The sequence below is a fragment of the bacterium genome, assembly GCA_035528375.1.
In the GTDB taxonomy this organism is placed as follows: Bacteria; RBG-13-66-14; RBG-13-66-14; order RBG-13-66-14; family RBG-13-66-14; genus RBG-13-66-14.
On the sequence record DATKYS010000058.1, the window covers coordinates 1 to 42,503 of the forward strand.

At 67.0% G+C, this 42,503-nt stretch carries 30 protein-coding genes; 17 read left to right on the plus strand and 13 right to left on the minus strand.

Annotation, left to right across the window (positions count from 1 at the left end):
* Together VM054_04365 and VM054_04370 are read left to right on the plus strand one after the other, a co-directional pair.
* A partial coding sequence (locus VM054_04365; protein ID HUT98291.1) for a FlgD immunoglobulin-like domain containing protein occupies positions 1–238 on the plus strand: 238 nt, incomplete at its 5' end.
* 99 nt (positions 239–337) lie between these two features.
* Positions 338–1,780: an aldehyde dehydrogenase family protein gene (locus tag VM054_04370; GenBank protein HUT98292.1), complete on the plus strand. Its 1,443-nt coding sequence runs from the start codon at positions 338–340 to the stop codon at positions 1,778–1,780.
* Between the two features lie 422 nt (positions 1,781–2,202).
* On the opposite strand, the gene gatB is transcribed toward VM054_04370, so the two are convergent.
* The 10 genes from gatB to VM054_04420 form a co-directional block, all read right to left on the minus strand.
* Positions 2,203–3,642 carry an Asp-tRNA(Asn)/Glu-tRNA(Gln) amidotransferase subunit GatB gene (gatB, locus tag VM054_04375; protein ID HUT98293.1) on the minus strand — a complete coding sequence of 480 codons (1,440 nt, stop codon included), beginning with the start codon at positions 3,640–3,642 and terminating at the stop codon, positions 2,203–2,205.
* A gap of 10 nt (positions 3,643–3,652) precedes the next feature.
* The gene (locus VM054_04380; protein ID HUT98294.1) at positions 3,653–5,866 is read right to left on the minus strand and encodes a YCF48-related protein; all 2,214 of its coding nucleotides are present in this window, start codon (positions 5,864–5,866) and stop codon (positions 3,653–3,655) included.
* A gap of 11 nt (positions 5,867–5,877) precedes the next feature.
* On the minus strand, positions 5,878–8,295 hold the full coding sequence (gene recJ, locus VM054_04385) for a single-stranded-DNA-specific exonuclease RecJ (protein HUT98295.1): 2,418 nt from the start codon (positions 8,293–8,295) through the stop codon (positions 5,878–5,880).
* A 43-nt stretch (positions 8,296–8,338) separates the two neighbouring features.
* Entirely contained in the window at positions 8,339–8,818 is a 480-nt protein-coding gene (locus VM054_04390; protein ID HUT98296.1) for a hypothetical protein, read from the minus strand.
* Between the two features lie 3 nt (positions 8,819–8,821).
* Positions 8,822–9,541 carry a ribonuclease PH gene (rph, locus tag VM054_04395; GenBank protein ID HUT98297.1) on the minus strand — a complete coding sequence of 240 codons (720 nt, stop codon included), beginning with the start codon at positions 9,539–9,541 and terminating at the stop codon, positions 8,822–8,824.
* A 119-nt stretch (positions 9,542–9,660) separates the two neighbouring features.
* Entirely contained in the window at positions 9,661–10,947 is a 1,287-nt protein-coding gene (locus VM054_04400; GenBank protein ID HUT98298.1) for a CsgG/HfaB family protein, read from the minus strand.
* An 85-nt stretch (positions 10,948–11,032) separates the two neighbouring features.
* A complete protein-coding gene (locus tag VM054_04405) occupies positions 11,033–12,823 on the minus strand; it encodes a hypothetical protein (protein HUT98299.1) in 1,791 nt (596 codons plus the stop codon).
* Positions 12,816–13,280 carry a DUF1284 domain-containing protein gene (locus VM054_04410; protein ID HUT98300.1) on the minus strand — a complete coding sequence of 155 codons (465 nt, stop codon included), beginning with the start codon at positions 13,278–13,280 and terminating at the stop codon, positions 12,816–12,818. Before VM054_04410 ends, VM054_04405 begins: the two co-directional genes overlap by 8 nt.
* 2 nt (positions 13,281–13,282) lie before the next feature.
* A complete protein-coding gene (locus VM054_04415) occupies positions 13,283–14,848 on the minus strand; it encodes an Rne/Rng family ribonuclease (GenBank protein ID HUT98301.1) in 1,566 nt (521 codons plus the stop codon).
* A gap of 440 nt (positions 14,849–15,288) precedes the next feature.
* Entirely contained in the window at positions 15,289–17,076 is a 1,788-nt protein-coding gene (locus VM054_04420) for a phosphoenolpyruvate carboxykinase (ATP) (protein HUT98302.1), read from the minus strand.
* Positions 17,077–17,219: 143 nt separating this feature from the next.
* Here VM054_04420 and VM054_04425 point away from each other — a divergent pair, with 143 nt between their 5' ends.
* A complete protein-coding gene (locus tag VM054_04425; protein HUT98303.1) occupies positions 17,220–18,266 on the plus strand; it encodes a methyltransferase in 1,047 nt (348 codons plus the stop codon).
* Here the strand turns inward: VM054_04425 and VM054_04430 are convergent.
* From VM054_04430 to VM054_04440, 3 genes are all read right to left on the minus strand, one after another.
* Positions 18,208–19,572, minus strand: coding sequence for a (Fe-S)-binding protein (locus VM054_04430; protein ID HUT98304.1), 1,365 nt, complete (start codon positions 19,570–19,572; stop codon positions 18,208–18,210). The genes VM054_04425 and VM054_04430 overlap by 59 nt on opposite strands.
* A complete protein-coding gene (locus VM054_04435; protein ID HUT98305.1) occupies positions 19,532–20,839 on the minus strand; it encodes an acyl-CoA dehydratase activase-related protein in 1,308 nt (435 codons plus the stop codon). Before VM054_04435 ends, VM054_04430 begins: the two co-directional genes overlap by 41 nt.
* A gap of 120 nt (positions 20,840–20,959) precedes the next feature.
* Complete coding sequence (locus VM054_04440) at positions 20,960–21,610, minus strand: hypothetical protein (protein ID HUT98306.1); 651 nt, start codon at positions 21,608–21,610, stop codon at positions 20,960–20,962.
* A 240-nt stretch (positions 21,611–21,850) separates the two neighbouring features.
* On the opposite strand from VM054_04440, the gene VM054_04445 reads away from it, so the two are divergent.
* The 14 genes from VM054_04445 to VM054_04510 all read left to right on the plus strand — a co-directional run bounded on the left by VM054_04445 (position 21,851) and on the right by VM054_04510 (position 42,491).
* The gene (locus VM054_04445; protein ID HUT98307.1) at positions 21,851–30,163 is read left to right on the plus strand and encodes a CHAT domain-containing protein; all 8,313 of its coding nucleotides are present in this window, start codon (positions 21,851–21,853) and stop codon (positions 30,161–30,163) included.
* Positions 30,160–30,792, plus strand: coding sequence for a DUF6529 family protein (locus VM054_04450; GenBank protein ID HUT98308.1), 633 nt, complete (start codon positions 30,160–30,162; stop codon positions 30,790–30,792). Before VM054_04445 ends, VM054_04450 begins: the two co-directional genes overlap by 4 nt.
* A gap of 10 nt (positions 30,793–30,802) precedes the next feature.
* On the plus strand, positions 30,803–32,008 hold the full coding sequence (locus tag VM054_04455; GenBank protein HUT98309.1) for a hypothetical protein: 1,206 nt from the start codon (positions 30,803–30,805) through the stop codon (positions 32,006–32,008).
* A gap of 90 nt (positions 32,009–32,098) precedes the next feature.
* Positions 32,099–34,714 carry an alanine--tRNA ligase gene (gene alaS / locus VM054_04460; protein HUT98310.1) on the plus strand — a complete coding sequence of 872 codons (2,616 nt, stop codon included), beginning with the start codon at positions 32,099–32,101 and terminating at the stop codon, positions 34,712–34,714.
* A complete protein-coding gene (locus VM054_04465; protein ID HUT98311.1) occupies positions 34,714–35,247 on the plus strand; it encodes a hypothetical protein in 534 nt (177 codons plus the stop codon). The genes alaS and VM054_04465 overlap by 1 nt, the downstream gene beginning before the upstream one ends.
* Positions 35,248–35,303: 56 nt before the next feature.
* Positions 35,304–36,050 carry a tetratricopeptide repeat protein gene (locus tag VM054_04470; GenBank protein ID HUT98312.1) on the plus strand — a complete coding sequence of 249 codons (747 nt, stop codon included), beginning with the start codon at positions 35,304–35,306 and terminating at the stop codon, positions 36,048–36,050.
* A gap of 3 nt (positions 36,051–36,053) precedes the next feature.
* Positions 36,054–36,821, plus strand: coding sequence for an outer membrane protein assembly factor BamD (gene bamD, locus VM054_04475; protein ID HUT98313.1), 768 nt, complete (start codon positions 36,054–36,056; stop codon positions 36,819–36,821).
* A gap of 151 nt (positions 36,822–36,972) precedes the next feature.
* A complete protein-coding gene (gene nadD / locus VM054_04480) occupies positions 36,973–37,566 on the plus strand; it encodes a nicotinate (nicotinamide) nucleotide adenylyltransferase (protein HUT98314.1) in 594 nt (197 codons plus the stop codon).
* A gap of 182 nt (positions 37,567–37,748) precedes the next feature.
* The gene (locus VM054_04485; protein ID HUT98315.1) at positions 37,749–38,717 is read left to right on the plus strand and encodes a response regulator; all 969 of its coding nucleotides are present in this window, start codon (positions 37,749–37,751) and stop codon (positions 38,715–38,717) included.
* A gap of 221 nt (positions 38,718–38,938) precedes the next feature.
* Positions 38,939–39,331: a response regulator gene (locus tag VM054_04490; GenBank protein ID HUT98316.1), complete on the plus strand. Its 393-nt coding sequence runs from the start codon at positions 38,939–38,941 to the stop codon at positions 39,329–39,331.
* 49 nt (positions 39,332–39,380) lie between these two features.
* Positions 39,381–39,764 (plus strand): response regulator, encoded by a 384-nt coding sequence (locus VM054_04495; protein ID HUT98317.1) that lies wholly within the window; start codon positions 39,381–39,383, stop codon positions 39,762–39,764.
* Positions 39,765–39,815: 51 nt separating this feature from the next.
* Positions 39,816–41,588, plus strand: coding sequence for a hypothetical protein (locus VM054_04500; GenBank protein HUT98318.1), 1,773 nt, complete (start codon positions 39,816–39,818; stop codon positions 41,586–41,588).
* 5 nt (positions 41,589–41,593) lie between these two features.
* Entirely contained in the window at positions 41,594–41,755 is a 162-nt protein-coding gene (locus tag VM054_04505) for a hypothetical protein (GenBank protein HUT98319.1), read from the plus strand.
* Between the two features lie 91 nt (positions 41,756–41,846).
* Positions 41,847–42,491: a hypothetical protein gene (locus VM054_04510; GenBank protein HUT98320.1), complete on the plus strand. Its 645-nt coding sequence runs from the start codon at positions 41,847–41,849 to the stop codon at positions 42,489–42,491.
* Positions 42,492–42,503 lie beyond the last annotated feature (12 nt).

Below are 42,503 nucleotides of genomic sequence, written 5' to 3' on the forward strand. Positions count from 1 at the left end.
CGGCGAGACGACGATCAACTTCTCGCTGCCGTCGGACTCGCACGTCCGTCTGGCGGTTTACGACCTGTCGGGCCGTCTGATCACGACGCTGGTTGACGACACACTGACGGCCGGCCGTCACACGCTCGGCTGGGACGGCACCGCCTCCCGCGGGACGAGCGTGCAGAGCGGCGTTTACTTCTACAAACTCGATACCGAAACCGACAGCGCAACCCGGCGACTGGTCCTCGTTCGCTGAGGGTAAAGGCGCGACGACGAAAGGGGCCGGCGACGGTCCCTTTCTTCACGGAGGGGCAAAAATCGTATAATCGAAGCTGGTCGGTACGAGGGAGGCTTCATGGAACCCGCAAAAATCTACGTCGCCGGTGAATGGACGCCGGGAAAGGCGGAACCCATCGCCGTCACCAACCCCTACACGGGGGAGGAGCCGGTGCGACCGGTGCGGGTCGCGCTGGTCGGCGCCGCGTCGGCGGACCAGGTGGGGGCGGCCTGCCGGGCGGCTAAGACCGCCTTCGCGGAGTACGGCCGCTGGCCGGCCTACCGGAGGGCCGAGGTGGTGGCCGGTCTCCGCGACGCCGTCCGGGGACGGAAAGAGGAATTGGCCCAAATTCTCGTCGCCCAGTGCGGCAAACCGGTCACCCTGGCGCGGGCCGAGGTGGAGCGCTGCCTCGAGACGCTGACCCTGGCCGCCGAGTGCCCCCGCTGGATGTCCGGTCACGAGGTGCCGCTGGACTCCTCGCCCGTGGGTCGGGGGATGCTCGGGCTGGTCCGTCGGATTCCCCTCGGGCCGATAGCCGCCATCACCCCGTTCAATTTCCCGCTGAACCTCACCGCGCACAAATTGGGCCCCGCCCTGGCCGTTGGCTGCACGGTGGTGCACAAGCCGGCCTCGGCCACGCCGCTGGACGCCTTCGTGCTGGCGGAGATTCTGGACGGCCTGGGCCTGCCACCCGGAACGTACAACCTGGTCCCGGGCCGGGGCGCCGAGGTGGGGGAGCCGCTCTGCGCGTCCAAGGAGCTGCGGGCGATAACCTTCACCGGTTCGGGCGACGTCGGGCGCTGGCTCACCACCCGGGCGGGGATGAAGAAGCTGACCGTGGAGCTCGGCTCCACCGCCGCGGCCATCGTCGCCGCCGACGCCGACCTGGAATTCGCCGTCCCGCGGCTGGTCCGGGGCGCCTTCGGTTTCGCCGGCCAAAGCTGCATCAGCCTCCAGCGCGCCTTCGTCGAGCGGGGGATTTTCGACGACTTCTGCGACCGCTTCGTCGCGGAGACGGAGACGCTGGGCGTGGGCGACCCGGCGAGGGAAGACGTGCTGGTGGGGCCGATGATTTCCGCCGCCGAGGCGGACCGGGCCTTTGCGTGGATCGAGGAGGCCAGGGCGGGCGGAGCGATGGTGCTCACCGGAGGGACGCGCGAGGGGAACGTCATCCGACCTACGGTCCTCGCCGGCGTGCGGCTGGAGATGAAGGTCGTCGAGCGGGAGGTTTTCGCCCCCGTGGTGAGCCTGGTGCCCTACGACACGCTCGACGAGGCCATCGCCTGGACGAACCGGAACGACTACGGCCTGAACCTGTCCATTTTCACTAAAAACCTGGACGCGGCGCTGCGGGCGGCGGAGGAGCTGGAGGCCGGCGCGGTGCTCGTCAACGAGTCGCCCACCTGGCGCGCCGACATCATGCCCTACGGCGGCGTCAAGGGCTCCGGGATGGGCCGGGAGGGGACACGCTACGTTTTCGAGGAGCTCACCGAGCCCAAGCTCATCGCCTTCCGTAGATAAAAGAACGGCTTCCCTCTCCCCGTGGGAGAGGGATAAAGGGTGAGGGCTACCTTATATAACACACGGCGGCCCGCAGAGGGGCCGCCCTACACATTTCGTTGGCTGGGTGGGGGTTGAATATCGGGCGGGTGTGGACACCCGCCCCTACGTCTAAGCGCCGCGAACCCGATCCGTAGGGGCGACCGGTAGGACGAGTCCTCCACGGTCGCCCACGGGCCGACCTAAACGGCGCGCCGTCGGTCGGCCCCTACGTCGGCGCAAAGACGCACGGACCGGGGTGAGGGCTGCCGCATATCCCCTCTCCCTTTTAGGGAGCGGCACGCCGACGGGCTAGGGTGAGGGTCGGGGCCTGGAACGTAGAGAACGCGGCGGCCCGCTCCAGGGACCGCCCTACGTTGAACACGAACCCTGGTGTATCATCCCTACTCGACCAGCAGCCGCTCCACCAGCTCGTTGACCAGGCCGGGGTCGGCCTTGCCCCGCGTGACCTTCATCACCTGCCCCACGAAGAATTTCGCCAACTGCACCTTGCCCGCCCGGTACGCCTCGCGCTCGGCGGGGTGCTCGGCGATGACCCGTCGGACCGCCTCCTCGATGCTGTCCTCGTCGGAAATTTGCCCCAGGCCGTGCTTTTCCAAGAGCTCCGCCGGCGAGCCCTCGCCCCTGTACGCCCGTCCCAGGACCTCCTTTGCCGCCTTCCCGCTGAGCTTCCCGCCCTCGACCAATTCGATGAGCTCGGCGAGTTGGTCGGACGGCAGGGGGCAGTCGCCGAAGCCGCGGCCCTCCTCCTTCGAGAGCGCCGCAAGGTCGCCGTTGACCCAGTTGGCGGCCGCTTTTACGGGAACGTCGGCCGCGACGACCGCCTCGAAGTAGCGCAACCGGTTCCGCTCCGCCACCAGCACCCAGGCGTCATAACCCGAGAGACCGGCGGCGTGCAGACGCTCGCGCGCCCGCTGGGGCAGCTCGGGCAGATTCTCCCGTATCTCCTCCACCCACTCCCGCGGAATTTTTAAGGGCGGGATGTCCGGCTCGGGGAAGTAGCGATAATCCATCGCCTCCTCCTTCACCCGGCCGGGCAGCGTCGTCCCCTCGCGGTCGTCCCAGTGCCGCGTCTCCTGAATCACCTTCCCCCCCGAGGCCAGAATCCCCGTCTGCCGCTCGAACTCGTACTCCAGCGCCGCCTTGACCGCCTTGAACGAGTTCAGGTTCTTCACCTCGACCTTGGTCCCCAGCTTCTTCGAACCCGCCGGCGCCACGGAGATGTTGGTGTCCACCCGCAGCGAGCCCTCCTCCATGCTGCACGAGGAGACGTCCAGGTACTCCAGGGTGTTCTTCAGCGCCAGGAGGTAGGCGTGGGCGATCTCGGGAGTGGGGATGCAGGGCTCGGTGACGATTTCCATGAGCGGCACCCCGGAGCGGTTGAAGTCAATCAGGGTGTCGCCCTTGGAATCGTGGACGGCCTTGGCGGTGTCCTCCTCCACGTGCACCCGGCTGATTTTGACGACCGCATCGGCCTCTTCGCCGTAGCGCTCGGCGGGGAAGCGGAGCTCGCCCGCGCGCCCGACGGGCACCGGGTGCTGGCTTATCTGAAAACCCTTGGGCAGGTCGGGGTAGAAGTAGTTCTTCCGGTCGAAGTGGGTTTTTTCGGCAATCTCGCAGCCCAGGGCCAGGGCCACGCGGACGGCCTTCTCGAACACGCCGCGGTTGGGGACGGGGAGCGCGCCGGGCTGGCCGGTGCAGACCGGGCAGACGACCGTGTTGGGCTCGGCGCCGAAGACGACGGCGCAGCCGCAGTACGCCTTGCTCGCGGTGTCCAGCTGAAGGTGAACCTCGAAGGCGATGGTGGGCCGGTAATCAGTCACGCGAGCCTCTTTAGGGAATCACCGCCAGCTTGCCCACGGCGTCGCCGCGCGGACCCTGGGCGTAATAAATGTACACGCCGCCCGCCAGGGGGACGCCGCTGGAATTGGTCGCGTCCCAGGTGTGCCGCCAGGTGGCCAGGCCGTCCTCGACGTAGGGCCCCTCGTCGGCCGTCCCCTCGTAGACCAGCGAACCCGAAATATCGTACACCCGAATCAGCCCGCCGGCCGGCATCCCGGCGAAGGTGAGCGTCGTGTGCCCCCGCCCGGGCCGGAAGGGATTGGGGAAAACGTAGGGGTCGCGGGGCTCCAGGGCCACCTCGTCGGCGAAGAGCGCCTCGGCGGCGGCGAAGGCCGTGGCGAGCCGGGCGGCGTGTAGCATCTGACCCGGGCTCAGGGTGTCGCGGGTGTCGTGGACGGTGCCGATGTTGTAGTTCCGCTCGTCCTCCTCGGGATAGTACTCGCCGAGGAGCACCGCCAGAAAGCCGGCGTCCCAGAAGGCGCCGTGGTCGTGCCCGAAATCGAAGCCGTTGGTCGTGCGGTAGAGGGTGAGTCCGGGGACGTAGTCGTGCGCGTAGCCGTAGACGGCGTCCGTCAGCTCCTCTCCCGGGACGTTGCCGGTCAGGAGGAGGTCCCGGTTCGCGTCGTTGGCGTAGCCCACCGCCTCCAGGTCGAGAATCGCCCGGCATTCGAAGCCGGGGTTTTTCGCTAAAAACCTGCGACCGCCGGACTGGCCCAAATCCCCCCCCGAATAGCGGGTGGCGGTGAAGAGAAAGCCCAGGTTACGCCCGGTCTCCAGGGCGCCCAGCACCTTCGCGGCGACGAGCGCCGCCGCCGTCCCCGAGCCGTTGGCGTCGGCCCCCGGCGCGTCGAACCACGGATTTTCCGAGGCGCAGTCGTACGGGGCGATTATCAGCGGGCCGGGCTCCGCCGAAGCGCCGGTCTTGAAGGCGTAGATGTTCACCGCCGGCGGCAGGCCCAGTTCGGCGATTCCGTTGTACCAACCAATCCCGCCGTCGTCGGTGCGCTCGAAGGCGCCGTAGCCCGCGGCGAACCAGCGTTCGGGGTCCACGACCGTCAGTGCGGTCCGGTGCCCCCAGTCGGGCTCGTCGGACGGCTCGCGCAGGTATCCCCACACATCGCCCCCGTCGTCGGTCGAGAGCACACAGCCCCCGTAACCCACCGCCACGGCGTTCGTCACCGACAGCGCCTCGACATCGCCCAGGTACTCGTAATCCGGTCCGTCGAAGCTGTGGACGGTTTCCCAATTGGCTCCGCCGTCGGTCGTTCTGAAAATCGTCTCGTAGTCGTTCCCCACGGCGAAACCGGTGTCGGCGTCGGCGAAGGACAGGTTGACGACGAGCGGGCCGACGGCCGACCAGAGCTCCCAGGTCTCCCCGCCGTCCGTGGTCCGGGAGATGCAGCTCCGATACGGCGAGCCGGTCGTCCCGCCGCAGAGCCAGCCCGTATCCTCGTCGAGGAAGAACATCCCGAAGCAGGTGGCGCCGGCCGGGAAGCCGTGGGCCAGATAATTCCAGCTCGCGCCGCCGTCCGTGCTCTTCAGGGCCGCCATCCCGTCGGGGGTGTAGCCGGCGACGTAGATCACGCCGGCCGACGGCCGTTCGAGGGCGGTGACGGTCAAGGAGCCCTCGCCGGGAAGCTCGAAGGCCGTCCAGGTCGCCCCGCCGTTGGCACTCGTGAGAAAGGTCCCCGAGGAACCGGCCGCGGAGACCTTCGACGGGTCGTCGGCGGCGTAGGCCACCTCGTAGAGGCTCGATGGATCGGACCCGTCGTCCCGGCGCGTCCAGACGACGCCACCGTCGGAGGATGTGTAGATGAGCCCGGCCTGCCCCACGGCGCACAGGTCCTCCCCAGCGGAATCCGCGTCGGAGAAGACCAGCGTGGTGAAGAAGGAATCCTCGGTCACCCCGTAGCCCCAGGCGAGCAGGGAGGCGGTCAGCGAGGCGCCGGTGTCGAAGCAACCCTCGGTTGGGGTGAAGCGGGTATCCTCGGCGAGGACGAGGTCGAGGGCGTCCTCGACATCCCCGGCGTTTACGAGGTCCACCAGCGCCGCCACCTCGTCGGAGTAGGGCGCCGGCGAGTAATCCTGGGCGGCGGGGGACGGAGGGCCCGAAATCGGCGGGATGAGCTCGCCGTGGGGTGAGACGACCGCCTGACCGGCGGCGAGATTGGCAAGAGCGATGGATAAAAGCGTCAGTCCACGCAAGAAAGGCCGTCCTAGCCGACGGTGCTACAGATGTTCAACAGGAGCTGGAGGAGTTCTTGGCCCTCGAGCTCCATCTGCTGGCGGAAGAAGCGGCGCCCCTCGGTCCCGAAACGCACCAGGCGCTGGTAGGTGAAGCTCTTGGTGAGGTCCCGCCGGTCCTGCACCGACACCAATTCGTAGCTGCCGTTCCGGCGGGTCAGGAGCCCCAGATCCAAGAATATGCTCAGGGCCAGCCGGGCCTCTCCCCGGGTCAGCCACCGGCCGCTCAGTTGGACGATGATGTCGTCGTTGAAGGGCCCGTCCTTGGGCAGGTCGCGGTATATCTCCGCCAGACGCACTCGGTCCAGCGCCTTGCGGTGCCACTCCTTGAGGTCGTGCCGCTCGTAGAGGAGGACCACGTGCAGGTTCCGGACGATCCGACCCAGCTCCCGCAACAGAATCGCGTCGTAGTGATTGTCGAAAGGATCGCAGACACAGGCCCACGCCTCGGGGAGGGCCTTGAATCCGCCGATGGTCAGGGTCTCCCAGAAGAGGTAGTGCCGGTCGTCGAAGTCGGTGGGGACGGTGGCGGGGAGATACCCGTGCAGGGCGAGGAAGCGCTGGATGGTCCTGCGGCGGTTCGAACCGGCGTAGATGACCGTCGGCCCCGCGGCCACCATCTCCAAGAGGTCGTCCGTGACCCCCGAATCGCGACGGTCGTCCACGGACACACAGGAGAGATCGCCCTCCACACGCTCCTCCAGGTCGAAATCCAGCACCCTGAGCTGGATGTTGGAGCCGGCATGGAAGGTGTTGCGCTCCAGGTGGTAGGCGATGTCGAAGGGACGGGCGCGGGGCAGGTAACTGGCCAGATCGGCCCGCCCGAAGGCGATGGCCTCCAACGACGCGCCGTCCTGGGTGAGAACGAGCTTGAGGTGGTTCTTCCCCACGACCCGGGGCTCGTCGGCCAGCATGACCCCACCGGCGTGGAACACCGGCTCGGGGTTGCCGATGCCGTACGGATCGAGCCTCTCAATCTCCCACAGGAGCTGCTCGTTGATGGCGGTCAGGCGGAGCTCGGCGTCAATCTCGAGGAGCGGGTGGGGAGCGATGGGCTTGCGCCGGGCGATTTCGTTGATCCGTCGCCGGAGCTCCGGCAGGTTGGGAAACTTTATACGGACACCGGCGGCGTGGAGGTGGCCGCCGTAATCCTCGATGACGTCGGCGCACTCGTCCAGGGCGCCGATGACGTCGAAATCGCCGTACCCCCGGGCCGAGCCGCGGCCCAGCTCGCCGAAGACCAGCGCCGGGCGGGCGAAACGGTCGGCCAGCCGGGCGGCGACTATCCCCACCACACCCGGGTGCCAGTCGTTGCTCCCCACGACGATGACCGGCACCTCCTCGAAGGCGATGTCGTCCTCGGCCAGGGCCATGGCCTCCCGGGTCGTCTCGGACTCGATCAACCGCCGCTGGCGATTGAGCGACTCCACGCGCATCGCCAGCCGGTAGGCCTCGTCGGCGTCCTCGGAGAGCAGGAGCTCCACCCCGACCTCGGCGGTGGCGATGCGACCGGCGGCGTTGAGACGGGGGGCCAGAACGTAGGAGAGTTGCTTCGCCCCGATCCGCCTCCCCCCCAGTCCGGCCGAGTCTATGAGCGCGGCCAGCCCCAGGCGGGGGATGCTGTTCATCCGAGCCAGTCCGGCCACCACCAGGGCGCGGTTCTCATCCACCAGGGGCGAGACGTCGGCCACCGTTCCCAGCGCGACGAGGTCCAGGTAATCCTCGGGATCCGGCCCCCGACCGAGGGTCCTGGACAGGGCGCTGATGACCTTGTAGACGGTCCCCACTCCGGCCAGGCCGGAGAAGGGGTAACCGGACCCGCCGACGTTGCCGTTGATGATGGCCAGGGCATCGGGCAGCTTCTCGTCGGGGAGGTGGTGGTCGGTGATGATGAGGTCCAGCCCCAGCTCTCGGGCTTGCCGGGCGGCTTCGTGGGCGGTGACCCCGCAGTCGTTCGTCACGAGGAGACCGTACCCGGCGGCCTTCGTCTCGGCCACCACCTTGGGGGAAAGGTCGTACCCCTGGGTCAGCCGGTTGGGGACCATGTGGCCGACGCGGGCGCCGATGCGGCTGAGGAAGTCCACCAGCGCCACCGTGCCCGTGATGCCGTCCACGTCATAGTCCCCGAAAACGAAGATGCCCTCGCCGTCATCCACCGCCCGGGTGATCCGGTTGACCACCGTCTCCATATGGAGGAACTTGAACGGGTCGTGGTGGACGGCGCCGTAGAGGAAGGAGAAGGCCTCGGCGGGATTGCTCATGCCGCGGTTGAGGAGCACCTGGGCCGTGACCGAGTGGATGAGGAGCTCGCGGCAGATGCGGTGCCGACCCCGCCAATCGGGGGGCGACGCCCGCCACTCGAAACGCTTCGCTCCTCCAATGCCCACCATGTTCGGCTCTTTCCGGTCCCGCTCCGCCGGGGAACGGGGGAGATCAACCCAGAACGTCCCGGTGGTCCAACGGGGGACGGTAGGGTTTCACGTACCGCTTGACGAAGGCCAGCACCTGGTCTCGGTTCGTGCCTTTCGGATTTTCTTCGTCGTTGGCCGGCCCGAACCAGAGGTTCACGCCGCGCCAGGGGTCCAGCCGGCTCGGCCGATGGCCCGGGGTCAGCATCACCCCGAAGCGGTCGGCGTAGTAGCAGCGGAAGTGGCTCCAGGGCCGCTTGAAGCGGAAAAAGAGCCGGCGCCAGACCAGGCCCTCGCCGTCGAAGGAGTAGCTCGAGGGCAGGAAAAACCCGTTGAGGACGAAGAAGATGACCGCTCCGCCGACAATCCCCACCGTCGGACCGCCGGCGTAGTAGATGAGGAAGACGACCACCAGGCTCAGGACCGCGATCCCGGCCAGGGCCCGCCAGGGGTACAGCGCCGGGGGGTACACCCACCAGGACAGCTCGTTCTCCGCGTCGGACATCGGTTATCCTTGCAGGGTCTTACGCTGGAGCTCCACCAGCTCGTTGATCCCCTTGGTGGCCAGATCGAGCAGGCGTTCGAGGCAGGCGCGGTCGAAGGGCTTGCCCTCGGCGGTGGCCTGAACCTCGATCAGGTTCCCGGCGCCGGTCATCACCACGTTGGCGTCCACGTCGGCGGCCACGTCCTCGCGGTAGCAGAGGTCCAGAAGCTCGTCCCCGGCCACGACCCCCACGCTCACCGCGGCCACGTGGTCGCTGATGGGCAGGGCGCCCGTCTCCTCGCCGCCGCCGAGCCAGACCAGCGCGTCGTGCAGGGCCAGCCAACTGCCTGTTATCGCCGCGGTACGGGTGCCGCCGTCGGCGGTGAGCACGTCGCAGTCTATGGTGACGGTGCGCTCGCCCAGCTTCTCGAGCCTGGTCACCGACCGGAGGCTGCGCCCGATCAGGCGGCCGATTTCCAGGGAGCGTCCGCTGGGACGGCCGTAGCTCTCCCGCTTACTCCGCTGACCGGTGGAACGGGGGAGCATGGCGTACTCGGCGGTTATCCAGCCTTTGCCCGCGCCCTTGAGCCAGGTCGGGACGCCCTGCTCCACCGTGGCGGTGCAGACCACGCGGGTGCCGCCGAACTCGACGAGGACGGAGCCCTCGGCGTGCTCGATGTAGTTGCGGGTGAACTTGACGGGCCGGAGCTCGTCGGCCTTGCGGTTATCGAAACGTACAGACACATGACTCCTTACGTTCCCTCCCCCCTGATTTCTTCCCCCTCTCCCTGTGGGAGAGGGGATGGGGGTGAGGGCTACCTTATTTCCCCTCCCCCCTCTGGGGGAGGGCTAGGGAGGGGGGCCTACTCCACCGGGCACCAGTCGGGATACATGTCGCTGATTTCGTTATGTGTTAACTGGGTCTGGTTGCGCCCGTCGGCGTCCATCACGAAGATTTCATAGTCCCCGTCGCGGTAGGAGGCAAAGGCGATGCGGCGGCCGTCCGGACTCCAGGCGGGATATTCGTCCCAATCATCGTTAAAGGTCAACTGGGTCTGGTTGTTCCCGTCAGCGTCCATCACGAAGATTTCTTCGTCCCTGTCGCGGTCGGAGCAGAAGGCGATGCGGCGGCCGTCCGGACTCCAGGCGGGCCAGAAGTCATCGCTGTCGTTGTCGGTCAACTGGGTCTGGTTGCCCCCGTCGGCGTCCATCACAAAGATCTCATTGTCCCCGTCGCGGCTAGAAGTAAAGGCGATGCGGCGGCCGTCGGGACTCCAGGCGGGAAAACAGTCATGACAGGTGTTGTTGGTCAAATTGGTCTGGTTGCGCCCGTCGGCGTCCATCACGAAGATTTCATAGTCCCCGTCGCGGTCGGAGAAAAAGGCGATGCGGCCCGCGCCGGAGGAACCGGCAACCGGCGATATACTGACCAGTTTTACAAGCCGCACCTTGTCCCCGACGACCACCGAAAACGCACCCTCCAGGACCGCCTCGGAGAGCTCATCGGCCAGCACCTTGGTGATTTTCGCCTCGCCCAGTTCCTCGACGTCGCGGCCGAGGAACATGCCGGTCTCGGGGTGATAAAACTCTTCGCCCAACCGCACCAGGTACACCATGTCGTTCACGCTGATGTCTTCCTGGCTTCCGAGATCGGTTTTAATGGTGTTTCCCGAAACCGAAACCACGGTGCCCTCTACCGAAATGGTTCCGGACAACTGGACGGCCAGTGAATCAGCCACCGTCAACAGGCCCTCCAAATTACCCGATTTCTCGGCAAGCGACTGCTCCACCCGGCCCGAATAGACATCCACCACCCTCACGCTGACGACATAGGACCCGCCCACCTGCGCGACTTGTCCCACGATCACCTTCTGGGCGCCCGCCAGTTGACCCACCTTAACGAAGCACTCCGTCGTCGTGCAGCCGGAAAGCGCCAGCCCCTGCTCTTCCATCAGGGCCTCCAGGCGCTCCCGCTCGACGACCTCGAAGCGGTGCGTGTTGATGAGCGCATTCAGGAAGCTGACCGAAACGCCGGAGGCCACGGACTCGCTCACCCCGCTGGGCTCGATGCCCATGAAGGCGATTTTTACCTTGGGCGCGGCCAGGGCGGTGGAGGCTATCAGAAGGCAAATAACGGCATTTTTACGCATGGTATCCCCTCATGTCCGAGGTATCAGCTTTAACTTATTCCCCTTGGTCGAGCACGGAAACCGCTTCGCCACCGCGGAGCCGAGCTTACTCCGTCACCCGCTGCCAGGCGGTGATGCGCGCGCCGGTGAGCGGGAACGGCAGCCGTTGCGATTCGAGCCGCCGGTCGTAGGTCAGCCGGATGAAAGGCGGGGTGTAGGCCTCGGCGGTGAGCCAGGCGATTTGACCCTCCTTGGGCGGTGAGCCGAGCGGGGCCATGACGGCCGTGCGGAGGTGAATCCAGGCGCCTTCGAGGTTGATTTCCGCCGCGGGCCCCCAGGCTTCTAAAAGCGGCAGGGCCGCCGGAGGAGCCGTCCCCTCGCCGCCGGCGAAACCCGCCTCGGACACAACCGGCTGGCCGTCCACCAGAACCGCCACCACGCGCAGGGGCGTGGGCACGCGCCGCTCGACGGGGAGTGCCGAGTTTTCGTCCTTCCAGTTCTCCGACAGGAGCCAGATTCTACCCAGGGGGGCGACGAGCTCCAGCAGGCGGGGCGCCTCGACGTTGACGTCGCCCTGGAGGTAGAGGTCGCCGGAACACAGAAGGGCCAGGTCGGCGGGAAGGCCTCGCGCGCCCTTCAGGCGGCAGTCGCCGCCCACGTAGAGGATGCCGTTGGCGGGCCAGAGGGAATCTTTCAAATCGCCGTCGCCGTTGGGATCGGCCAGCCTGGCGAGGTCCAGCTCCAGGAGGTCCGTGTTCCCGCCCGTCGCGGGATTGAGAAAGGTCTTCCGCTCCACCGCGGCCAGCGGCTCGGCGTAGTACGCCCCGTCGGCGTCGAGGCAGGTCACCACGGCGCCGTCGGTGAAGATGGCGTAGGCGGCCTGGGGCCGGAGGTAGTCCATGTCGGCCAAAAACGGCGGCTGGAAGCTGCCGATGCCCATGAATCCGTCGCGCACCGCCCCCGCGAATAGCTCCTGGCAGCCGGTGATGCCGTTGGTCGGGTCGTTGTCGTAGAAGGCAAAACCCTCGTTCTCCGCCACGTGCTCCGAATCGAAGGGGGGGTCGGTGAACCACTCCACCTCGCGGAAGCCCGACTCCTCCTTCTCATCGGGGACGACCACCAGGACCTCGCCCAGGAGCCCCTCCCGCCCCCAGGAGTCGCGCAGGCGGAGGAGCTTGGCCGCCGAGGTGACCTCCTGGCCGTCCAGACGCACTTTGGTCCCCTCGGGCATGAGGCTGAGGTCGCCGTTGGCGTGGACCGCGCCGTCCACGTACCAGGTCGCCCTGCCGGCCAGGGCGAGCTCCGAGGCCGAGAAGAGGACGTACTGTTCGAGGGGCTGGGTGCGCCCGGTGACCCGCAGCCGCCGCGTGATGGGATTCCCCGTCGGGTAGAGGGTGGCCTCGACCTGGATGGTGAAGCTCAACCGATCGGGGTCGTTGTAGTAGGCGATGACCCGGAGCTCCTCCGGCACCCCTGCGCTGGAGAGTGAGCTCCAGCCGGCCCCGGGATACCAGCGCCAGACGTAGGCCCCGTCGTCCAGGTTCCGTTCGAGACTTTCCTTCGCGCCGGGACCGTCTATGACCGCCACCACCTCGCCGGTGAGCGGGCTGGTGATCTGGGGGACCAGGGGGGTGTCCTCGTTGACGACCAGCCGGCCGTCGGCGTCCAGGGCGTGGGTGGACCGGCCGTCGAAGCGGGTGGCGGCCAGCTCGCGGAACACCAGGTTCCAGCCGGATTCGGCCAGCGCCTCACACTGGACGGCCAGGCGCGCGTCCTCGGCGGAAACGATCTCGTAGTTCGCCAGGGCCAGAAGAAGCGCGGCGAAAGTCGAGAGCACCGCCAGGACGATCAACGCCATGGCCAGCGCCACTCCTCTCTCGTCGCCGCCTCTACGCACGGGGTCCTCCGCCGTGGGTCGGTTTTTCAGGGAAAAGCTCCCTCAGCCGGATTGCGATAACCCGCGGGCAGTCCATCCGGGGCAGCCATGAACAACCGCCGCAGACCTCGTAGCCCCGCTCGGCGCTATAGGCGTCCTTCAGCGATTGGAGCAGATCCGCCGCCCGGTGACGCCCCGGGGAAACTCCCAGAAGGGCGGAGGCGGCGTGATCGAGCCCGTCCACGCCGGAATCCGGAGCGAGGGAAACGCACTCCTCCTTCATCTCCGGGCATCCGTCGCAGAGGTCGTCCGGCCCGCGAACCAGCTCGATCACCGTGCCGTCAGCCAGGAGGGCGCGCTGGAGATCCCGCGTCTTCTCCACGAACTCCGGTGAGTACCCCTCGCCCTGAAAGGCCACAAGGCACAGCAGGTGGTGCGGGCGCAGACGGATGACGCCGGCGGTCGGCGGACGGCTCACGGTCAGCTCTTCTTCCGGACATGTCGGCGCCTGCCCCGCGACCGCCGCGGCTTCTTCGCGTCGTCCACCCCTTTGACCGTCAGCTCGTCGAAGGGCTGGAGCGGATTCGCCTGCATGGAAATCTCCCGTCCGAACTCCTCCTGCAGACGGTCGAGGACGGCGGGGTGCCGGGTCTTGAGAATCTGTACGACGTTGGGGTTGCAGACGAGCTGGACGGTGGATTCCCCGGCCTGGCAGAGCGCCCGCCGGAGGGTGTTCTCCACGTGCAGGGCCAGGGACGTATCGGAGAGCACGAGCCCGGTGCCCCCACAGCACGGGCATCGGCCGGTCATCTGGGCCGTGACGCTGCGCCGGACCCGTTTCCGGGTCATCTCGACCAACCCCAGGTCGCTCATCCGCCGCACGCGGGTCTTTGACCGGTCCTTCTGCAGGGCCTGGCTGAGGCGCTTGACCACCTCGTCGCGATGCCCCTGGACCTCCATATCAATGAAATCTATGATGATGATGCCGCCGATGTCCCGGAGGCGGAGCTGGCGGGGTATCTCCACCGCCGCCTCCAGGTTGGTCTCGAAGACCGTCCGCTCCAGGTCCGTTTTGCCGACGTTCTTGCCGGTGTTGACGTCTATGGAGGTCAGCGCCTCGGTCTGCTCTATGACGATGTAGCCGCCGCACTTGAGCCAAATCCGCCGCTGGAGCATGCGTTCCAGCTCACGCTCGACGCCGTAGGCCTCGAGGAGGGGGTAGCGGCCCGAGTAGAGTTCGATGCGGGTGGAGAGTTTCGGGGCGGTGCGGCGGGCGAAGTTCCGGATGCGGTTGTAGAGCTCCCGATCGTCTATGACGAGGGAGTCCACCTCTTCGGATAGGACGTCCCGGATGATGGAAAACACCAGCCCCAGGTCGTCGTAGACCAGGGCCGGTGCTTCGGTTTTTTTCGCCTTGCGGACTATCTCCCGGGAGAGCCGGCTCAGGTAGCCCATCTCGGCGCGGATGGCCGTCTTGGAGGAGCCCTCGCCGACGGTGCGGACGATGAACCCGGTGTCGCCCGCGCGCAGGTTCTTCACCAGTTTGCGCAGGCGGTTGCGCTCGGAGGCCGAGGCTATTTTCCGGCTGACGCCCACGTGATCGGCGTAGGGCATCAGCACCAGGTAGCGTCCGGCGATGGTGATGTTGGCGGTGGCCCGGGGACCCTTCTTCCCGATGGGCTCCTTGGTTATCTGGACGAGAATCTCCTGGCTCCGGGAGAGGAGCTTCTCGATGGGCGGAACCTCGCGCCGACGGCCCCGCCGGTGGTCAATCAGGTTGTCGTAATCCTCGTCCAGGAAGGCGCCGATGTCCTGCGCGTCGGTGACCAGATCTTCGGCGTGGAGGAAGGCGTTGCGATCGAGCCCGATGTCAATGAAGGCCGCCTGCAGTCCCGGGAGAACCTCGCTAACACGTCCTTTGTATATGTTCCCGACGATGTGACGAGCATCGGCGGATTCGGTCATTATCTCCACCAAATCCTCGTCCTCGAGCGTGGCCACCCGAGTCTCGAGGGGGGAGACGCTGACCAAGATTTCTTTTTTCAACCAAAACCTCGTGCTTTATAGCTGGGCGAACCGAGGCAGGCCGTACTGTGACCGATCGGGGAGCCGAGCGCCCCGGCGGACACAAAAGCGAGGTTCCGACGACGAGACGACGGAACCCCCTGTGGTTCGGGTGGACGGCTAATCTGGAGCCGTTGGCCTGCATAATCGGTTCACAAAAGGGTAAAAAGGGTTAAACCGCTAACTTACGGGTATAGTATAACAGAAGAACCCCCTAAAAGTCAACGTGTTGTGCAAATTTATCTCCGCAAGGCGGGGCCTTACTCCCCTTCGGGGGCATCCTCGGGACGGTCGTCTCCGGTCGGTCCGTCGGTATCGAAACGAAGCCGGACCGCCGCCGGTTCCCGGCAAAAAAACGGCCGCCCTCGGGGACGGCCGCCTGAAGGCAAGGGGTTTAAACCCCTTGTCTCATTATGCGAAAGCTAGCTGTAAGCGGCGCAAACGGCGCGGACGATCACGGGGTCCACGTCGTACTTCACCAAAAACTCGCGCCGCTCCCGCAGCATCATCTCCACCCAGGCCCGGTACTCGTCCATCCGCCCGGCCTTGGAGAAGAAGAGGACGGGATTTAATATCTCCACGGGAACCTTCGCCAGGAGCGCGGCGTTGGCGGGGTCGTCCACGTCCACAATCTCGTAGCCGAAGTCGGGGTCCTTCTTCCAGACGATTCCGCCCGAAAGCATGGCCTCGAGCATGGCGGAGGAATGGGGGATCTTCACCTTCAGCGCCTTCCCGGCCTTGACGTCCAGGGCGTCGCCGCCGACCCAGCCCGTGTTCATGGCCCAGCACACCACTCCGGGCATCGTGGCCACCAGCTCGGCGAAGCGCTTCGGCTGGAGCCCGTTCTGCTGGGGGAAGAAGGGCTGGGTGAATGGGCTGCGGGTCCGGCCGCGCTCCTTGCCGGCCGCCGAGGTCTTGGTCGTCTCGCCGAGCATGAAGTAACCGCCGGCCTGTTCCGGGCTGACGAAGCGGATGATACCCGGGTAGGCCGCGTCGGGACCCTCGTCGCGGTTGAGGATGCCCATGTACTTGAGGGGCGGGATTTTATGCAGGTCGGCCGCGTTCTTTATCGCCTTCATCGGGATGATCGAGCGGCCGTTCTGCGTCCAGACGAGGAAATCCCAACCGTCGGCGGGGGTGTCGTACTGGTCCACCACCTCGTCTATTTGGACCTCGCCGCGGACGAACTTCTCCACGTTCCCGACGGGGGCCTTCGTGGCGATGAGGATGTCTCGGTATCGTTCGACCTCCTCCACGGTCAGGCGCTGTTTGCCGAAATCGAAGGTGCCCTCGGGATTTACGTAGATGTTCTCCGTCCAGGAGGTGGGGTCCACCGTACCGGTGTAGATGACGGGCTCGGCCTCCTCGGTCAGCCCGTAGGTTTTGGCGAAGCAGCCGTTCTCGGTGATGGATATCTCGCCCCCGGGCCACAGGGTCACCATGTCGTCCTGGATGGGCTGGGTCAGCTCGCCCTGCTTGGAGAAGGTGGTGGTGGTCTTCCCGGTGCCGGAGAGGCCGAGGATGGCCATGGTAACGGTCTTTCCGCCGATGGTCACCGCCTTGGCCCCGGCGTGGAGGGTCAGGCCGCCGCGCTGGTAGGTGTACTCGTTGAGCATGCGCAGGGCGCCCTTCTTGCTCTCACCGAAGTAATCCGCCCCGATGACGTAGGTGGTCCAGTTGTCCAGGTCCACGAGCATGGCCTGGCCGCCGGGCATCCCCTTCGCCTCCAGAGCCGGCGTCATGACCAGGCGGAAAGAGGGCTTGAAGGGCCGGGCGAGCTGCTCACCAGTCTCCACCATCTCCCGGGGGAAAGACAGAATCTGCTGCATGGCGGCGACGTTCGTTATGTCCAGGGTGTAGAGCCACTGTACGCCGACGGCGCGCGGGCCGAGACCTTCGTAGCCCTGTATGTCAATCAGTGTCCCCTTCTCCTCGACGTACTTCTCGACGCTCTCGATCAGGCAGGTGGCGGATTCGGGGTCAATGGTCTTCCCCGAGTAGCGACCGGCGTCGGACTCGACGGCGACGATGTAGGTGTACGGAGCCTTGCGGGCCTTGTTGAAGGTAATCTTGTTCAGGCTTCCGTAGGCGGTCTTCATCACCGCCGGGGTGTGCTCCAGGGCCAGCTGTCGGAGTTTATCCTGAGTCGGGTTGGTGATGTAGGTCACCTTGAAGGGGTGCAGCTCATCCATGGTAATGCGTGGACTCATGATTGCTCCGTAGGTTCAGGTCTTCACCAAAGACCGGTGCTCGTGAAATAAATTTCACTACAAAGCGAACATTGGGAATACTAACATATCCCCCAAAACCTTCCAAGCCCGTCCCTGTGCTAAGATGGGGTGGGAGGGAACCCGTGCTGACACCGTCCGAAAAGCTTCTCGTGGAAGAGCTGGGCGATCCCGGGGAAACGAAGCGAAGCGAGTTAAGCCCCGGCAAAAGGACCCTGGCCTGGGATTTGGGCTCCGCCGAGCTGGTGGCCGACCTCAGACGCCCATCCCGGGAGCTCGTCGTCGTGGAGGACGGGCTGGGTGCTGTCCGTGACCTGCCACCCGGGGAGGCACTCCACGCGTGCTTCCCGCCCGACCGCCCGTTCGCGCTCATCACTCTCCGGGGGGATCGGGACCGGGAGCGGGGCAGGGCGCGAATAGCCTGGTCGGCGAACCATCTGGACCGGGACGGGGTGCTCCTCGTCGTCGGGGAGAAGGGGGGCGGGATCGAGGGTTACCGACGGCACCTCGAAGGGCGCTTCGGGCGAGTCGGCGCGGTCTCGCGTTACCACTGCCGCCTGTGGCGCTGCGCGGAACCTCGGGGAGGCGAACCTCCCGACACCGAACCCCGGCCCGCGTACGAGGTCCCCGACCTGGGAGTCGTCCATTCCCTCCCCGGCGTCTTCGCCTGGCGCGCCCTGGACGGGGGAACGGAGGCCCTGCTCGAGTCCCTCCCGGAACGGTGGGAGGGGAAGAAGGTCCTCGATCTGGGCTGCGGGAACGGGGTGCTCGCCCTGCACGGGGCGGTGAAAGGCGCGGGAAGAGTCACCGCCCTGGACTCGTCGGCCCTCGCCCTGGCCTGTGCGAGAGCCACCCTGGCGGGATTCCGAAACGAAGCGAAGCGAGTAATACCCCTGCAAAACGCGGAGGTCATCGCCGCCGAGGCGGGCGACGAACTGAACGGCCTCTACGACGCCGTCCTCTGCAACCCGCCCTTCCACCACCGGTCGGGGCACGCCCTCAGCCAGATCGGGAAATTCGTCGGGGCCGCGGCGGGCGCGCTCCGTGAGGGGGGGAATCTCTGGATGGTGCTGCGGCGCGAGCTCCCCGCGGAAAAACTGCTGGGGGACCGATTCAGGGACCGGACCCTGTCGCTGCGCGGCGGCTACCTCGTCTGCCGGGTGGTGAAGTAGAGCGGGCGAGGGATTCGGCGACCAGCTCCCCCAACAGGGCCACCCGGAGGTCGGCTCCACGCCGAGTCAACGCGGCCTCGATCTGCATCGCGCAGCCGGGGCACGAGGTGACGACGACCCCGGCGCCGGTGGAGAGGATGTTTTCCACCTTGCGCTCCCCGATCCGCGCCGCGGTCTCGGGGAATTTGGCGAAGTAGCTCCCCGCCCCCCCGCAGCATACGTCCCGCTCGGGCAGTTCGACGTAATCCCCGAGCCGGCGCAGAATCCCCTCGGCCAGATCCAACTTTAAATAACGCGCCAGGTGGCACGGCTGGTGGTATGTAACCCGCAGCGAGGGGTCGCGTACGAGGGACAGGTCGTCCAGACGGCTGACGAGGAGTTCCTCGAGGGTCAGGGTGTCGGCGAGCGGGCCGGTGTAATGGCCGCGGAGGAAGCTGGCGCAGGAGGCGCATGCGGTGACGACGCCGTCGAGGGGAGGACCGGCGAAGGCGGCGACGTTGGCCTCAACGAGCGCCGCAGATGTCCGGCGGTCGCCGTTTCCCCAGGCGGGCAGGCCGCAGCACGCTTGGTTCTTCGGGGCGACGAGGGTGAGACCCAAAACCTCGGCCAGCTCGACCACCGCCTCACCGGTGGCGGGGTAAGCCAGGTCCACGGCGCAGCCCACGAAGAAGCCGAAACGGGGCGCTCCCGGACCGGCGTCGTGGAGCACCTCGCCGCGGTCGAGACCGAAGGGGCGGCGGGCCAGCGTCGGCGGCACGAGACGGGGCGAGAGCCCGGCCAGGGGTAGTAGAAAGCGGTAAACGCCGGACAGGGCGCGCTGGGTGCGCTGGGAAGGCGACAGGTTTTCCCCGGAACGCCGACGGAACGGGCCGAAAAAACCGGCCCCCAGGGCCTGCAGGCGCCCCACCGCCGAGGCGACGGACGCCAGGAGTGCCCGCCGGGGGAGCATGTAACGCAGGATTAAAATGCTCAAAAAACCGCGGCCCCGCCGACCGGCGATGCGCTCCCGGGCGGCGAAGACGAGCTCCTGCACCCGCGTCCCCTGGGGACAGCTCTCCACGCACATCCGGCAACCCAAGCAGTCGGCAATGAGCTTCGCCAGGTCGGCGTCGTAGGCCAGCTCCCCGGCCTCGGCGGCGGCCAGGAGCTTCAGCTTCCCCCGGGCCGAGCTGGCCTCGGAGCCCTCCGCGGCGAAGACGGGGCAGACGGCGCGGCACTTCCCGCAGGCCACGCAGCGCTCTAGCTCCCGGGCGAATCCGTCGGTGTCAGTCGAGCCCAACTTCGTCCCCCGTCGCTGTAGAACCACTCCCGCGCCGTTCCAGCATATCGCAGAACGCCTCGATGCGGGTGAGGATGCCCGCCTCGCCCGACTGCTCGTCCACCTGGAGGATCATCAGGGGAACCCCCGCCTTCTTCGCCTCCATCTCCAGCGTCTTGCCCACGAAGGCGTCGGGGCCGCAGGTGGCGCTGGTCACGTGCACCAGTCCCACGGTGGGCGCCCCCGCCCGCTTCCCCCGGCTCCTCGCCAGCAGTTGACCCAGGAACCCCCGCCGAGTCAGCCGCTCCCCGGCGGCCTGCTCCGCCGTGGCCCCGTAATGGATGAGGTAGAGCGCCGCGTCGGCGACGATGTTGGAGAAATACCAGAAGAAGGGCCGCTCCTTGTGGAGGGCGCCCAGGACCAGGGAGCGTTTGTCCCGCCAGAGCCGCCAGGGGGTCCAGACGTCGTAGCCCCGCTCCGCGAATCGCTTGACCACCCCCGCCCCCAGGTAGGGATCGAAGAGGAGGTAGGGGTAGCCGACCACGGCCAGAACGCCCCTCCCGCCGACGGGCGGTGAAGGCGGCTCTCCATCTTTGTCCAGGGCGCGCAGCGCCTCGTCGGGCGCCAGACCCAGCCCCAGCAGCTTTTCGTACCGACGCTGGAAACGCAGCGCCCTGCGGTAAACGCGGTAGAGATGGACGTAGCTGAAGTACTTGAGGCGGCGGAGCTGGTTCGCCACGCGGTAGAGGGTGGCGAAGCGGCGGGTGAGGTCCACGTTGATGTCAATGAGGACGGGGTTATCTTCAGGGAGGCTCGCGTCGGGCTGTCCGCGCCGGACGATGGGCAGCTCGCGTACGCCGTCGGGGGGCGGGGGTTGGGTGAGCCTGAGACGGCGGCGGATCAACCGGCGGGCCCGCGCCCCGGGACCGAGCTGCTCCACGGTCTCCAGCCCCATCGTGTTCCGGACGATGTCGGGCAGACCGATGAATTTCGGGCAGAAGGATTCGCGGTAGGCCCGGCCCTGGTGCTTCAGCCGCCTGACCTTGACCAGCCGGGGGAGGTGTATCGCGTCGCACCCGCCGAGGAGGGAGTGCACGTGACCGTGGAAGACCTTGATCGGGATGCAGGCGTCGGTGACGGTGTAGATCGTACCGGCGTCCAGGACGGCGCGGTTGGTGGGCGTGCTGAGCTTAATCTCGAAACCGAGGCCGTCGAGGAGCTCGCGCACCAGGGGGTAATAGACGAAGTAGTCCAGGGCGCGGGGCACGCCGATGGTGAGGCGGGGGGTGCGGTCGGAGTTTACGGAATCGTTCATCGCAGTCGTCGCGGCCCCCATGATACAAAGGGCGACTCCTTTGGTCAAGATTCAATGGAGACAAGGGGCACAAGCCCCTTGCCCAACCTCTTAAGGATCGCCATCGAGAGGGACCGGTTGCTAGAAGAGGAACCCGAACCCCAGACCGGTGCACAGCACCATCGGCGTGGCCAGGAAATCATGCTCGACCGGTTCGAATCCCGGCTCGTCAACGTTGAAGGTGTAGGTGCCGCTGGCGTGGAGGCGGTAGTGGACGAAGGGTTCCAGGTAAAAAACCTTGCCGAAGACGAACTGGCAGCCGACGCCGACCCCCACGGCCGGGGCCAGGGAGCGGGTGTAGCCCGGCGCGTTGTCGAAGTCGGTGTAGTTGAAGGAAATGCCCAGGTCCACGTGACCGTAGGGTCGGATGTTCCCCCTGATGAAGTAGCCGTTCAAGCCGACCGCTACTGATCCCTCGCCGATGGTGAGGTCGTAATGCGGCAGCTCCTCGCCGAGGTCGTTGGAGGCCCCCGCGGTGGCAAAGTGGAAGTTCAACCCGATCGTCAGTTCCAGGTAATCGGAGAAACCGACCCCGCCCTCCATGGCCGCGTAGACGCTGGTCGAGTACTCAGGGCTCGCGACGTTCTCGAACGATTGCGGGTAGGGCTCGGTGAGGGCGATGGGATAGGCGGCGCGGAAACCGAAACGACCGTAACCCCTCTTCCCGGAAAAATCGGCCGAAAACGAGGCGACGAGGGCGACGAAGAGGAGCACCACCACCGTTGGCTTCATCTCAACCTCCCAGGGTGTTCGCCCACCTGCGTGGAACAGTGACTTAAAGAAAACGCATCGCCTTACGGGACAACGTCCTCCTTCACTCAAATGGTAGCACCTCCGCGGTCCTTTGGCAAGGCGCCGCCCCGTCGAATGCTACCCAACGCGACGGACGGCGTGTATAATCCTGGTGAGAAAAGCCCGTACCGTGTATCTGCGACGGCGTTCCGAGGCGGCCAAGCCGTAACCCGTACTTTCATGCCGCGTCTCCATCCGCTCATCTGCGCATTTCTCCTGGCCCTCCTCGCGCCGGCCGCCCGAGGTGACGCCCCCGAGGCGGAGGAGCCCGAGACGTTCCCCCTGCCCGAGCCGGTTCAAATCACCACCCAATTTTCCTTCGAGTCTTCCCCGGCGGTCAACCGCGGGGACAACCGGCTCGCCTTCGTCTCCGATTCGAGCGGGAACTCGGACATCTGGCTCATGGACCTGGAGAGCCGCGGGCTCACCCAGCTCACGACCAACACCGCCGACGATTACAACCCGGTCTGGTCGCCCGACGGAACGAAAATCTACTTCACCAGCACCCGCGACGACCCCGAGGGCGAGATTTACTGCTACAGCATCGAGCTGGGCTTCACCACGCGGCTGACGAACCACCTGGGCCGTGATGAGACCCCCGTACCCACACCCGACGAGAACTACATCTACTTCACCCGGTCGGAGCCCGCCGACTACCGGCCCCCTCCCGGGGCGGTGGACGCCGAATGGGAACCGTCACCGAACCTGGCCAACGTCTACCGGGTGGAGCGGACGGGCGAGGGGCTCCAGCGCATCACCGAGGCGGGCGGCGCCAACCCGACCCTCTCCCCCGACGGGTCCTGGCTGTGCTACATCGTCCCCGGAGTGGGCGGCAGCACCCTGGAGGCCAGGCGGCTCTCGGACGGCGTTCGGAGAACCCTGGTGTCCGAGGCGGGGGTCATGGTCCGGCCGCGTTGGAGACCCGAGGGTATCCTCTTCACCCGCTTCGCCCTGGACACGAACTCCGACGGCGTGGTGGACACCCTGGACAACGCCCAGCTCTGCTTTTTGGAAGCGGAGCCGCTGCGGCGCATCCTCGAGGGCGGGTTGCCCGGCGCCGCCGCGGCCGACCGTCTGAGACCCGGGCAGGCGGTCTACCGCCGCCTCACCACGGGCGCCAACTGGGACGGCTTCGCCGACACAGACGGCGTTCTCGTCTACTTCAGCTCCGACCGCTCCACCAACGGCGACATCTGGAGTATGCCGCTCGCGCTTCCCGAGCTGCCGAAAAACCCCTCCACCGCCCTGCGTCTGGCGCGGGGAGTCGTCGAGGACCCCATCGCCCGACTTTTGGCCTTCACCCTTTTCGTGGACACCTACTACCGCCAGGAGGACCTGGCCGCCCGGGCCCAGCTCGAGCTCGCCTCCGACATGGAGAACCTCGGCTGGAGCCGACAGGCCGGGATCGAGCGCGCGGGAGTGGTCGGCCGCTGGCCGGGAGGCATCACCGCCGGGGCGGCGAGCGTGCTGTCCAAGCTCCAGCAGGAGTGGCTCGGGGCCATCTACTTCGACCAGCTTCCCGCGGCTTACCGGTACGTGGACGAGGGCCGGACGGTGGAGGAGCTGACCCCCGATCTCCTGGCCCGCGCGCGGGACCTGGCGGCGGAAACCGTGGAGTACGTTCCAGAGGTCGCCTGCGGCAGCCTCGTCCTGGCCGGGGACGTCCTCTACCGGGTGGGCAGGGTGGGGGAGGCGCTGGAGAGCTACGACACGGCCGCTCGTATCGGCTCCGATTTCAGTCTGCGCGCCGAGGCGGACTTCAAGGCGGCCCGCTCCCTGGAGCGGATGGGTCGCCACGATGAGGCCCGGGACCGTTACCTCTACGTCCTCACGAACTACCCCGCCGAGAAGAGGTGGCAGAACCTGACCCAGCGCGATCTGGTGAACCTCACCGTGGGCAACATGCGGGACGTGGAGCGGATAGTGGCCCTGGAGAAGATGACCCGCGATTTCGCCGACTACCCCGAGCTGGCCGGCTACGCCCAGGGCCAAATCGGCGACGAGCTCAGGCGGATGGGCCAGGAGGAAGAGACCCTGGTCGCTTACCGCGAGGTGCTGAAGGGTTACCCGCGGGCGAGTTTCCTCGTGGTGAGCGTTCTTTTCAAGATAGCCGAAGTGGAAAAGGAGCTCGGACGCCCCGAGGAGGCCGCGACGGCCCTCGAGCGCATCGTGGGTTCCTACGGCGAGCTTTCGGGGGGGTTGGAATCCATCCGCGCCTCCCAGACCCTCCGCCGGCTCCTGTTGGAGGAAGCGGACGGTTATCGGCAGCGCAACGACCTCCAGCGCGCCGAGGCGCTCATCCGCCGCGCCATGAACTTCGATTACTCCAACGACCGGGTCCACCACGCCCTGGTAAAACTCTACTGCGAGGACATGGGTAAGCGGGGCGACATCGTACGGGAGTACCGGGACCGCCTCCGGGACCATCCCGACGACCCCATCGCCCGTTACGCCCTCGGGCTGGCCCTGACCTACCCCTCCACCGGCCCGGGGAGCGGGATCAACTACGGGGAGCTGTACGAGGCGGAGGACGAGCTCCACCGGGCGGTGAACCTCCGCTTCGTTTTTCCGGCCGCCTGGTTCACCCTGGGCTGGATCGAGCTCGAACGCGCCGTCAGGGAGAGGGGGGATGACAACGAGCAGGAGGCCGGCGATCTTCTGGAGCATGCGCTGGATTACCTGAGCCTCGCCCGCGCCCAGAACGACGAGGCGGAGTACCCGGACTTCGAGGCCGACATCGAGCTGCTCCTCGGCAACGCCAGCTACCTGTTGTACAACTTCGGCCCGGCCTACGAGCACTACCAGAGGCGCGAGGAGCTGATGACCGAGCCCCGCGGGGCGGAGGTGGAAGCGCGCTACCACTTCAACGCCGGCCGCTGCGCCCGCCACACCGAGAACTACCCCGAGGCGGTCCGGCACTACGGGACCGCCCGGGACATCTTCGCCGAGATGGGCAACGACGTGGGCGTCCTCATGTGCACCGACGGCCAGGCCCTGGTCTATTTCGAACAGGAAGCCTACGACAAGGCGCTGACTTGCTTCATCCAATCCGCCGACCTTTACGGCCGGGTGGCCCAGAGGGAGGAGGCCGCCGCCGCCGATCTGCCGGACATCGGCGACCGCACCCGCGCCGCCGAGAGGGCCCTGGCCGCCCGCGCCAAGCGCTCCTACGCTCTTCGAAACATCGGCATCTGCTACTACTTCCTCCAGCTCTACGCCGACGCCCTCGACTACTTCCAGCAGACGCTCGACGTCCTGGAGCAGCTCGGCCGGGCCCGGTACTCGACCGCCGGCAGCGGTCTGTTGGACTTCTCCTTCAGCGCGGGCCTGGTGGGCGATTCCTCGGAGGCGGCCAGGGGGTTCGACCTCGCCGGCGAGAAGGAGCTCATCTACACCTTCGCGGCCAAGTGCCATTCCCGCCGGGGGGACTACCGCGCGGCCATCGCCTGCTACGAAGAGCGCCTGGCCCTCTTCGAGGAGACCTCCGGCGAGAAGAACGAGGAGGTGGCCTCCGCCGAGAGGGGGAGAATCTTCAACCGGATCGGTTACCTCTCCTACAAGCTGGGCGACCTGGCCGAAGCGGCGAAGAACTACCTCGCCTCCATGAAGGCGTGCCTCGCGGGCGGCGCGTACCGGGGCGCGCTCGTGGCACTCTCCAACCTGGCGGAAATCGCCATGAACATCGCCGACCGGGTGCGCATGGAGGGGACACCCGTCGAGGAGCTGTTCCCCGATTGGGGGACGGACGGAGCGACGGGCGACCTCCACGGCATCGCCGCCGAGGTCCAGAGGGCGCTCGAGGAGTACGCCCCCAAACTTTACAGCGTGGCGGACCCGAAGCTCGGGGCGCGCATCGCCAACGCCCGCGGGCTCCTCCGTCTGTACCTCGCGGGCGACGACGAGACCCCGGTCGAGCGGTACGAACGCATAAGAAAGGCCGAAGCCGCCTTCTTCACCGCTCAGAGCGCCTACGAAACCCTGGGGGACGCCGCCGGTGCGGTGGCCTGTGAGCACAACCGGGGGGTGGCGCTGGTGCGGCTCGGCTTCGCCGAGGCGGAGAACCTCCTGCAGCGGGCGCGGGACCGGGCGAACCTCTTCGCCCTGGACCGGCTGTCCTGGCGGGCGAGCCGTTCCCTGGCCGAGCTCTACATCTCGCGCGGGGAACCCGGCCGGGCCAAGGTTTACCTGGAACAGGCCCTGGAAACGGTGGAGCGGGAAATCGGCCAGAAAACCCAAACCGTGCCCCTCTCGGTGACCTTCGCCGAGATCCGCGACCTCTACGAGAAGATGGTGGTCCTGTCGGCCGACGCGGGGGCCGTCGAGGACGCGCTCCGCCTGGTTGACCGCGAACAGCAGGCGTACCTGGCAAGTATCTTCGCCGACCGGGAGCTCGAGCTGGCCAGCGAGATGGACAAGCTGTTCCTGGGCGACGAGCTCTTCACCCAGGAGCGGATTTCCGACCTCAGCGACCGCATCTCCGCCGAAAGCCTCTCCGCGGACCCCGCGGTTACCGGGGAGCTCGATGAGCTGCGGCGGCAACTGGTGGACGAGCGGCTCCACTACCGTGAGATAGTCGAGGAGCAGCACGGTCGGAAACCCATCCTGACGGCCCTGGTGGGGGTTTATCCCACCGGGCTCACGGAGGCTGAAGAGGTGCTGCGCGGGGGCGAGATTTTACTCACCTACTTCTTCGCCGGCGACGGCCTCTACGCCTGGCTCCTGGACTCCGACGGCGTGCGGCAGTCGCGGATCGGGCTGAGCCGGGCGACGGCCCGGGAGCTGGTGGACCGGGCGGACGCCGGGGACGCAAGCGCCCTCGACGAGCTGGGGCACTTCCTCTTCTCCCCGTACGCGGGAGAGATAGGCGGGGCCCGGACCGTTTACATCGCGCCGGACGGCGTGCTCTGGCGCGTTCCCTGGCCCGCCCTTCCCGCGGGGGACGGCCGGCCCCTCGTCGAGACGACGCCGGTGGCGGTCGTGGCCTCCTTCTCCGAACTGACCTACTGCTACGAGGCCCGGAACGCGAGCTACTCGAAACCGATGTTCTTCGTGGGCCGGGTCGGCGTTCCGGATTCGGCCCGCCAGGCCGCCCGGGAGCGAAGCGCGGAGGTTTCCGGCGACCTGGCCCCCTCCGACATCACCGAGTCGGAACTGGTGGAATCCATCACCTCGAAGGGCCACTTGGACATGACGGTGCCCCTCGAGTTCTCGGGCGGCGATCCGCTCTCCTTCGGTTTCCGCCTCTCCGAGGCACAATCCGGCCGCCTCGCCCGCCGGGACCAGGGGCTCCTGAACTTCAACGCCCTGTTGGGCAACACCCTCGACATCAACGTCGTGAGCCTCAACGACACCGGAAACCGGATCGAGCTGGGTCCCGGCCTCGGGAGCGGTCTGGCCGTCCTTTGCCGATGCTTCACCTACGCCGGGGTGCCCAGCCTCATCTTCTCCCCCAACACGGCCGCCGACGGGGCGCGGAACCTCTTCGCGGATGCCTTCGCGCGCCGGCGGTTGAGCGAGCCGCCGGCCGAGGCGGTACGTCTGGCCCAGCTCGAGGTGCGGGAGAAGTACCCATCCGCGACGGACTGGGCCGGGGCGATGCTCCTGGGGTTCGCCGGGTTCTCCGACGCCGAGGCGCGTACCTTCGCCGAGGAGCAGTTCTCGAACACGGTCCGCTCGGCCCTGGCCTACCAGGGGGAGGGGGATTTCGAGACCGCCCTGTACCAGTTCCTCAAGGCCGCGGGGATGGCGGAGCGCCTGGGTGACGACGAGAAGAAGCTGCAGCTCTGGGGAGCCGCCGTCAGCGCCGCGCGCGATTCGGGGAAGCTGAATCTGGCGCTGGAGTACCAGGTGAAGCTCCTGGAGGCCGCCGGTGACCCGGTCTCCCGCGCCAAGGCCTACCGGCGTCTGAGCGCCCTGAAGGCGGAGGCCGGCGACCTGGACGCGGCGCTGGAGGCCAACGACGATTACCTGAGCGCCCTGGGCGAGTTGGGCGGGCCCGAGGTCGCCGCCCTGACCGACCCCTACCTCTCCGGCCACCTCGACCGCGCCCGCCTGCTGGTGCGCCTGTACCGCTTCGAGAATGCGGCGGAGGAGTACGACCTGGCCGCCGACCTGGCCGTGGGGGTCGAGCGCGAGGCGACGCGGGCCCAGGTAACGCTCGAGCTGGGGAACCTCTACCAGGCCAACCTGGACGATCAGGAGCGGGCCGAGGGCTACGCCGAGCTCAGCCGGCTGACCTTCGCCTCCCTGGGCGACCCGGTGGGTGAGGCGAGGGCCCTGGCGCTCCTGGGCTTCATCGCCACGGAGAAGGGCGACGTCTCCGCCGCCAGGGCGTACCACACCGAGGGCCTGGCCAAGGCGGAGAGGTACCCCGGCGAGCCCGACGCTCCAACGGCGCGTCTGGACAACCTCTTCGGCCTGGCCAAGGCGTACTGGAAGGACCGGTCCTTCAAGGAATCCCTGGAGATAAGCCGAAAGGTTCTCGCGGAGCTGGGGGAGGACGGGCCGCCCGGCCTCATCGCCCGTTTCCTGGGCAGCGAGGCGCTGTCGCTCTTGGGGATGCGCCGGACCGACGAGGCGCTCACCGCGGCGACGACCGCCCTGGAGAGGGCCGTAGCCTCCGGCGACGCCCAGGAAACGGCCGCCGCCCACTCCAATCTGGGGCTCGTGTACCGTCTCAGCGGCCGCCTGGGCATCGCCCGCGTCCACTTCGAGGAGGCACTGGCCGAGGACCAGCGGATAGGCTACTCCCAGGGAGTGTCGAACGACCTGCGGCACCTGGCCGCCGTCGCCGAGCTCGAGGGGAAGACCGCCGAGGCCGTCGCCTTCCACGAGCGCTACCTGGCGGATGCGGACCTGACGAACCCGAGGACGATTTTGGGCTACTGCGACGTGGCTCGCCTGGTCCTCCCCGACGACCCCGCGAAGGCGGCCGACTGCCTGAATCGGGCCCGGAGGGGGGCGGTCGTCACCGGGCGGCCCGACCTCCTCTGGCGGATCCACCACCAGCTCAGCCGTCTGGCCGCCCACGGGGGAGACCGTCCGACGGCGCTGGCCGAGTTCAATCTGGCCCTGGACATCGTGCGGCAGGCCGCGCCCGAATCGCCACTCGCCGCCGCCCATCAGGGCATCTTCGTCGGGCCCAAGCAGCTCTTCACCCACGGCATCGGGCTCGCCCTCGAGACCGGGGATTACGACCGGAGCCTCGAGCTGGAGGAAATCTGCCGCTCCGTCGTCGGCGAACGGACCCTGTTGGCGGCGGACATCCCCTGGCAAGACCCGGAGCTCGGGCGGGCCCTGGCCCGGTATACCGAGCTGTCCCGGCAGATTTCCCTCCTCCTCGGGGCGGAGAGCGACGCGGGGCCGGCCGGGGCGCTGGCGGAAGAGGAAAGGCTGGTCGGGGAGATAATCGAGCGCCGGCCCGCCTTCGCCGGGGTCGTCGGGAAAACGGCGACGGCGGAGGAAATCATCCGGGGCGTCGGCGACCGTCGGGTAGCCCTGGTCTATCACCTGGACGGTGACCGCCTCTGGAGCTGGCTGGTGGACGGCGACGGGGTCAGGGTCGTCGAGAGGCCGGCACAGGCCGCCCGGAGCTCCGCCCGGGAGCTGACCACCCTCTTCACCTCCCGCGGCGACCAGACCCGTTTCGACGAGCTCGCAGCCGCCCTGGCCGCCGAGGTCATCGGTCCCTGGGCCGACGTGCTCGACGCGGCGGACGTGGACGAGCTGTTGATCATCCCCGACGGCGAGCTCGCCTACGTGCCCTTCGCCGTCCTGCCCTTCGGGAGCGGCTGCCTGCTGGACCGCTTCTCGCTGGCCTACGCCCCGAGCTTCACCGCCTGGCTCTCGCCCGTAAACGACGCCTACGGCGAGCTGCCGCTGGTCAGCTTCGCCAACCCGACCACGGGAAACCCCCGGGACGACCTTCCCTTCGCCGAGAAGGAAGCGGAGAGCATCGCCGGCCTGTTCCCCGGCGGACCGGCCCCGTTCACCGGCCAGGCCGCCCTGGAGAGCCGCTACGACGAGCTGGCCGGTCGGGCCCGTCGGCTGCACCTGGCCACCCACACCCGGCTCGTGCCGGGCGACCCGCTCTCATCCGCCCTTTTGCTGACTCCGGCGGAGGGGGAGGACGGTGCGACACCCGCGAACGATGACGGCCTGCTCACCGTGAGGGAGATTCTCGCCCTGCCCCTGGAATGCGAGCTTGCGGTCCTCTCGGCCTGCGAGACGGCGGTGCCCGAGGGGGCCGACGGTCTGGAGTTCCTTTCTCTGGCGCGGGCCTTTCTCTTCGCCGGGGCGGACGCCGTGGCCGCCACCTTCTGGCGTACTTCGGACATCGCCACCGCCATCACCGTCCGCAACCTCTTCCTGGGCCTCGCCGACGGGCTCCCGCCCGCCGAAGCGCTCCGGCTGGCCCAGCTCTCGACTCGGGAGAATTTTGCCAGCCCGGCGTACTGGGGCGGTTTCGGCGTCTTCACCCACGCCTCGCCATGAAAAAGATCACCTTACTCGCGGTTCTCTTTATCGTCGTCTGCGCCTCCGCCCGGCCCGAGTACGCGGACCGGGAGCGCAAGGACTGCGTTTACTGCCACCTCGATCCCAGGGGCGGCGGCCCGCGCAACGAGCGCGGCCTCTACTACGCGGCCCACGGCCACAGTCTCGCGGGGTGGGTCGAGGCGGGGCGCGAGGTCCCGCAGCCCCCGGTGACCGCCTCGCCCCTGTGGCTCCTCAAGAGCTGCCTGACCGTCCTGACCCTCCTGGCGGCGCTCACCGCGTACGTCCTCATCTACTCCTCCCGCCCGGCGACCAGGCGGGACCCGGATAAGGGCGCGAAACTGCGCCGCAGGCATAGAATCTTCGGCTGGACGACCCTGGCCCTCTACCTCCTGTTGACCGTCATCTGCCTCGCGGCCCACGGCATCCGCGGCAACACGGACCGGGTGGTGCTGCACTCGGTGGTCGGCTTCGTCGGGCTGGCGCTCTGCGCCGCCAAGGTGCTCATCGTCGAGAAGCGTTGGAAGCTGTGGCGGGTCTGCCACATCGTGGGCGGCGCGCTGTTGGTCGTGAATCTCGTCATGTTCGCCACCGGCGCCTGGTGGTATCTCATCGGTCGCTTCTTTTAAAGGGATTGATATGCTCACCCACAAGCTTCTATTTATCATGGTGTTGGCGGCATCGCTCACCTCCGCCGAGCTCGACCGGCCCCGGTACGTCTGGTCGGAACTCTACGAGCCGGGCATCGAAATCGTCGGCGAGGGTTACGAGCTCCAATGGATGCCGTGGACCGACGCCGCCGTCCTGGAGCGGCACGGCCGGACCTTCGAGCTGGCGATGGACGAGTACGGCCTTCTCCTGGGATGCCTCGACGGCTACATCTACTTCGGCCGACGGGGGGACGAGACGGACCCGACCGATCTGCGTATCCGGCGCATGCACCTGGACGACGCCGACATGGGCTTCTTCGTGGACATGTATGAACTGACCGTCCCTTCGTACTACTCGGACTTCGCCCTGTCGCCGGAGGGGGACCGGCTCGCCGTGGCCGTCGGCGGCGACGAGCACCGGGTGGACGTAACCGTCTACGGCCTGGGGCGGGAGTGCGAGGTCCTCCAGGAGCGGACCTTCCCCGTGGAGACGAACCAGATCCGGGTCAGCGTCCACCTGCTCGAGTGGTCCGACGACGGGGAGTCCCTCTACCTGAACTTCCACCCCCACTCCCCGGCCTCGGACGAGTTCCTCGACCTGCAGCCGCTCCTGCGCTGGAATCTGGTGACCGACACGGTGACCGAGGTGCTGGGCGAGGTCGGGTGGATCCTCCCCGTCGCCGGACGGGACGGGCGGACGGTCGTTCTGGCCGAGGAGATGGTTGCCGCACCGGCCTCCTGGACCATGCCCTGGGGCTGCCACCCGGGTTTCCCGCCCTGGGGACTGGCCCGGTGGCAGGAGCTGGACCTGGCCACGGGGAAGCTGACCCCGATTATCTCCACCGATCCCCCCGGTGCCGAACGGCTGTTCGACGGCGACCTCCAAACCGCGTGGCAGGGGAAAGTCGTCACCGTGGACCTGGGTCGGCCGCTGCCCCTCGACGGATTTTTGGTCGTCGGCGGTTACGACGAGGGCGGGGAGACCACACCGGGGGACACGGTAACCTGGGATACCTGGTTCGAGCTGGAGCCCCACGAGAGCCCCTACGAGTTGCGGGGGAGCACCGAGCGCATCCCCGTGGACGGCGTGGTGGAGACCGTGGAGCTCACCTGCTTTTCCAACGACCCGGAGCGGGAGGAGCAGGCGGTCACGGCGGAGCTAATACCACTCTTCGCCTTCTGGCCGGTGCCCTGATTCGACCGACCCGACCGTGGACGCTTGGCCCCCCGTCGGTGGCCTGTTATAATCGCCCCGTTGACGCGCACCCCCATCGAACGGGTAAAAATGCCGACCAGCCACGAGATAAAGCGCACCTATCTGGACTTCTTCGTCCAACGCGGGCACACCGAGGTCCCCTCGGCGCCGCTGGTGCCCCGGGACGACCCCAGTCTGCTCTTCAACTCGGCGGGGATGGTCCAGTTCAAGCCGTACTGGGCCGGGACGCTGCCGGTGCCTTTCTCGCCGGCCCGGGCCTGCTCCCTGCAGAAGTGCTTCCGGCTGACCGACCTGGAGAACGTGGGCCGGACACGGCGCCACCACACATTCTTCGAGATGCTGGGCAACTTCTCCTTCGGCGACTACTTCAAGGAGGAGGCCGTCCGCTGGGCCTGGGAGCTCTCGACGGAGGTCTACGGGATGGACCCGGCGCGCATCCACGCCGCGGTCTTCACCGACGACGACGAGGCGCACCGGCTCTGGCGGGAAGTCATCGGTATACCGGCGGAGCACGTGATCCGGCTGGGCGCCGAGGACAATTTCTGGGGCCCGGCGGGGAAAACCGGCGCCTGCGGCCCGTCCTCGGAACTCTACTGGGACAACGGCCCCGAGCAAGGCTGCGGACGCTCCGAATGCCGCCCGGGGTGCGAGTGCGACCGCTTCGTGGAGTTCTGGAACCTGGTCTTCCCCCAGTTCGACATGCAGCCCGACGGCACCCTGGCCCGGTTGAAAAACCGGGGGATAGACACCGGCCTGGGCGTTGACCGTCTGACGGCCATCCTTCAAGGAAAGGCCAGCGACTACGATACCGACCTCTTCCGACCGATCATCGAGGCGGCGGCGATCATCGTGGGCCGCGACCCCGACGACCCGGCCGTCCGCCCAAAACTCTGGGCCGTGGCCGACCACGCCCGGGCGCTCACCGTGACGCTCGCCGAGGGGGTCTTCCCCTCGAACACGGGGCGGGGGTACGCCCTGCGGAGGCTCCTGCGGCGGGCCGGCAGGCTGGGCTTCGAGCTGGGCGTCGAGGAGCCCTTCGTCTACCGGCTGGTGGACCCGGTCAACGACGTCCTCGGGTCGAGCTACCCCGACATCCTCCTACGGGCCGAGCGGACGAAGGAGGCACTCTGCCGCGAGGAGGAGCGCTTCCTCGGCACCCTGGCCGCCGGGATGGAGGTTTTTGGGAGCATCGTCAAAGACCTCACCGGGAAAATCGTCTCCGGGCGCGACGCCTTCAGGCTCTATGACACCTTCGGCTTCCCGGTGGACCTGACGGCGGTGATGGCCGAGGAGCGGGGGCTCTCGGTAGACCTGGAGGGCTTCGAGCGTGAATTGGAGGCGGCCCGGGAGACCTCGCGGGCGTCGGCCCGCTTCCACTCCGGCGACGGGGGGCCTACGGTGACCGGCCTGGAAACCGTTTTCCGCGGCTACGACGCGCTGGAATTGGAATCCCGGGTCGTCGCGCTCTTCGACGCCGCGCACGGGTCGGTGGACACCCTGGAGACGGGCGCGGAGGGTACGATGGTCCTGGACGAGACGCCCTTCTACGCCGAATCGGGCGGGCAGGTCGGCGACACGGGCGAGCTCACGACCGACAGGGGCGGCGTCTTCACGGTCACGGACACCCGGAAGGCCGGCCGGGCTCACCTGCACGTCGGCACAGTCAAAAACGGCCCTTTTCGCGTCGGGGAAACCGTCCGGGCGTCGGTGGACGAATCCCGCCGGCGGCGCATCCAGGCCCACCACACGGCGACGCACGTCCTTCACTGGGCGCTGCGCAAGGTTCTGGGCGAGCACGCCGTCCAGGCCGGCTCCTGGGTCGGGCCGAAAAACTTCCGCTTCGACCTGAACCACCCCCGGGCCGTTACGGAAAACGAGCTGGCGGAAATCACGCGGCTGGTCAACGAAAAGATTCTGCTGAACGACCCCGTGCGCTGGCGGATAGTAACTTTGGAGGAAGCCGGGCGCCTCGGGGCGATGATGCTTTTCGGCGAGAAGTACTCCGGCGATGTCCGGCTGGTGGAGACCGGAGACTACTCGAAGGAGCTATGCGGCGGGACGCACGTCAGGGCGACGGGGGAGATTGGGAGCCTGTACGTCGTGCAGGAGGGCGCGCTGGCGGCCGGCATCCGGCGCATCGAGGCGGTGTGCGGCATGGCGGCGGTGGAGCACGTGAACCGGCGCGAGGGCCTCCTGAACCGGGCGGCGTCCCTGGTCAAGGTCCCGCCGGCGGAGCTCCCCGGGCGCGTCGAGACCCTGCTGGAGGACCGCAAAAATGCCGACCGGAAGATTCTCGGGCTGGAGGAGCGCCTGGCCTCGGGCGGGAGCCGGAATCTGGCCGACGAGGCGGAAGAGATTGACGGAGTAAAGCTGCTCGCCGCCGAGCTCCCCGGCGTGGGCGCCAAGGCACTGCGCGGCACGGTGGACCGCCTGAAGGAAGAGCTGGGCTCGGCGGTCATCCTGTTGGCCACGCGGGACGGGGAGAAGGCGGTCCTCGCCTGCGGCGTCACCGGGGACCTGGTGGAAAAAGGGCTCCACGCGGGGAAATTGATGGGCGGGCTGGCGCCGATTCTGGGCGGGCAGGGCGGCGGAAGGCCCGACTTCGCCCAGGGCGGCGGAGTTTTCCCCCAAAAACTCCCCCTGGTCTTCGCTAAAATCCGGGAGCTGGTCGGCGGGGGTCGCTGATGCCCAACGTCATCCGACCGGAGGACATCCTCCCCTACCCCTGGCGGGCCGGGAGGGTGCTCATCCGGATACTCGGGGCGCTCTGCCTGGGCGGCGGTATAGTGACCGCCCTTTCCCTCACCTTCCTGCCCGAACTGGCCTGGTTCGACCGTCCGCCCCTGGAGCTCTCGACCTGGCTCTACGCGATGTACGGCCTGTGGAGCCTGAATTTGTGTCTCGCCGGGGCGGGCCTGGTCCTCGTGAAGGGATGGGGACGCTGGCTCGGGGCCTCGGCGGGGCTTTTCATCACCGCGGCGAGCGTGTACCCCCTGGCGTACAACTCACTGGCCGGCCTGAAGGATTGGGGGTGGGCCGCGGCGGCCATCGCCGGAATCCTCCTGGCCTACTCCCTCCTCATGCCGCTGCGCCCGGCCTTCGCCCCGCTCCCCCGAAGCGAACCGAGCGAAGCGAGCTACGCCCCCGGCGAACCGGGTAACGCCCCGGCGAAACGAAAATCCCCCCGGAGCCGTATCCTCAAGGACGGCCCAGGTTGACTCCGAACCGGGGGGGTGACTATACTGGCGGAAAAACACCACCCAAGGGGGTAGCGGTGTCTCCGGAACATAACAGGGTCGCCAACGCCCGCCACCTCTTCGAGCGGGGCATGTACGCCGAGGCGCTCAACGAGCTGCGGATGGCGGTCGGGGAGGGCAAGGAGTACCCCGACGTATACAACCTGATGGGTCTCTGCAACTCGATGCGTTCCGACTACAAGGTCGCCGTGAGCTACTACCAGAAGGCTCTGGAGCTGAACCCGGCCTACGAGGAGGCGCGGCTCAACCTCCTGATCACCCTCTCCGACCTGGGCAAGTACAAGGAGGCCGACGCCGAGCTCACCGCCATGCTCGCCTCGACGAAGATCCGGTCCGACGAGCTCAGCCCCGCCATCAAGGCCCGTCTGGCCGAAGGCTACCGCGAGCTGGCCGCCCTCGAGCTGGAGATGGGCCGCATCGAGCAGGCCGAGAGGTTGATCAACGAGGCGGTGGAGCTGGCGCCGTCCTTTGTTGACCTGCTGGTCTTTCGGGGTAAAATCCTCCGCCGGGGCGGACGGCTGTCCGAGGCCGAGGAGGTCCTGGAGAGGGCCATCACCATCAACCCCAACTACCAGAACGGTCAGCTCGAGCTCGGCCTGGTGCATTTCCAACAGGGAGCCTACGACACCGCCAAGGGGCACCTCCAGAAGGCCCGTGAGCTCTCCAAGGGAACCAGCCGCGAGGCGGAGCTCTACATGTCCTTTTTGAAAACGAAGCGAAGCGAGTTACGCCCAGGCGAAAAGAAGACTGAGGAGAAGAAGTAAACGTTGAAGGCGGCACTCATCGTCCCGGTCATCGCACTATTGCTTTGCGGCTGCGCCGTAGAGCTGCCGGATCTCTACTCGCTCACCGCCGTGAAGTGGTTCGAGCTGGGAAAGGGCTACTACGATAAAGAGGAATGGGAAGCGGCGCGGGGGTGCTTCGAGAACGTGTTGATAGTTTACCCCTCCTCTACGTACGCCGGCGAATCCCAGTTCTACCTGGGCATGGCATACTACGGAGAGGGGCTGTACCTGGAGGCGCAGGCGATTCTCGAGGACATGGCCTCCAGCTACCCCAACTCGTCCTACACCGACAACGCCCGCTACAACATCGGACGGTGCTACTTCAAGCGCGCGCCCGACTACCAGCGTGACACGGAGCTCATCAAGGCGGCCATCGGCGAATACCGCCGCACGCTCAAGCTCTTTCCCGGATCGGAGCTGATCCCCCAGATAGAGGATGCGATCCGGGAGGCCGAGGAGCTGGAGGCCCGCAAGCTGGACTACATCGTATACGTGTACCGCCGGATGGATCACCCGCGGTCCGTGATTCTCTACACCGACATGCTCCTGGGCGCCTACCCCGACTCCGCGTACGCGCCGCAGAACCTGTGGCGCCGCGGGGAGGCACTCCTGGAGCTGGGTTACGCGGACGATGCCCGGAGCGATTTCGAGCGGATTCTGGAGGAGTACCCGGACGACGAGTACGCCGCGGACGCCCGCGAGAGCTTGAACACGATGGGCCCTCTCGCCGGGAACCCGGACGGCGGCTAGACGGGGCGGATCACTCAAGCGCAAACCGGCTTCGGCCGGTTTTTTCACGCCTTCCCCCATTGCGGGGCGGCCCCCGACGTTTACCGCGATGGGGGGCATCGTTGTGGTAAAATCCTACCGCTCGTCCCTTTCCACCCGCGGCGGTCGAAGAATGGACACACCCGGGAAATACGCCCTCTTCGGCGGCAGCTACGATCCGGTGCACCTGGGCCACCTGCTCCTGGCGACCTTCGCCCGCGAGCGGCTGGACCTGGACCGGGTGTACTTCATCCCCGCCGCCCGGGGACCCCACCGCGACCGCCCCCCGAAAGCCGCGGAATCCCACCGTCTCGCCATGCTCCGGCTGGCACTCGAGGGGGAGCCGGCCTTCTTCACCGACGACATCGAGCTCCGGCGGGGCGGCGTCTCCTACACCCTGGACACGGTCCTGCGATTCCGGGAGATGCTCGGGGGGGAACCGGTCATTCTGGTGGGCGCCGACAACCTGAACGATCTGGGCACCTGGCACCGGGTGGACGAGCTGGTCCGGCTCGCCCGCTTCGCCTACGCGCCAAGGCCCGGGAGCGTAATCACGCCCGAAAGGCTTCCCCCCGGGACCCGGGCGTCGGAGATCCCCATGCCCCCCTTCGGCGTGTCCTCGACGCTGGTGCGCCAAAGAGCCGCGGCGGGGCTCAGCTTACGGTGGCTCGTCCCCGACCCGGTGGCCCGTTACATCGGGGAGAAGGGTCTCTACCGCGAGGGCTGACGAAACGAAGCGAAGCGGAGTAACGCCCCGGCGAAACGAAGCGAAGCGAGTAGTGCCTTGGCAAATCCGGGAGGGAGTTTTATAATGGCCCTCTCATTCGCGCAAAACGAGACGAAGCGAGTAATGCTTTAGCGAATCACCGCCTGCTCAGCCGTAATCGTCAGTTTTTCAAAGGGTGAAGCATGTCCACACGGGTGATGGTCGTTGACGATGACCCCGACATCCGCTCGATAGTCAAAACCGTATTCGAGGGCGATAACTACACGGTCAAGACCTGCCCCTCGGGCGAGGAGGCCCTGGAGCAGGTCAAGGTCTTCAACCCGGAGCTCATCGTCCTGGACGTGATGATGCCGGGGATGGACGGCTACCAGGTGTGCTCCGAGCTGAAGAAGGACTTCGAAACCGCCCACATCCCGGTGATTCTACTGACGGCCAAGCAGGACATCATAGACCTCGAGCGGGGCGTCGAGCACTCCATAGACGATTACATCGCCAAGCCCTTCTCCCAGCGGGAGCTCCTGGCCCGGGCGAAGATGGTCCTGTCGCGCACGCGCTACCAGCTCGGCTGCAACCCGCTGACGGGCCTGCCGGGAAACCTGGAGATAGAGCACCGGCTCAAGGAGGTCATCCGCTCCGGCAAACCCTACTCCCTCTTCTACGCGGATATAGACCGGTTTAAAAGCTTCAACGACTACTACGGCTACGCCCGCGGCGATTCCATCATCCGCCTCCTCACGCACTGCCTCGTCCAGGCCACCCGGGTGCTGGGCAAACCGAAGGACTTCGTCGGTCACATCGGCGGCGACGACTTCATGATGCTCTGCTATCACCAGGACGCGGAGAAGCTGGCGAACCGGGTCATCGAGCTCTTCGGCGAAGGCGTGGGTGACTACTTCGACGAGACCGACCTGAAGCGGGATTACTACGAGATAACGGACCGCACCGGTTGCCTGCGGCGGTATCCCGCAACGCTCACCCTGACCGTCGTGCTGGTGTCGAGCGAGAAGCGTCGCTTCGCCAACACCGCCGAGATTACCGACATCGTCACCGAACTGAAGAAGTTCGGCAAGGGCAAACCGGGCAACATCGTGGTCCACGAGCGCCGGGGAAGTACGGAAGGCGACGCCGCGGCCCGGAAGGGCGAGTGTTAAGGGGTTGCGCGGGAACGGGTGGCGGTGTATTATGCACCGGTACGGTAGGAATTAAACCGGCCACGCGACGGTGCAACCGTAACCCTTGAACCAGCGGGGCCCAAGCCTCCTGGAAACGAAGCGAAGCGGTTAACGCCCCGGCGTACCTGCGACGCGGCGCAGCCGTAAACGAAGCGAAACGAGTAACACTCCTGCGTAATGTAAAGGATGGGGCAGGGTCCATGTCGAAGATAATGATCGTGGACGACGAGCGGCACATCGTCGAAACGCTCTGTCTGGCCTTCGAGAAACGGGGTTACCAGGTCGTGGGCGTGTCCGACGCGACGCTGTGCGTCCCCCTCGCCGACCGGGAAAAACCCGACGTCATCATCCTCGATGTCATGATGCCCGGGATGGACGGCTACGAGGTGCTCAACCGTCTGGGCGAGGACGACCGGGTGTCGCGCATCCCGGTGATCGTCCTCACCGCGAAGCCCGACGAGATTTACCGACGCATCAGCGAGGGAATAGGCGCCAAACTGCATCTGACCAAACCCTTCAAACCGTACGCGGTGGTCGAGCAGGTGGAGCGCATACTCGACGAGCGCAAGGGTGTCCCGACGGCCCAGCCGTGAACCATGAGGCGGGCACGGGCGTTCGGTGATGTGCCGGAGAGGAGTCCGCATGGCCCGGATCATGATCGTGGACGACGAGCGGCACATCGTCGAGACGCTGGGGCTCGCCTTCAAGAGCCGGGGGCATGACACTATCTCCCTCTCCGACCCCGCCACCGTCCTGAGCGCGGCGATGAGGGAGCGACCCGACGCCATCATCCTGGACCTCCTCATGCCGGGCATAGACGGCTACAAACTGTACCACGACCTGATGGCCGACGAGCTTTTGTCTTCGACCCCCGTCGCCATAATTACGGGTCACTCGGGACCGCTCTACGAGAGAATCAGCCGGGAGATAGGCATCGCGCTGCACCTGACCAAGCCCTTCAATCCCCTCGATGTGGTCAAACGCATCGAGAAGCTGATAGCTCCGGGTCCCGGGGGTACACCCTAACCGATTGCAGAGCTCATCCGGGCGGCTTAAACAACCTGCGCTGGAGCTTTCTTGGCCCACGAGATTGTCGGCATCCTGAGCCTTCTCGTTTTCGTCTTCACCGTCCTGGGTCCGCTGATCATGGTGGGCGGACGAAGGCTGATCCCGCTTCCGCTTCAGACCCTGCTGGTCGCCGGCGCGCTGGTGAACATCGTCCTGACCGTCCTGGCGATCTGGCTGGACGGCGGGTCCCTCAACGAGATGCTCTCCCTGGGCTCGGCGGTGGGGTCCAACGTCATCCTCCTGCCCATCATGGCCATGGCCGGCGGCTTCCTGGTCGCCGGTGCTTTGGAGGGCTCGGGGGGCTTCGCCGCGCTGCGCGTCGTCATCAACAAGATGCGCGGCACCCCCCTGGGCATGGCGGGCACCCTGGTCTTCATCGCCCAGTTCTCCACCATTTTCGCCATGCCCTGCGGGCGGATTCAGGCGGCGGCGCTCCTGCCCGTCATCATCACCCTCGGCCCCGAGGGCGTGCGACTGATCACGAAGAAACAGATGGTGGTCCTGGTCACGGCACTGGCGGTCAACGCCGCGGCCAGTTGCGGACCCAGCCAGATCGGCGGCATCGGACAGATCGGCGAGGGCTTCCTCCAGCAGCTCGGATTCCTGACCAGCTCCCAGGAGTTCGGGATAATGATCGGCACCGCCTTCACCGCGCTCTTCATCAGCCTCTTCGTCACCCGGTTCGACATGGAGGAGAAGATACGGCTCACAGAGGGCCGGCAGCTCGCCCAGAGCCTGGGCGCCGCTTCGACCTCCGACGCCACCCTGGCCCAGACGCACGACGAGGAGGTCATCGCCCGGAAGTTCAAGGCGCCCCTCGTCGGTTACATCTCCCTGGTCATCTTCCTGGTGGCCCTCATAGGGGCGGTCTTCGGGCTCTTCGGCAAGACCCCGATCACCACCACCCTCCTGGTGGCCACGGTCGTCATCATGCTCATCGCCCGGCTCTCCATCCGCCAGGTCATCGCCGGGATCATCCTCCACCCCATCACCGCCCTGGTGGCCGGGTTTTTGATGGCCGGCTCGCTGGTGGTCTCGGGCGGGTTCAAGTCGCTGAGCCAGGTGCTCGTCTGGCTGTCGGAGTTCAAGGTCGCCGGGGTCGGTCTGGGCGTGGCGGGCATGATAGCCCTCTTCGTCCAGATCGAGACCATCATGCCCATGCCCTGCGGGCGGATTCTGGCGGCGGCGCTCCTGCCCATTGTGGTGGCCATGGGGCCGGCCACCGGCTGGATGCCCAACGCCTCGGGTCTTCTCACCTACAACCAACTGGCCATCGTGCTGGCCGCCTTCATCGTCAACGCGGCGGCGAGCTGCGGCCCCAGTCCCATCGGCGGCATCGGCACCATCTCCGAGGGGATGGTGCGCTCCGAGATAGGATACCTGCGCAACGCCCAGAGCTACGGCATCATGGCGGCCATGACCCCTCTGGCGGCGCTGGTGATGCGCTTCTGGGTGCTCGCCCACAACCCCTTCTCCCTGGAGAACCTGCTCATCTTCTTCGGCCTCCTAGCCGGGATAATCGTGTTCAATCTGGGGATGATCAAGTTCATCAATCCCGCCACGTTCAAGAAGCGGCGCACGCCGACCCAGGAGAAGGAGAAGAACTTAGCCACCTGGATCACGTTCCTGTTGGGCGGCGCCGTCTCGGGCATGGTCATCACCTTCGCGCTGTTCTGGCCCGACCAGGCCTCGGGCTTCGTCAGCTCCGGACCCTTCTTCGTGTACCTCTTGCAGGGGGCCGTCGGCGGGACCATCGCCGGAGCCCTGCTCCTCTTGACCTAGGGGGGATGCTGCAAGCCGGCGTTTTACTGACCTGGATCTCCTTTCTGCTGGGCGGCGCTTTCTCCGGGGCGGTGATCGCCTATGCCCTGGATTTCCGCACGCGAAAGGGCCTCCTGCAGGGGGCCCTGGGCGGGATCATCGCGGCGATTCTGTACATGATAACCTGACCTCCCCCCGGTCCACCGAACCGCTCACCCGCGGAAGGCGCGGCCGCACATATCCGGCGAAGTTCCCGGGCGGCGCAGCCAGAGCTCGAAAATGGCGAAAAAGAATAACAAAGACGAGCGGATCGTTTACGGTCCACCCCGCGACGAGATCGAGGTTCTGCCCGGCGTCCGGCGCTACCAGTTCATCTCCAAGTCCCAGCACCGGATGCTCACCAAGAACCTCAACCGCATCGCCATGGTCATCATCGGCCTCAGCCTATCCATCGTCATCTTCAAGGCGATTTTCTCGGGCACCGGCTACTCGGTTTACTGCCTGGAGGATCGCAGCTGCATGAGGGTGCTCTCCCAGCCCGAGGGGGAGAACTGCCCCGAGTACATCTACCCGGTGGAAATGGTCGTCGCGTCGCGGACGGCCGACTACGCGCGGTTTATCCGCCAGGGCGGGCTGCGCTGCACACAGTGCGGCAACTGCACCAAGTGGTGCATTTTGGAGATAAACATCCCCGAGGTGGCGGCCCGGATGCAGGAGCTGACCCTGGAAGCCCTGGCCGAGGGCAAGATTGACGCCGGGCTCGTCCTCAACGAGGGCTTCGTGGACCCGCAGAGCCTGGAGCCGCTGACCGACGCGGCCGCCCTCGCCCGCTACTCTAAACCGGGCTACGAGAAAGTGCTCGCGCTCTACAACGAGATGAAGGCCATCATCAGGGAGAGGGAGGTGAGCGTTGCCGTCCGCTAGGGTAACCACGGC

Bases quoted from the DNA above. Each gene is read 5' to 3' on its own strand.
- VM054_04370 (HUT98292.1), top strand. From the start codon at position 338: ATGGAACCCGCAAAAATCTACGTCGCCGGTGAATGGACGCCGGGAAAG.
- recJ (HUT98295.1), bottom strand. From the start codon at position 8,295: ATGGTGGGCATTGGAGGAGCGAAGCGTTTCGAGTGGCGGGCGTCGCCC.
- VM054_04390 (HUT98296.1), bottom strand. From the start codon at position 8,818: ATGTCCGACGCGGAGAACGAGCTGTCCTGGTGGGTGTACCCCCCGGCG.
- VM054_04400 (HUT98298.1), bottom strand. From the start codon at position 10,947: ATGCGTAAAAATGCCGTTATTTGCCTTCTGATAGCCTCCACCGCCCTG.
- VM054_04420 (HUT98302.1), bottom strand. From the start codon at position 17,076: ATGAGTCCACGCATTACCATGGATGAGCTGCACCCCTTCAAGGTGACC.
- VM054_04435 (HUT98305.1), bottom strand. From the start codon at position 20,839: ATGAACGATTCCGTAAACTCCGACCGCACCCCCCGCCTCACCATCGGC.
- VM054_04440 (HUT98306.1), bottom strand. From the start codon at position 21,610: ATGAAGCCAACGGTGGTGGTGCTCCTCTTCGTCGCCCTCGTCGCCTCG.
- VM054_04445 (HUT98307.1), top strand. From the start codon at position 21,851: ATGCCGCGTCTCCATCCGCTCATCTGCGCATTTCTCCTGGCCCTCCTC.
- VM054_04450 (HUT98308.1), top strand. From the start codon at position 30,160: ATGAAAAAGATCACCTTACTCGCGGTTCTCTTTATCGTCGTCTGCGCC.
- VM054_04455 (HUT98309.1), top strand. From the start codon at position 30,803: ATGCTCACCCACAAGCTTCTATTTATCATGGTGTTGGCGGCATCGCTC.
- alaS (HUT98310.1), top strand. From the start codon at position 32,099: ATGCCGACCAGCCACGAGATAAAGCGCACCTATCTGGACTTCTTCGTC.
- VM054_04465 (HUT98311.1), top strand. From the start codon at position 34,714: ATGCCCAACGTCATCCGACCGGAGGACATCCTCCCCTACCCCTGGCGG.
- nadD (HUT98314.1), top strand. From the start codon at position 36,973: ATGGACACACCCGGGAAATACGCCCTCTTCGGCGGCAGCTACGATCCG.
- VM054_04485 (HUT98315.1), top strand. From the start codon at position 37,749: ATGTCCACACGGGTGATGGTCGTTGACGATGACCCCGACATCCGCTCG.
- VM054_04490 (HUT98316.1), top strand. From the start codon at position 38,939: ATGTCGAAGATAATGATCGTGGACGACGAGCGGCACATCGTCGAAACG.
- VM054_04495 (HUT98317.1), top strand. From the start codon at position 39,381: ATGGCCCGGATCATGATCGTGGACGACGAGCGGCACATCGTCGAGACG.
- VM054_04505 (HUT98319.1), top strand. From the start codon at position 41,594: ATGCTGCAAGCCGGCGTTTTACTGACCTGGATCTCCTTTCTGCTGGGC.
- VM054_04510 (HUT98320.1), top strand. From the start codon at position 41,847: ATGGCGAAAAAGAATAACAAAGACGAGCGGATCGTTTACGGTCCACCC.